This is a genomic window from Methylobacterium aquaticum, assembly GCF_016804325.1.
GTDB classification, from domain to species: Bacteria; Pseudomonadota; Alphaproteobacteria; order Rhizobiales; family Beijerinckiaceae; genus Methylobacterium; species Methylobacterium aquaticum_C.
This window is the reverse complement of the sequence record NZ_CP043627.1, coordinates 720,344-778,014: the sequence shown is the minus strand read 5'-3', so window position 1 is coordinate 778,014 and position 57,671 is coordinate 720,344. Positions and strand designations below refer to the sequence as shown.

Here is a 57,671-nt window from a genome sequence, read left to right as displayed (position 1 = left end):
CGAGCCGCGTCGGCGTCAGCTCGCGCCCGCCCGCCGCGAAGCCGCGCTGGATCAGCGCCCGCGCCCCCGCCCCGATCAGCTCCCGCGCCTGCGAGACCGCCACCGACGGCAATCCCTCCCGCTCCAGGATCGTGTTGAGCGTGCCGATCAGGTCGCCCGCGGTCTCCGCGAGGGTGCCGTCGAGGTCGAACACGACGATCGGCGGCAGGGAATCGGGGCTGGTGGTCGGCATGGGGTCTCGCTGGCTGACGCTGATGAGCGCCTCCCATACAGGCGGCCGAAGCGGGGCGGAACCCGGAGACGCGGCAAGCCCGGGACAAGCGGGGTCGAGCTATAACAGCGCGAAACGGACGAGTCGGCCGCCGCGCGGGCATGGGCCGTCGTCGCGATTGCGTGCGAGGAGCGGCCGCCATGCCGGGGATTGCGGGTTATCGGATCAAGGCGGCCGGGATCGCCGCGGGGCTGCTGGTCGCGGGTGCGGCCCATGCCGCGTCCTACGAGTTCGTGCCGGCGCCCCAGGCCGACCTCAACCGGGTCTACCGGGTCGACAAGGCGACAGGCGAGGTCATCTCCTGCCAGTACGGCCTGCAGGAGAACACCATCGGCACCACCCTGTGCTTCGGCCCGGGCGAGGGCGCGGGCCCGCAGGCCCCCTCCGAGTACAGCCTAGTCGCCTCCCGCCACCTGCGCGAGGCCGGCGTGTTCCGGGTCAACCAGCGCACCGGCGCGATGAGCATCTGCTACGTCCTCGACGACGCCGTGGTCTGCACGCCCCAGGGCAATGCCGGCAGCGCGGCGCCGACACCGGCGGCCAAGCCCTGATTTCGAGAGCGCGACGCCGGTCGGGCGAGGCCGGATGGCCGCTTCCGCCTCCTCCGGCCGCGTGCTAGGGGGCCTCTCGATCAGCGGGACCGGCCGTCAGGGCGCCCCGCCCGCCTTGTTCTCGCCCCAGGGGCGATGGCATGGCGGACGAGACCAGCGAATCGAGACGCATGCCGATGTCCCAGACCCGTCAATCCCGCGGAGGCCGGCGGTGAGCCCCGCCGAGCTCAAGCGCGCCGCCGCCGCCCGGGCGGTCGGGCTGGTCGAGGACGGCATGCGCCTCGGCCTCGGCACCGGCTCGACCGCGACCGTGTTCGTCGAGCTTCTCGGCGAGAAGGTGCGGGCCGGGCTCAAGGTCGTCGGCGTGCCGACCTCCGAGGCGACGCGCCGGGCCGCCGAGGCCGCGGGCATCCCGCTCACGACCCTCGACGAGACGCCCGACCTCGACCTCACGATCGACGGCGCCGACGAGATCGATCCGCAGCTCCGCCTCGTCAAGGGCGGCGGCGGCGCGCTGCTGCGCGAGAAGATCGTGGCGGCGGCCAGCCGCCGCATGGTGGTGATCGTCGACGGGGCCAAGCGCGTCGAGACGCTCGGGCGCTTCCCCCTGCCGATCGAGGTGGTGCCCTTCGGCCTCGTCGCCACCACCCTGGCGGTGGCGGCGGCGATCCGCTCCGCCGGCTGCGCCGGGCCGCTCTCCGTCCGCAAGGGCGGCGACGGCGCGCCCTTCGTCACCGATGGCGGCCACCTGATCCTCGATGCCGGCCTCGGCCGCATCCCCGATCCCGAGGCCCTGGCCCGCGCCCTCGTGGCGGTGCCGGGCGTGGTCGAGCACGGCCTGTTCCTCGGGCTCGCCACCGGCGCGATCGTCGCGGAGGCGGCCGACGGCCAGTCCCGCATCGTCACCCTCGGCGCGGCCTGACCCGCCGCCCGCCTCGTTCGTCACGGCCGCCCCGCACGGGCGCCGTCTTCCGGAGCCCCTCGATGTCCCCGCGCCGTCCCCGACTCCTCCTGGCGGGCCTTCTCGCCGCGTCCGTGTGCAGCCCCGCCCTCGCCCAGACGAAGCCCGCCGCCCCCGCCGCCCCCACGGCGGCACAGCAGGCCGCGATCACCCCGAGCCACCTCGCGCTCGCCAAGGAGGTGATGCTCTCCTCCGGCATCGCCCGCTCGTTCGACTCGATCCTCCCGGCCTTCGGCGAGCAGATCAAGCAGGCGGCAGTCACCCGGCCCGAGCTGACCAAGGACCTCAACGAGGTCCTGGAGAAGATGCAGCCCGAGCTGGAACTGCAGAAGCAGCGCATCATCGACACCGCCTCGCGCATCTACGCCAACAAGCTCACGGAAGCCGAGCTGCGCGACATCGCCACCTTCTTCCGGTCGCCGTCGGGCAAGCGCTACGTCGAGACCCAGCCCCAGGTGCTCGACGACATGGTGCAGGCGATGCAGACCTGGACCCAGGAGGTCTCGGAATACATGATGGTCCGGGTCCGGGCCGAGATGGGCAAGCGCGGCCACCAGCTGCAGTGACCGCCCGCACGGCCGGAGAGCGGGCCGGGACGCTCGATCGTCTCGGCGCGATCGTCATCGCCGCCCTGCCGGCCTGCATGGCCGTGGCGAACCGCTCGAGCCCGGTGGTGGTCGGCCTCGCCGGGCTCCTGCTGCTGGCAGGCGCCGCCGCGGCCGGGCGCCCCTTGCGGACGCTCCTCGTCGCGCCGCTCGCGACACCCTCGGGCCTTTCGGCCCTCGCCTTTCTGGCCTGGTGCGGGGCGAGCCTCGCCTGGAGCCCGCTGCCCGGCCTGTCGCTGCGCACCCTCTCCGAGTTCCTGCCGGCGCTCCTCGGCGCCTACCTGGTGGCCCGCCTGGCGCCGCCGCATCTCGGCGCCGTCGCCAGGCCGGCGGCCTGGGTGATGATCGCCACCTGCGCCTACGTGGTGGCGGACCTCGCCTCCGGCCTGGTGATCCGCGAGGCCTTGGGCCAGCGCGTCGCCGCCTTCGCGTTCAACCGGCCGCTCCTCGTCACGATGCTGCTGGCCTTCCCCCTGGTGGCCGTCCTCGCCGCGACCGGGCGGCGCGGCCTGGCGGCGCTCTCTGCCGCCTGCCTCGCGCTGGCGGCCTGGCGCTCGGTCAGCGGCGCGACGGTGCTGGGGCTCGCCACCGGCGCCCTCACCTTCGGCCTTGTGCGCTGGCTGCCGGCCCGGGCCGGGCTCGGCCTCACCGGCGCGGCGCTCCTCGGGGCCCTGGTCCTCGCGCCGGTCGAGGGCGATCTCCTGGCCCGCACCATGCCCGAGGCTTTGCACCAGCGGCTCGCCGGCAGTTCCACCCGGGCCCGGGTCGCCATCGCCCGCAGCTTCGGCGCGGCGGTCGCCGCCGATCCGTGGCGCGGGGCCGGCTACGGCACCTCCGGTCGTTTCCAGGACGCCCCGGCGGCCGAGCGGATCGAGCCCGAGATGCGCGTCATGCTGGCGGTCGGGCACCCTCATAACAGCTTCCTCCAGGTCTGGGCCGAGCTGGGCGTCGTCGGCGCGACGCTCGCCGCCCTCGTCCTGGTCCTGACCCTGCGGGCCCTGTCGGCCTGGAGAACGGTTCCGCGCAGCACCGCGCTCGCGCTGCTCGCTTGCGCCGGCATCGTCGCCTTCGTCGAGCACGGCGCCTGGCAGGCCTGGTGGACCGCCGGCGTCGGCGCCGCCATCGCCTGGCTGCGCGCCCTGCAGTATCAATCGCAAGATCTAACGGACGAGCGGTGAGCCCCATGACCGAGACCCGAGACCAGGCTTTCGGCGAGCAAGAGTTCGATGTGGATCTGTTCGTGATCGGCGGCGGCTCCGGCGGGGTGCGGGCGGCGCGCATCGCCGCCGGCTACGGCGCGCGGGTGCAGCTCGCCGAGGAATACCGGGTCGGCGGCACCTGCGTGATCCGCGGCTGCGTCCCGAAGAAGCTGATGGTCTATGCCGGCCGGTTCGCCGACGAGTTCGAGGATGCCGCCGGCTTCGGCTGGGAGGTCGGCACCCCGCGCTTCGACTGGGCGACCCTGAAGGCCCGGCGCGACGCCGAGGTGACGCGGCTCGAGGGGATCTACGCCACCAACCTGATGCGGGCCGGCGTCGAGGTGGTGGCCGACCGGGCGGTGATCGAGGATCCGCACACGGTGCGGCTGGTCCGTTCCGGCACCCTCGTGCGCGCCCGCCACATCCTGATCGCGGTCGGCGCGCATCCGGTGAAGGAGCCGCTGATCCCCGGCGCCGAACTCGCCATCACGTCGAACGAGGTGTTCGAGCTGGAGACCCAGCCCGAGCGGATCCTCGTCGTCGGCGGCGGCTACATCGCGGTCGAGTTCGCGGGCGTGTTCGCGGGTCTCGGCACCCGCACCACCCTGCTCCACCGCGGCGACCGGCTCCTGCGCGGCTTCGACGGCGAGATCCGGCAGGCGCTGGGCGAGGCTTACGCCAAGCGGATGGACCTGCGCCTCAACACCACCGTCCACCGTCTCGACCGGCGCGACGGCGCGATCTGCGCCACGCTGAACGACGGCAGCGAGATCTTGGTCGACCAGGTGCTGGTCGCGACCGGGCGGCGCCCCAACGTCGCCGGCCTCGGGCTGGAGAAGGCGGGCATCACCCTCGATTCCGTCGGGGCGATTCCCGTCGACCGCTTCTCGCAGACCGTCGCCCCCTCGATCTACGCCGTCGGCGACGTCACCAACCGCGCCGCCCTGACGCCGATCGCGATCCGCGAGGGCCACGCCTTCGCCGACACGGTGTTCGGGGGCAAGCCGTGGGCGGTCGACCACGACCTGATCCCGACCGCGGTGTTCTCGACCCCGGAGATCGGCGTCGTCGGCCACGGTGAGGAGGTGGCGCGCCGCCTCTGCGGCGAGATCGACGTCTACGAGGCCCGGTTCCGGCCGATGAAGGCGACCCTGTCGGGCCGCGACGAGCGGATCCTGATGAAGGTCATCGTCGAGCGGGCGACCGACAAGGTCGTCGGCGTCCACGTGCTCGGCCACGATGCCGGCGAGATCATCCAGGCCGTCGGCATCGCGGTGACGATGGGCGCCAAGAAGGCCGATTTCGACCGCACCATCGCGGTCCACCCGACGGCCGGCGAGGAATTGGTGACGATGCGCACCCCCTCGGTGGTCAAGCAGCCGGTGGCGGTGGGGTGAACCCGCACCTCTCCGCAGCGTCAGGACCCCCTCGCCCTCCGGCGCGAACCCCCCTATAAGCCCGGCTTCCGCAACCGACCTGACCGGTTATCGAAGAGGTGCGGTAGGAGAGGACGATGAGCGAGCGTTGGACCCCCACGAGCTGGCGGCAGCTGCCGATTCAGCAGGTCCCGGATTATCCGGATTCCACGTCCCTCGAGGCGGTGGAGCGGCAGCTCGCGAGCTTTCCTCCGCTGGTCTTTGCCGGTGAGGCGCGCAAGCTGAAGCAGAACCTCGCCAAGGTCGCGGCCGGCGAGGCGTTCCTGCTTCAGGGCGGCGACTGCGCCGAGAGCTTCGACGAGCATTCCGCCGACAACATCCGCGATTTCTTCCGCGTCTTCCTGCAGATGGCGCTGGTGCTGACCTTCGCGGGCGGCTCGCCGGTGGTGAAGATCGGCCGCATCGCCGGCCAGTTCGCCAAGCCCCGCTCCTCGCCGACCGAGACCGTCGACGGCGTCTCGCTGCCGAGCTACCGCGGCGACATCGTCAACGGCATCGGCTTCTCGGAGGCCGAGCGGGTTCCCGATCCGCGTCGCCAGGTCGAGGCGTACCGGCAATCGGCCGCGACGCTCAACCTGCTGCGCGCCTTCGCGACCGGCGGCTACGCCAATCTCGAGAACGCGCATCGCTGGATGCTCGGCTTCGTCAAGGACTCGCCCCAGTCCTCGGCCTATGCCGACCTGGCGCAGCGCATGACCGAGACCCTCGACTTCATGCGGGCGATCGGCATCAACCCGGAGACGCACCAGGAGGTGCGCCAGACCGACTTCTACACCAGCCACGAGGCCCTGCTGCTCGGCTACGAGGAGGCCCTGACCCGGGTCGATTCGACCAGCGGCGACTGGTACGCCACGTCGGGCCACATGCTGTGGATCGGCGACCGCACCCGCCAGGCCGACCACGCCCATATCGAGTTCGCCCGGGGCATCAAGAACCCGATCGGCCTCAAATGCGGCCCGTCGCTGAAGGCCGACGACCTGATCCGACTCGTGGACCTGCTCAACCCGGGCAATGAAGCCGGCCGCCTGACCCTGATCTGCCGCTTCGGCGCCGACAAGGTCGGCGACCACCTCCCCGCCCTGGTCCGGGCGGTGGAGCGCGAGGGCCGCAAGGTCGTGTGGTCCTGCGACCCGATGCACGGCAACACCGTGACGGCGAGCGGCTACAAGACCCGGCCGTTCGAGCGGGTGATGAAGGAGATCCAGGGCTTCTTCGACATCCACCAGGCCGAAGGGACGCATGCCGGCGGCATCCACCTCGAGATGACCGGCAAGAACGTCACCGAATGCACCGGCGGCGCTCGCGCCCTGACGGCGGACGACCTGCGCGACCGCTACCACACCTATTGCGACCCGCGCCTCAACGCCGAGCAGGCGCTGGAAGTGGCCTTCCTGACCGCCGACCTCGTCAAGCGCGAGCGCCGGCAGCACGAGCGCCCGCAGATCGAGGCGGCGGAATAGACCGTCCGCCATCGCCGGACGACGATGAGGCCCGGGACGGGGGCCGCCTTCGGGCGGTGCCCGTCCCGGGCCTTTTTTCGTCGATCGGCGGCCGCGTCACGTCAAATGCCGGTCGAACGCGATCCCGGCGAACTCGCCGTTCCGCCAGACCAGCGTAGCGCGCCGGGTGACGGTCATCTGGGGAATGACGATCCAGATCCGGTCCGGCAGATTGTGGCGACGGGAGAGATTGATCTTGGCACCGGTGGCGGAAAGGTCGCGGACGACGCAGGGGATGCGGCCGGAATCGGGCAGGACCAGGGTTGCCGGCATCACCGTGCCGTAGCGGCGCCGGCCCCGCTTGTCTTGGGCTTGCTTCCGGGCATCCGATTGCGCGTCGGCCGAGATCGTTGGTCCCTCGCTCATCCCCGCCTCGACCCCGTCATTCCGTCGCGTCACCGTTATATCACATGTAACATGACGGTTTCCGGCTGGAAGCGGCCCCCGATGCACCCAGCGGTGTATCGAGCGGCAGGGTTAAACCACTCCTGCCTGATCTCGCGACGATCGCCGCGTCACGGCGCGAGGGCGCCCGGCTCTGTCGTCCCGCCGCGATCGGGCCGGGCAACGGAGCCGGGCGAAATAAGCGACCGAGAGGGTTGCGCGCCTTACGAACCGTCGCTATACCCCCGTCATCCCGCCGGGCCAGCTCCCATCGTCTAGCGGTCTAGGACGTCGCCCTCTCACGGCGAAAACAGGGGTTCGAGTCCCCTTGGGAGCGCCACCGGCCGGATCACCCCTACAGCGCTGTCGAACGACCGATGCGGCCCTCGTGCCGCCGCGTCGCTGCGCGATTCGGGCACCCTCCACCAAAGCGGTAGCAGACCTCGTCCGGTCCACCCAAGGGATGCGCGCGCCGCCGCCGTCTCGGCTGTCCTCGTGTGTATCGGCCTGCTAAGCATCGGTCATACCAACAATCGATGCTCGGTGAGAGACGTGATGCAGCGGATGGTCGTGCGCCTGCTGGTGTCGGCAATAGTATGCCTGATGTTCGCGATATCGGCCCGTCTCCTGTTCGAGGCGTCGTCTCCACGCGTGCTGGCGTTGATGCCGAATGACGGCGCGGCGCAAGTCTATCCCGGACTGCCGATCGCGATCGGCTTCTCCCGCGCAATGGCGCCGGAGACGATCGGGCCTGCAACGATCGCCCTGTACGAGGAAGGGGGCGCGGCCGTGCCGGCCGCGATCGCCTACGAGGCGGATCAGCGTTCCGCCCGGCTGGTGCCGCAGGCGCCGTTGCGGCCGGGCGCGACCTACCGGATCGCGGTCGGGACCGGAAGCCGCCCGAAGAGCACCCTCGGACTGTCCCTGGGCGAGCCGGTGGAGGGACGCTTCACCGTGGCGGCCGCCCCTCACCTCGCCGCGATGCCCGGGGCGCCGGTCCTGGTCGCGGTCGGCCCCGGAAACCCCTTCGGGCCCTACTACGCCGAGATCCTGCGGGCGGAAGGGCTGAACCTGTTCTCGGTGGTCGCGACGAACGACCTCACCCCGGATCGCCTCGCCCGGGCGACCCTGGTGCTGATGACGGACGCACCGGACGAGGCCCTGGCCGCACGGCTCTCCGGCTGGGTGCAGGAGGGTGGCAACCTGATCGCGGTCCGGCCGCAGGGCGCCTGGCTGCCGATCTTCGGGCTCGCCCCGGACGGGGACGCCGTCACCGAGCGCTACCTGCAGGTCGACGCGGGGGCGCCGGCCGCCCGCGGCATCGCCCGCCAGGCGATGCAGTTCCACGGGCCCGCCCGCCGCTATCGTCCGGAGGAGGATGCCACGATCCTCGCCCGCCTCTCGACCGGGGCCGAGCCGCTGCCCTGGCCGGCGGTCTCGCTGCACCGACATGGCCAGGGCCAGGCGGCGGCCTTCGCCTTCGACCTCGCCACCTCGGTGGTGCGCCTGCGCCAGGGCAACCCGGCCTTCGCCGGCCAGGAGCGGGACGGGCTGCCGCCGCGGCGGCCGAACGACCTGTTCTTCCCGGACTACCTCGACCTCTCCCGGGTGGCGATCCCGCAGGCCGACGAGCAGCAGCGGCTGCTGGCCAACCTGATCGTGACGATGAGCGCCGAGCGCCTGCCGCTGCCGCGGGTCTGGTACCTGCCCGACGAGCGCCGCGCCGCCCTCATCATGGCCGGCGACGACCATGCCACGCGCCGCGGCACGCTCGACGCCTACAAGCGCCTCGTCGCCGAGAGCCCGATCGATTGCCGGCCCGAGGCCTGGGACTGCCCGCGGGCGACCTCCTACGTCACGCCGGCGACGCGGCTCTCGCCGGATCAGGCGCGCGCCTACGCGGCGCTCGGCTTCGAGACCGGAATCCACGCCGATACCGGCTGCCGCGACGTCGATGCCGCCACCCTGGGCCTGGCCTTGAGCCGGCAGGTCGGCGGCATCGGGCGGCAGCTCGGCCTGCCGGCGCAGGAGACCCACCGCCTGCATTGCGTGACCTGGAACGGCTGGGCCGACACCGCCAAGATCGAGCGGGCCGCGGGCATCCGCCTCGACCTCGGCTATTACTACTGGCCCGGCTCGTGGATCCGGCGGCGGCCGGGCTTCATGAACGGCTCCGGCTTCCCGATGCGCTTTGCCGACCTCGACGGCCGGGTCCTCGACATCTACCAGGCCGCCAGCCACCTGGTGAACGAGAACGGCATCGACCAGCGCGCCGGCATCGACGCGATGCTCGACCGGGCGCTCGGCCCCGAGCAGTTCTTCGGCGCCTTCGGCACCCATTACGACTACACCGACGGCTATTTCGACCATCTGGTCGCGGCCGCTCGCGAGCGCGGCGTCGCGATGATCTCGGCGGCCCAGATGCTGCGCTGGCTCGACCGCCGGGAAGCAACGCGCTTCGAGGCCCTGGCCTGGAACGGGCACGACCTGACCTTCCGGGTCGATCTCGCCGAGGGGCCGGAGCGGATGACCGGGATGCTGCCGGTCTCGGCCCTGTCGCACCGCCTCGCAGGCATCACCCGCGGCGGCCAGCGGGTGCATTTCCGGACCGAGACCATCAAGGGCCTCGACTACGCGCTGTTCGACCTCGAACAGGGCAGCTATGCCGTCGTCTACGACGAGAAGACCTCGGCGATGCCGCTCCCGGCCCGGCTGCGGTGAGGCCCCCTGGTCCCGCAGGGGCGGGACTGCGTCATTGGGCCCGCAGGGGCGGGGCTGCGTCATTTGGGGGCGCACACCCTTTCCGGATCCCGGGCGTTGGGCCGGAACCTGCGCCCCGCCTCCTGCGGGGCGCCCTTCCCCGAGGCCCGACCCGATGGCTGCCGACACCAAAGCCCTCTCCGACCGCGCCCTGTCGATCTTCGCCTTCGCGGCCTACCACCACCTGATCAGCGGCCAGCCGATCAGCTCCGTGGTGCGCCGGGACGGCCGCGGCCATCAGGCCGATCCGGAGGGCGCCGCCGAGGTCGAGCAGCGCGGCCTCGCCAGCTTGAGCGACGACGCGATCACCTTCACCGAGCCGGGCGTCGCCTTCGTCGAGACGATCGTGGCGGCGATCCGGCAGGCCAGCGGGCGCTAGACCAGCCATGGAGCTTTCCCACCCTGCACCTCATCCTGAGGTGCAGGGTGGGAAGAGCCAGAGCCGCGCTCGAACGCTGTCGTGTACCGTGTGGCCTGCCAGTGCAAGTCTGCTTGGCGCGCTTGACGATCCGGCCGCCGCGATTGCACTCCTGCCGTTGCGGCGCCGGGCATCCGGGCTCGGGCCGCCCGGAGAGGATTCTCGTGGACGCGCCCGCCCTCGCCCGCCTGATCGACCACAACCTCCTGCGGGCCGATGCGACGCCGGCCGAGGTGCGGCGCCTGTGCGAGGAAGCACTGGCGCACCGCTTCAAGGCGGTCTGCATCAACCCGATCCATGTCGGGCTCGCCGCCGGGATCCTAGCCGGCAGCGACGTCGCACCCTGCTCCGTCGTTGGCTTCCCCCTCGGGGCGTCGATGTCGGAGGACAAGGCGGCGGAGGCCGCGGGCGCCGTGCGCCGCGGTGCGGCCGAGATCGACATGGTGATCGCGCTCGGGGCCCTGAAGGACGGGGATCACGCGGCCGTGCGGGCCGACATCGCGGCGGTCCGGGCGGCCTGCCGGGGGCAGGTGCTGAAGGTCATCATCGAGACCTGCCTGCTTGATGAACCGCAGAAGCGCCTCGCCTGCACCCTGGCGGTCGAGGCCGGGGTCGATTTCATCAAGACGTCAACGGGCTTTTCGACCGGCGGCGCCACCGTGGCGGACGTCGCCCTGATGCGCGCGACTGTCGGCGACGCCGTCGGGGTCAAGGCGTCGGGCGGCGTGCGCAGCCTGGAGGCCGCCCGCGCCCTGGTGGCTGCCGGTGCGACGCGGCTCGGCACCAGTTCGGGCGTGGCGCTGGTGACGGCGGGGGTGGCGGGCGAGGCCTATTGAGGACGCCCTGACGTCAGGCCGTAGAGGACCAGGCCAGCTTTGGACGCAGCCTCTCCCCGCCCCTCCCCCACCGCCCTGCCGGTCAGCGCCCGGATCGGCGCCGACCTGAAGGCGCAGATCGCGCGAGGGGTCTATCCGCCGGGCAGCGCCCTGCCCTCGACCAGGGCGCTGGCGGCCGAGCTCGGGGTCTCGCGCACCACCGTGACGGCGGCCTACGACCAGCTCGTCGCCGAGGGCTACCTGGAGACCCGGCCCGGGGCCCGGACCCGGGTCGCCGCCGGCATCCTGGCCGCGGCCTCGCCGGGCTCGGCCGCCCCGGTCCCGCCGCATCGCCTTTCCGCCTTCGGGCGGCGCCTGCTCGCCGAGCCCGCGCCGCCGGCCGCGCCGGCACCGGCGATCGATTTCCGCTACGGCGACCTCTCGGGCGACGATTTTCCGGTCCTCGCCTGGCGGCGGGCCCTCAACGCCGTGCTGCTGCGGCGGCCGGCCCGGCTCGGCTACGGCGATCCGCGCGGGCTGCCCGCGTTGCGCGCCGCGTTGCAGGCCTATCTCTGGCGCGCCCGGGGCGTGAGCTGCAGCCCCGACCAGATCGTGGTCGTCAACGGCTCGCAGCAGGGGATCGATCTCTGCATCCGGCTCCTCGTCGATCCCGGCGACCGGGTGGCGATGGAGGATCCGGGCTACGGCACGGCGCGCCGGGCCTTTGCCGCCGCGGGTGCCGCGCTCCTGCCGGTCCCGGTCGATGCGGAGGGGCTGCAGACCGGGCGGCTGCCCGGACTCGGGCCCGCGCGCCTCGCCTACGTCACGCCCTCGCACCAGTTCCCCCTCGGCGGCGTGCTGCCCGCCGCCCGCCGGCAGGCCCTGCTCGCCTGGGCGGAAGGGTGCGGCGCGCTGATCGTCGAGGACGATTACGACGGCGAGTACCGCTTCGACGCCCGGCCGGTGGAGGCGCTGGTGAGCCTCGATCGGGCGGGCCGGGTGATCTATGCCGGCACGGTCTCCAAGACCCTCTCGCCGCAGCTGCGCCTCGGCTACCTGGTGGTGCCGCCGGGCTTGAGCGAGGCCTTCACGGAAGCCAAGCGCCTCGCCGACCGGCAGTCGCCGGGCCTGGAACAGGCCGCCCTGGCGCAGTTCCTGGCCGAGGGCGGCTACGAGCGCCACCTGCGCCAGGTCCGGCGGCGCAATGCCGGCCGGCGCGCCGCCCTGCTCGCCGCGCTGGCCGAGAGCTTCGGCGGCGCGGTGCGGGTCGAGGGCGCGGCGGCGGGCCTGCATCTCGTCGCCTGGTTCGAGGGCGTGCCGGCCGCCGCCGAGGCCGGGATGGCGGCGGCGGCGCGGGCGGCGGGAATCGGCGTCTACCCGGTCGGCCCGCTCTACCACGACCCGGCGGCGCGGCCGGACCGGGCCGGGCTGCTCCTCGGCTTTGCCGGCAGCGAGCCGGACGCGATCCGGGCGGGCATCCGCCGCCTCGCCGCGGCGCTGGCGGCCGCGCATCTTACCGCCAGCTAACCCGAACGCGGACCACCGTCCGCTCAGGGTCGCGGCGTCCCGCCCCGGCGCCGGCGGCACTTCCTTCCGAGAGATCAAGCGGATACCGGGCTCGGGGGAGCGGGCCCCGCACGATCGCCCGGCGGCGGTGGCTCTCGGCATTCGGAAAGATTTGCCGCGTAGTCCCGTCGGCAACGACGGCGGCAGGCCGGTGCGTCACTCCGGCTCTTCCCGAGGGTTCCCCGTGCAGCAACCACATCCGGCGCCGGCCTTCCCGTCAGGCCAGGCAGGCCGCGCGCCGTCTGGACCGCGGGAGGTCCCGCTCGGGCGCCGGCTCTGGGGTACCGCCCTGCTCCTGGCGGCGGGGCTCCTCACCCTGACGGCGATCGTCGTCGCGCCCTCGGTCACCGCCTATCGCGCCAGCCAGGGCAACCTCCTGCACATCAGCCGGCTGCGGCAGGTGTTGGAGGCCGCCAACCGTCTCTCGGCGGAAAGGGGGCCGGCGAACGTCATGATGTCGATCGCGCCCGGCAGCGATCCGGCGGCGGCGGCGCGGCTGGACGCCTTCCGCGCGGCGAGCGACGGGGCGCTGGCGGCCCTGCGCGGGCCGGCGGCGGAGGAGGCGGGCCATGCCGTTCCCGCCCGCCTCCTCTCGGCGACAGCCGTCCGGCTCCAGGCGGCGCGGCGGGACGTGGACCGGGTCGCCGGCCTGCAGGCCGCGGAGCGGGACATCGAGGACATCACCGGCGCCGTCGCCCGGATGATCGCCGCGGCTGACGCGTTCCAGGACGTGGTCGCCTGGGAGATCCAGGCGATCGGCCGGGCCGATCCGGCGCTGGCCGGTGCGGCCCTGACCGGCCACGCGGTGAGCGACCTGCGGGAATATGGCGGCCGGATCGGCTCCGCCATCATCCCGGCCGTCGCCGTGCGCCGGCCCTCGACACCGGCCAGTTCGCCGCCGCCGCGCAGATCCGTGGGCGCATCCTGGAATTGCTCCGGCTCCTGCGCAGCCAGGCGGCGTTCGGGCCGGGCCAGCCCCTCGAAGGCCTGTTCCACGAGGTCGAGGAGACCTTCGCCGGGCAGGGGCTCGGCCTCATCGAGGCGACGATCGCGGAGGGCCGCTCCGACGGCCGCTACGCGCTCTCCGCCGACGAGCTGACCCGCCGCTACGTGCCGACCCTGAAGCCGGTCGAGGCCCTGCGCGACCGCTACCTCGCCGGGATGGTGGCGGACTTTGCCGCCGAGCGCGACGCGATGCGCGCGCGGCTCGCGGCCGTCGCCTGCGGCACGGTTGCGGTCCTGGCCCTGCTGGTCGCCCTGCTGCAATCCTTGCGCGCCTCGGTGCTGCGCCCGCTGCTGATCGCCCGCGAGACCGCGATGGCGCTGGCCGAGGGCGACGCGCCGGCCCCGCGCCCGGCCCTCGGCCGGGCCTTGCGCATCGTCGAGATCCGGCGGCTGTTCGACGCCCTCGCGGTGCTGGAGGAGCGGATGCGCGAGCGCACCCGCCTGATGGAGACCCTGCGCCGCCAGGCCGAGACCGACGGCCTGACCGGCCTGAGCAACCGCCGCGGCCTCGCCCTGGCGATGGCCCGCCTCGCCGACGCCCCGGAGGCCCCGGCCGCCGCCCTGATGATCGATCTCGACGGGTTCAAGAAGGTCAACGACACCCTCGGCCACGAGGCGGGCGACGCGCTGATCCGCCAGGCCGGGGCGCGGCTGTGCGCCTGCCTCGCCGGGGACGGCCTCGTCGCCCGGATGGGCGGCGACGAGTTCGCGGTGCTGCTGCCCGGCTGCGACGAGGCCGCGGCGGTCACGGTCGCGGGCACGATCCTGCACAGCCTCTCCGAGCCGTTCCCGGTCGACGGGCAGCCCATCCATCTCGGGGCGAGCATCGGCATCGCGCTGAGCCCCTTGCACGGCCCCCTCACCGACGCGCTGCTCGCCTGCGCCGACATGGCGCTCTACGAGGCCAAGCGCGGCGGGCGGCATTGCCACCGGGTGTTCACGCCGGCCTTGCGCGACGCCACCCTGTCCTGGACCGCCCGCCAGCAGGAATTGCCGCGGGCGCTGGCGGCCGGGGAATTCGAGGTGTTCTACCAGCCGCAGGTGCGCCTCGCCGACCGCCGGATCGTCGGCGCCGAGGCCCTGATCCGCTGGCGCCACCCCGGCTCGGCCTCCTCGCCCCGGCGGCGTTCCTGGCTCCCCTGGAGGCGAGCCGCCTCGCCGCGCCGGTCGGCCGCTTCGTGCTGCGCGAGGCCTGCGCGCAGGCCGCCGCCTGGCGCCGGGCCGGCGCCACGGACCTGCGCATCGGCGTCAACCTGTTCGGCGCGCAGTTCCATTCGGCGAGCCTCGTCGACGAAGTCCGGGCGGCGCTCGCCGAATCCGGCCTGCCGGCCTCCGGCCTCGAACTGGAGATCACCGAGACCATCATCCTGCAGCACGACGAGGCCCTGATCGCCCCGCTGCGGGCCCTGCGCGACCTCGGCGTCGGCCTCGCCTTCGACGATTACGGCACCGGCTACGCCTCCTTGAGCCTGCTCAAGCGCTTTCCCCTGACGCGGCTGAAGATCGACCGCTCCTTCGTGCAGGGCATGGAAGGCTCGAGCCAGGATCGGGCGATCGTGCGGTCGGTGCTGACGCTGGGCCGCAGCTTCGGCCTCTCGGTGATCGCGGAGGGCGTCGAGACCGAGGCGATGGCAGCCCGGCTCGCGGCGAAGGGCTGCACGGAGGCGCAGGGCTACCTGTTCGGCCGGCCGATGCCGGCGGAGGCGTTCGCGGCCCTGTGCCGGCCGGAGGTGCGGCGTTCGGCGTGACGGGCGGCCGGGGCGTTACGGGCCCGTTCTCTTCGTCGGGGTGGATCGCGCATCCATAAGCCTGACCGGCGGCCTGGAACGGTTCTGACGCGCATCCTGGTCATTCCGGGGCCGCGAAAGCGGAGCCCGGCATGACCAGGAGGGTGTCCATCCCGCAGAGCCCGATCGAGGAAAGTCGAAAGGTCGATCGGATCCGTCGCGCTTTCACGCACGTGATACCGAAGGAGATGTCCCGGGAAACCCCGTCGCCCGCCGATGTCGGCGGACCGGTTCCCGACTGAGAGCCTGTTTGATCGACTCGAGCACTTACTCCAACACACAACCTCATCCTGAGGTGTCAGTCGATTGAAAATCGACTGACCTCGAAGGAGGGCTCCAGGGATCGCGAAGACTTCTGGAGCCCTCCTTCGAGGCTCCTTTCAGTCGCACCTCAGGATGAGGTCGCGAGAGGGATGGAAAAGGTCGGTGCAGCTAAATTTTCGCAAGTCAAACAGGCTCTCACACCGCCGCCGCCATCGCCTCGCCGAAGGACTGCACCAGGCGCGCCTCCAGCTTGCCCTCCATGGAGGAGAGGATCGCCATCGCGTCCGCCATCGGCATCGGCGACTTGTACGGGCGGCGCTCGGTCAGGGCGGCATAGATGTCGCAGATGGTGAGCAGGCGGACCATGTCGCCGATCTGGTCGCCGACGAGGCCGTCGGGATAGCCGGAGCCGTCGAGCATCTCGTGGTGGTGGCGGACCGCCGAGAGGGTCATCGGGTCGCGCTCGCCGCCCGCCCGCAACACCTCGTGGCCGATGGCGGCATGGGTGCGCATCACGGCGAGCTCGCCCGCGTCGAGGCGGCCGGGCTTGTTGAGGATCTGGAGCGGGATGCGGGCCTTGCCGACGTCGTGGATCAGCGCGGCGCGCACGAAGCGGAACTGGTCCTCGTGCCGGAAGCCGAGATGGAGGGCGAATTGCGCGGCGAGGCCGGCCACCAGCAGGCAATGCTGGTAGGTGGCGTCGTCGTGGGTCCAGACCGTGTCGAGCCACCGGGCGAGGCCGCCCTCCTGCACCGCGGTGAGGATCGGGCCGAGGCCGGCCTCGACGGCGCCCATGCGGATCGGCAGGCCGGCCCGGGTCTCCGCCATCAGGCCGGTCAGCGCCTCCCCGGCCCGGACGACGCCCTGGCTCACCGCTTTCTCGGCGGCGCCGGCCATGATCCCGGCCTGGTTGGCCAGGGCGGCCGCGATCGTCTCGGGCGGCACGTAGGCGGGCATGCACACCGTCGCCCCGAGGGTCTTGGCGTGGCGCAGCGCGTCCTGGGTCGCCTTGCGCAGGAGGCACACCACCGGCAGGGGCCGGTCGGCGAAGCGGCGCTGGAGCGCGCGCAGGCAATGGTCGGCCTCCGGCCGCGACAGCGTCAGGTCGGAGACGACGCCGGCCAGGGCCCGCCGGTCCCGCCACGTCTCCTCGGGTCCGACGACGTCGCAGATCCCGATAGCCCGCAGGGCCGCGCTGATCGCGGCGCTGCGGTCCGGCCTGTCGGTCACGAGGACGAAGGTCCTCTCGTCGGGCATCGCGTCCCTCCCGGCGGCCGCACGGCCCCCTCTGCCCCCAACAGCTACCCGTCCAGTCCCGAACAAATGCTTACGGCGTTGATCGACAGACAAGGTTAGCGGCGACGGACCGGAAACAAAACCGTCCGTCGGCGGCGAAGGTCGCCGGGGGCGCCCGCAGCCCCGCAGCCTGGACGGGCGGTCCATTCGGACCGTGCCGCCGGAGGTTGTCCGGCGCTCCTTGCGCAGGATTGTCCCGCGGGACCGGATACCTCTGCGTTATCCTCCCCGTAACGGTTAAGCGGCAAGATCGCGTCGCGCTCGATTGAATCGGGACACTCTCCCGGCCGGGCTCGTCCCGCGGCACCGGCCGCCTGCCCGCAACCCGTCCGCGACCCAAGGCCCCTCATGTCGATCAAGATCGCCGCCCGGATCCAGGCCCTGACCGGCGTGGCGCTGGTCGGGCTCCTCCTCATCCTCGGCCTCGCCGCCTACGATCTCGCGGGCGCGGTGACCAGCGGCCGGTCCCTCAAGACGAAGGACCTGGTGGACGCCGCCCACAGTCTCCTGGTGCATTTCGAAGCCGAGGAGCGCGCCGGGCGGATGACCCGCGAGTCCGCCCAGACGACCGCCACCGCGGCGGTCGCCGCCCTGCGCTACGGCAAGGGCGAGTTCTTCTGGATCAACGACATGCAGTCGCGGCTGATCGCCCATCCCGAGTCCAAGCTGGTCGGCCGGGACGTCAGCGGCCTCGCCGAGCCGTCGGGCCGCAAGTTCTTCGCCGCGATGATGCGCAACGTCGCAGCGGACGGCGCGGCCTTCGAGACCTACTGGTGGCCGAAGCCGGGCTCCGACGTGCCGGTCGAGAAGGTGTCCTACGCCCGCAGCTTCCAGCCCTGGGGTTGGGTCGTCGGCTCCGGCATCTATGCCGACGACACCGCGGCCCAGGTCCATGCCTGGCTGTGGAACCTGCTCGTCGGCGCCGGCCTGGTGGCTCTCCTGGTCGCCGCCGCCGCCACGCTGATCGGCCGCAGCATCGCCCGGCCGCTAGTCGCGCTCTCCGGCAGCATGGCGGCGCTCGCCGCCGGCCGGCTCGGCGAGGCGGTGCCGGCGACGGGGCGCCGCGACGAGATCGGCGCCATGGCCTCGGCGGTGCAGGTGTTCAAGGAGAGCATGCTGCGCGCTCGCGCCCTGGAGGAGGAGACGGCGCTCGCCCGCGCCTCGGCGGACGAGCAGCGCCGCGCCGGCATGCGCCAGATGGCGGACGCCTTCGAGCGCGCCGTCGGCGGCATCGTCGGCCAGGTCTCGGCCTCCGCGACCGAATTGCAGGCCACGGCGCAGGCCATGACCACCACCGCGCGGGAGACCGCCAGCCAGTCGACCGGCGTGGCGGAGGCCGCCGCCCAGGCCGCCTCAAATGTCGGGACGGTTGCCGCCGCCGCGGAGGAGCTCGGCGCATCGGTGGGTGAGATCGGCCGCCAGGTCGACGATTCGGCCCGGCTGGCCCAGGCCGCCGTCGCGGAAGCCGGGAGGACCGCCGGCCAGGTCCGCATCCTGACCGAGGCCACCGCCCGGATCGGCGACGTGGTCGGGCTGATCTCGTCGATCGCCAGCCAGACCAACCTCCTGGCGCTCAACGCCACCATCGAGGCGGCCCGGGCCGGCGCGGCGGGCCGCGGCTTCGCGGTCGTCGCGGCGGAAGTCAAGGAGCTCGCCGGCCAGACCGCGAAGGCCACCGAGGAGATCACCGGCCAGATCGCGGCGATCCAGGCCTCCACCGGCCAGGCGGCGAGCGCGATCGGCGGCATCACCGCACGGATCGAGGAGATCTCGACCGTGGCGACGGGCATCGCCGCGGCGGTGGAGGAGCAGGGCTCGGCGACGCAGGAGATCGTCCGCAACGTGTCTCGAGCCGCAGCCGGCACCGACGAGGTGACCCAGGGCGTCGCGGCGGTCGCGGGCGCGGCCGAGCGCTCCGGGATCTCGGCGGGCCAGGTCCTGGCGGCCTCCTCGGAGCTGTCGCGCCAGTCCGAGCATCTCGGCGCCGAGGTGCATCGGTTCCTCGCCACCGTGCGGGCGGCGTGACGGCCAGAGTCTCGTCCGACGAAGCGAATGCCGGCTCTTCGGAGGATATGCAGCAAGATCAAAGATCTGGAGCATCGCTCGATCGCAACGCCACGGTACAAGGGACGGCAGGCTGCGCGATGCGAGAGTAACGGTCGCCACGCGCGAACCCTCCCCCGCTAAGGCAGGGCTGTCCGGGGAAAAGAAGAGGCGCGGGAAATCCCCCTCTCCCGCGGGCGGGGAGAGGACTTCATCGACCTTGTCGTCGATGAAGTGAGCGGAGGCGCAGCCGGAGCGAGGGTGAGGGGGAGGTTCCGGAAGAGCCTCGTCCTGAGACACCCCCTCACCCTCGCGGCGAACCTGCGGTTCGCTGCTCCCTTCACCCCCGACGAGGGGGTGAAGGCTTCTCCCCGCCCGCGGGAGAGGGGAAAACTCGTGCCTCAATCTTTCCCCGGACAGCCCTGCCGCAAAGGGGGGAGGGTTCATGCGCCCGGCCGTTTCTCCCTCACCCGCGCAGCCTGCTGTGTCGTGTCCCGTGTCGCCACGCGATCGGGCGTCGCTCTCGCCTCGACGACCCGGCGAGATCCTGACGCAATGGCCTAATAAGCATCAAGCGACGGCCTAATCACAAAGATATACCGCACGGCGATCAGCCATCACGCGACGATTCCCGATGTATCTAGACCCGACCGACCGTCATCTCACCTTCATACGGCCAAGCTAGGCGGCGGCCCTGAACGGACAAAAGACTCCGAGGGGCTTATGCAATCGAAACTCAACGTCGCCCTGCTGGCGGCGACATGCCTGTTTCCCGTCCATTCCTGGGCGCAGACGGTGCCGACCTCGCCGCCGGTGGGCTTCGCCAACAGCACCTCGGTCAATCCGGGCACGGTGCTGAACCGCGTGCTCGACTCGTATACCGGGCTCGTCACCGGCAATCCGGCGGTGCTGACCCAGAACTACCAGACCGTCGTCGCGATGACGCGGGGCCGGACCGAGGCGCAGACCCTGGCGGCGATCCACGACGACCGCACCGGCCAGGCCTACAGCATCCTCAACGGCCTCGGTCCGCTGACCTCGGCCTATCTCACGGGTGCGGGCGCCTCGTTCACCGGCACGACCCCGACGAATCTGACGCCGACCACCTACGTCGCCACGACGCTCGCCGACTACGCCGCCAACATCAGCACCGGCAACGACGCCAATGCCGGGTCGCGGACCTTCGGCAACGGCACGGCGACGCCCCTCGCGGCGGCCGTCGCCTTCATCGACGACGTCGCCCGCGCCAGCGGCTCGACCGAGCCGGCCAAGCGCATCTTCGCCCGCTACCAGGGCGACACTCCCGCCATCAACCCGCTCGATCCCCGCTTCAACGCCTACAGCGCGACGACGAACCGGACCGCCCTCTCGACCCGCGACACCGCGGGCCTGGTGGTGCCGACCTACCTGTCGAACTTCCCCGTCCCGGCGGTCTACGGCACGACGGACCGGTGGGTGCGCGGCTTCACCGTCACGCAAGGAATGATCGACGCCAATGGCGGCCGGCCGCTCACCGTGCCGAATGTCGGCACCTTCTCGAACGGCGTCTTCACCGCGGCGACCTTCGGGGTCGGCGATTACGTGCCGGGCATCGGCACCTCGCCGCGGCCCTACCGCGTCTCGACCGACGTGAACGTGCCGGTGCCGCTGCGGCAGATCATCAACAGCACCAACCCTTACGCCGACGGCGCCTATCCGAGCGGCCACACCAATTCCGGCTCGATGCAGGCGCTGGCCACCGCCTTCCTGGTGCCGGAGCGGGGCCAGCAGCTCCTGACCCGGGCCTCGGAACTCGGCTACAACCGCATCCTCGCCGGCATGCACTCGCCCGCCGACGTGATCGGCGGCCGGATGGAATCGACGGCGATCGTCGCCACCAACATCTATGGCGCGCTCTACGACGCGAACGGCAACCGGGTCGACTGGACCAACCCGGCCAACACGTCCGCCTACGGCGTCTACCAGGCCTACCGCCAGACGCAGTCCTACCTCGCCTCCTCCTGCGGCGCGGCGAGCGTCGCCGCCTGCCTGAACGCCGCCTCCGGCAGCCAGGACGCCTTCGGCAACGCGGCACAGAACAAGGCGGACTACACCGCCCGCCTGACCTACGGCTTCCAGCCCATCGGCCCGGTCGCGCCGATGACCACCGCCGACGTGCCGCTCCAGGCGCAGGTGCTGCTGCTCACCCGCTTCCCCTACCTCACCGACGCGCAGCGCACCGAGGTCCTGGCGAGCACCGGCCTGCCCTCCGGCTACCCGCTCCTGAGCGGCAACACCTATGACGGCTGGGGCCGGCTCAACCTCTACGCCGCCTTCGACGGCTACGGCGCCTTCACCCGCGCCGTCACGGTGACGATGGACGCCGCCCAGGGCGGCACCTCGGCCTTCGACACCTGGCGCAACGACATCTCGGGCCAGGGCTCGCTCACCAAGGCCGGCACCGGCACCCTGGTGCTCACCGGCACCAACACCTATGCCGGCGGCACCACCGTGGCGGGCGGCACCCTCGTCGGCCACGCCCAGGCCTTCGGCTCCGGGGCGATCCGCACCGACGCCAGCCTGGTCCTCGACCAGGCGGGCGACGCCGCCATGGCCAACGCGATCTCCGGCTCCGGCAGCCTGACCAAGCTCAATGCCGGCACCCTGACCCTGACCGGCCAGAGCGGCCTCACCGGCGCGACCGCTGTCCTCGGCGGCGGCCTTGCGGTGAACGGGTCGCTCGCCGGCTCGGTCGTCACGGTCGGCCCGGGCGCCCGCCTCGGCGGCACCGGCACGGTCGGCGGGGTGGTGGCGCAAGGCGGCGCCACGGTCGCCCCCGGCAACTCCATCGGCACCCTGTCGGTCGCCGGCAACGCCGCCTTCGCGGCAGGCTCCACGTTCCAGGTCGAGGCCAATGCGAGCGGCCAGTCCGATCGCCTCGCCGTCGCCGGCGCCGCCACCCTCCAGGGCGGCAACGTCCAGGTGCTGGCGCAAAACGGCACCTACAGCCCCCGCACCGGCTACACGATCCTCACGGCGAATGGCGGCGTCTCCGGCACCTTCGCGGGCGTCTCCTCCAACCTCGCCTTCCTCACCCCGACGCTGCGCTACCAGCCGAACGAGGTCGACCTCACGCTGACCCGCAACGACGTCGCCTTCGCCACCATCGCCCAGACCCGCAACCAGGCGGCGGTCGCCAATGCCGTCCAGGGTGCCGGCGCGGGCGCAGGTATCTACAATCGCACGGTCGGGCTCACCACGCCGGAGGCCGTCGCCGCCTTCCAGGCTCTGACCGGCGACATCCACGCCAGCGCGGTCTCGGCCGCCTACGAGACCGCGTTCTTCGTCCGCGAAGCGATCCTCGACCGGCTGCGCTGGTCGGGCGAGGCCACCCGCGACTACGGCAGCCTGCCCGCCACCTACACCGCCGACCTGCCCGGCCGCCGCGCCCCGGTCGCCCCGGTGCCGGTGCGCATCCTCGATCCGCGGGTGTTCGGCCTGTGGGGCCAGGGCTTCGGCAGCTTCGGCCAGGCCCGCAGCGATGGAAACGCCGTCACCCTCAACCGCGACACCGCCGGCTTCGTGCTCGGCGCCGATCTGCGGCTCGAGAGCGGCATCCGCCTCGGCGTCGCCGGCGGCTATACCCGCACCAACCTCGACGCGCCCGGCCAGACCGCGAGCGGCACGATCGAGAGCGGGTTCGGCGGCGTCTATGGCGGCTACGAGGCCGGCCCCTTCGCCCTGCGGCTCGGCGCTGCTTACGCCGACAACAGCCTGCGGCTGCGCCGCTCCGTCGTCTTCCCCGGATTCTCCGAGACCGAGAGCGCTCGCTACGGCGGATCGACGGTGCAGGGCTTCGGCGAGATCGGCTACCGGATCGCGCTGGCGGCGGGGACGCTCGGCAAGGCCTCGGCGTCCTCTATCGAGCCGTTCGTCGGCGGGGCCTATGTCGGCATCGACCGCGACCGGTTCGCGGAGACCGGCGGCGTGGCGGCCCTGAGCGGCGCGTCGCGGCTCGCCGAGATCCCGACCCTGACCGCCGGCGTGCGCGGGCAGACCGAGGTGGATCTCGGCTTCGGCGCCCCGGTGTCGCTGCACGGCCTCGTCGGCTATCGGCGCGCCTTCGGCGACGTGATCCCGACGGCGCTCCTGGCCTTCGGCACCGGCCCGAGCTTCGTGACCGCCGGCATCCCGATCACCCGCGACGCGCTGGTGGCCTCGGCAGGTGTGGATCTTCGGGTGTCGAAGGCGGCGACGATCGGTGTGTCGTATACCGGCCAGGTCGGCGCGCGGGCGGAGGACCATGCGGTGAAGGGCACCTTCACCTATCGGTTCTGAGAATCGGCGCAGATGAGGAATAGTGGGGGTGCGGCGCGAGCCGCGCCCCCTTCTGCCTTTTTGCGCGACGGCCGATGCGAGATCTGGAAGGAGGCTTCCGGAAATCAAATCAGAGCCCGCTTACGTGGGAATTTCTCGCAAACAATCGAGACAACCGAGATGATCCTACCCACCACCTCATCCTGAGATCCTATTTGAGCATAATGATTTGGCAAAATGAGAAGAATTAGGAGATATCCCACCCTTCCACCTCATCCTGAGGTGCCGCGTAGCGGCCTCGAAGGAGGGCTCCAGAGGCCGCTGCGATCCCTGGAGCCCTCCTTCGAGGCTCGCTTCGTTCGCACCTCAGGATGAGGTTAGAGGGTAGGATGATCCCGCCCGCCTCAAGTCTTGGGTAGAAGTCCTGCTCAAACAGGCTCTGAGGTGCGACGGAAAGGAGCCTCGAAGGAGGGCTCCAGGGATCGCAGCGGCCTCTGGAGCCCTCCTTCGAGGTCAGTCGATCTTCGATCGACCAACACCTCAGGATGAGGTGGGTGGGTAGGATGTCTCGTGCGTACTCTCAGTTTTCGGCAGATCGATCCGCTCGAACGATCTCTCACACCTCCCGCACCATCAGGACCGCGCCCGTGCCATAGCCGGGCGGCGGCGCCTCCGGGATCGGCCGGAAGCCGTGGCTGTGCCAGAAGCCGGCGGCGTTGCCGACCGCGACCAGCACCATCCCGGGCAGGGCGCGCCGCCGGGCCTCGTCCCGCATCAGCCCGACGAGGTCGGACGCGGCGCCCCGGCCCCGGGCTTCGGGCAGCAGCGCCACGTCGTGGATGCACCAGGCGCCGGCCGGCTCGGGCAGGGCGCCCAGCAGCGTATCGAGGTCGGGCACCGAGCGCGCCCGCCAGGGATGGCCGACGGCGTAGCCCAGGAGGCGATCGTCGGCGATCAGCGCGAAGCAGCCCTCCGGGCACAGGCGCAGGCGCTCCGCCATCACCGCGTCGTCCTCCGGGTAATCCGGGTGGATGCGGGCGGCGATGGACGAGGCGGCGGCGAGGTCCGGCGCCCGTAGACGGCGCCAGTGCAGATCCAGGGTGCTCAGCGGGCGGCCTCGTATTTGAAGGCCGGCGCGGCCTGGAGCTCGGCCTTGGTCAGCCGCACCTCGGCCTCGGCCACCGTGCCGTCGGGCCCGGTCGCCAGCACCGTGGCGCGGCCCCGCGGCGCGGGCGCCGCGACCGAGCCGGTGGCATCGTCGACCGTGCCGCTGCGCTTCTCCGGCACGGCGGCGAGCGCCTGGTCGGTCACCCGGGCGCCCGGCATCGTCTGGGGGCCGGCGGTGGTCGCAGCGGCCTCGCCCGGGGCGCGGCCCGGCGTGGTGAAGGAGGGCGGAGCCTCGGCGGCGGCAGTGCCGCCGGTGTTCCAGGCCATCGTGTCGAACGGCACCGCCACGGATTTCTGACCGATGCCGAGGAAGCCGCCGACGCCGATCACCACCGCCCGCACCCGCCCGTCCTCGCTGAGGAGCACGTCCTCGATCTCGCCGACCCGGACGTGATCCATCCCGATCACCTTGACGCCGACGAGCTTCGAGGCCCGGATGGAGCTGGGCTCCGGCCGGGTCAGGAAACCCGCCGGGGCGGGAGCGGCCGGCTGCGGCTGCGCGAGGGCGGGCGCGGCCATCAGCGCGAAGGCGAGGGGCAAGGTACCGAGAAGGGCGCGCGGGGCAGTCGTCATGTCGGGTCTCCGGGCATTCCTGGACTCAACGGGGCGGCAGCGCCGCGGTTCACCGGCGCAGACGGTCCATCACCCCGCCGAGAGCCGCCCGCGCCGAGCCGGCCGCACCGAGCGCCCAGTCCCGCGCCCGGGCGACGACGCCGCTTGTCGCGCGCGCCCGCGCCGCTTCCTCCTGCGCCGCCAGCATCGCGCGGACATAGGCATCCTCCTGCGGCTTGCAGGCGGCGAGCGCGGCCCGCTGCGCCGCCCGCCGCTCCATCCCGAGGGGCTGGCCCGTGAAGGCCTGCCGCACGCACAGGTGCCAGCGGGTCTCGAGGGCGGAAAGGGCCGCCTCGTCGGCCGTCGCCGTCCCACCGGCGAAGACCAGCAGCAGCACGAGGCCCGGCCTGGCCCAACCCGGCGTCAGCGCGGCGATCCCTGCGGCATGATGTGCGGACGATCCCAAGATCGGAGGCTCCGGACGCGAGTGCTCTTCGAACTCAAGATCTCGGGCGGATTCGAGGCGGGAACGACTTTGTGCGCTGGCGCACACCGGGCGCCGCATACCGGGTCCTGGCGAGTGACGAATGTTGACATTCATCACCCCTCCGATAGGTTCTGGGCATGCGGCCGGGCCGGCCGCGACATCAGGTTGAGCTCCGCCCCCTCGCTCCGCTCGATGTCGTGAACGGCCCGGCCGTACCCGTTTCACGCCGCCCGGCTTTACGCGCGGCGGCGTTTCTGGCACCGCCCGCCGATGTCGCCGCGCGCCTGCCTCGTCCTCGCCCTGCTCACCGGCCTCACGGGCCTCGCCCTGCGCCTCGCCGTGCCGGTCACGCCGGTCGACCAGGATTACCGCGACGTGATCGCGTTCTACCGCGCCCTGCCGGCGGGGAGCGGGCATTGAGCCGGCCGGGCCATCCGACGCGACGAGCGGCCGCGTGACCGATGGGTCCGCCCTGCGCCGGGCCGCCCGCGAGGCCGTGATCCGGGCGGCGCGGCGCCTCGGCATCGGCAGCCTGGCGGGCCTCGGCGATCCCGGCTCGCCCGAGGAACATGACGGCGGGCGCCAGAACCTCCTGCTCCTTGTGCAGCTGCGCTGGATCGCGGTGGCGGGCCAGGTCGTCACCATCGCGGTGGCGCAAGCGGGCCTCGGCATCGCGCTGCCGCTCGGGGCCATGGCGGTGGTGCTGGCCGGGCTCGTGATCCTCAACCTCGCCAGCCTCGCCTGGATCGCGCGGGGCGGCGGCGTGACCGAGGGCACCCTGTTCGTCGCCCTCCTCCTCGACGTCCTGGCGCTCACGGTGCAGCTCTCCTTGAGCGGCGGCGCCACCAACCCGTTCACCTCGCTGTTCCTGCTCCAGCTCACGCTCGCGGCGGTGCTGCTCAGCAGCCGGGCGACGATCGGCCTCGTCGCCGTCACCACCGCGGCGCTGGGCGTGCTGATGCTGGCCTACCGGCCGCTGGTGCTGCCGCCGGGCGACAGCGACGAGCTGTTCCGGCTCTACCTCGTCGGCATGCTGGTGGCGTTCGTGATCGACGCGGCCCTGATCGCGGTCTTCGTCACCCGGATCTCGCGCAACCTGCGCCGGCAGGATGCCCGCCTCGCCGACCTGCGCCAGCGCGCGGCGGAGGAGGATCACATCGTCCGCATGGGGCTGCTCGCCTCGGGCGCGGCGCACGAGCTCGGCACGCCGCTCTCCTCGCTCTCGGTGATCCTCGGCGACTGGCGCCGGATGCCGGAACTGACGGCATCCGCCGACATCGCCCGCGAGATCGAGGAGATGCAGGAGGCGGTGGGGCGCTGCAAGGCGATCGTCACCGGCATCCTGCTCGCCGCCGGCGCCGCCCGCGGGGAGGCGCCGCACCTCACCACCGTGCGCGGCTTCGTGAACGAGCTCGTCGGCGACTGGCGCCGGATGCGCTCCTGCTTCTGCCTGGAGGTCCGCGACGAGTTCGGCGAGGACGAGGAGATCGTCTCCGACACCGCCCTCAAGCAGGTGCTGTTCAACGTCCTCGACAACGCGCTGGACATGTCCCCGAACTTCGTCGAGCTCGCCGCCCGGCGCGACGGCGACACCCTGCGGCTCTCCGTCACCGATCGCGGCCCGGGTTTCGCGCCCGAGATGCTGGCGCGGCTCGGCCAGCCCTATACATCGAGCAAGGGGCGCCTCGGCGGCGGGCTCGGGCTGTTCCTCGTCGTCAACGTCGTGCGCAAGCTCGGCGGCACGGTGGAGGCCCGCAACCGCAGCTATGGAGGCGCCGTCGTGACCATCAGCCTGCCGCTCTCCGGCCTGACGGTGTGAGATGAGCCCATTCGACTACTTCGGCAGTCTATCCCACCCGCAACCTCATCCTAAAGTGTTAGCCGATCGAAGATCGGCTGACCTCGAAGGAGGGCTCCAGATGTCTCGGAGCTCACTGGAGCCCTCCTTCGAGGTCAGTCCATCAAGGATGGACTGACACCTCAGGATGAGGTTGTGGGTGGGATGAAGCAGAAACCATGACACTCCGATTTTACGTTCAACAGGCCCTGAGATGTCCGACGAAGACCGCCTGCTCGTCATCGTCGAGGACGACGAGCGCTTCGCCGCCACCCTGACCCGCTCGCTCGAGCGGCGCGGCTATACCGTGGTGAGCCTGACCGGACTCAGCGCCCTGGAGGCGCTGCTCGCCGCGCGCACCCCGACCTATGCCGTGGTCGACCTGAAGCTCAACGGCGAATCGGGCCTCGCCTGCGTCAAGGCGCTCCACGACCACGATCCCGGCATCCTCACGGTGGTGCTCACGGGCTATGCCAGCATCGCCACCGCCGTCGAGGCGATCAAGCTCGGCGCCTGCCACTATCTCGCCAAGCCCGCCAATACCGACGACATCGAGGCGGCCTTCTCCAAGGCGGAGGGCGACGTCGCCGTCTCCCTCGACGGCCGGCCGACCTCGATCAAGACGCTCGAATGGGAGCGCATCCACCAGACCCTGGTCGAGACCGACTTCAACATCTCGGAGACGGCGCGCCGGCTCGGGATGCACAGGCGGACGCTCGCCCGCAAGCTCGACAAGCAGCCAATCAAATGAAGGCGCTCTCGTCCCGCATGGCTGGCGCGTGCGGAATGCGGTTTCGCATCCTGGCGGAGCCGGCGCACCCGCGGTAACGTCCCGGCCGAAATGCAAGGAGGAAATGCATGAACGCCCCGTCCGCCGCGGTCGCCACCCAGACCAACCTCAGCCCGGTGAAGCCCCAAGAGGGCGCCCGCGGCGCGTTCCGGTGGGACGACCCCTTCCTGCTCGACGACCAGCTCACCGACGACGAGCGCCTGATCCGTGACTCGGCCCGCAGCTTCGCCCAGGAGCGCCTGCTGCCCGGCATCGTCGAGGCCTATGCCGAGGAGAAGACCGACCGCGCGCTGTTCAACGCCATGGGTGAGCTGGGCCTTCTCGGCGTCACCCTGCCGGAGGAGTATGGCTGCGCCGGCGCGTCTTACGTCGCCTACGGCCTCGTCGCCCGCGAGGTCGAGCGGGTCGATTCCGGCTACCGCTCGATGATGAGCGTGCAGTCGTCGCTCGTCATGTACCCGATCTACGCCTATGGCGACGAGACCCAGCGCAAGAAGTACCTGCCCAAGCTCGCCTCGGGCGAGTTCGTCGGCTGCTTCGGCCTGACCGAGCCGGATGCCGGCTCCGATCCCGCCGGCATGAAGACCCGGGCCGACAAGATCGACGGCGGCTACCGCCTGTCGGGTGCCAAGACCTGGATCTCCAACGCCCCGATCGCCGACGTGTTCGTGGTCTGGGCGAAGTCGCCGTCCCACGACAACCAGATCCGCGGCTTCATCCTGGAGAAGGGGATGAAGGGCCTCTCGGCGCCGAAGATCAAGGGCAAGCTGAGCTTGCGCGCCTCGGTCACCGGCGAGATCGTGATGGACGGCGTCGAGGTGCCGGAGAGCGCGCTGCTGCCCAACGTCTCGGGGCTGAAGGGCCCGTTCGGCTGCCTCAACCGGGCGCGCTACGGCATCTCCTGGGGCGCGCTCGGCGCCGCCGAGGATTGCTGGCACCGGGCCCGGCAATACACGCTCGACCGCAAGCAGTTCGACCGGCCGCTGGCCCAGACCCAGCTGGTGCAGAAGAAGCTCGCCGACATGCAGACCGAGATCGCGCTCGGCCTCCAGGGCTCCCTGCGGGTCGGGCGCCTGTTCGACGAGGGCCGGATGGCGCCGGAGATGATCTCGCTGGTCAAGCGCAACAATTGCGGCAAGGCGCTGGCGATTGCCCGCGAGGCGCGCGACATGCACGGCGGCAACGGCATCATGGGCGAGTACCACGTGATGCGCCACGCCCAGAACCTCGAGACGGTGAACACCTACGAGGGCACCCACGACGTCCACGCCCTGATCCTGGGCCGGGCGCAGACCGGGCTGCAGGCGTTCTTCTAATCTTTCACGGCTTTTCGCCAATATTCGAGGCTCTCCGGGTTCACCGGGGAGCCTGCCGCTTCGTTGAGGCTGAGAATACCGTCGTAGAAGTCCTGCGCCGCCTCCAGCCCGGCGAGGTCGCGCAGGGAGGTGAGGATGCGGGTGATGCGCAGGTGGTTGTGGTCGAACGCCGTCAGCCATCCCTTGGTCTGGACATAGAAGCGCATCATCCGGACCCGGGCGGCGAGCAGACCGGACTGGGCGAGCGAATCGCGCCGGATCGCCTCGGCCTCGGCCTCCCCGAGCACCGGCGATCCCGGGACCGCCCGGCTCGGCTCGCGCAACGGGAAGCACCACTGGATGAAGTCGTGCTCGCGCTCCAGGCGCGCATTATCGAAGTCGAGCACGTCCGCGAGGGTACGCCCGCTTCCATCCTGTTCCTGACAGGCGAGAAAGGCGTGGATCGGTCCGGCGCTCGTCCAGGTCCAGTCCTTCTTCGCGACCTCGTTCCGCCCCTTCGTCATGCCTGCCTCATGTCGCCCGCTCGTCCCGATCTATGGCGAGGCGCAGCGGCGGACAGGCGGGGCGGTCGCGCAATCGAGGCTGCATTGCTGGCGCACGCCGCAGAACCACGACAGGCTGCCGCTCTTGAGGCAGGCGCCGCCGCATTGGCGGTAGGCGCCGTAGATCGGCCGGACATAGACCGGCTCGGTCAGCACCCGCGCCCGGCCCGCCTCGGCGGCGAGCCCCTGCACGGCGGCGAGGGAGAGAAGAAGCGCCGTCGTGCAGGAGCGAAGGAGGATCATGGTCTGGCAGCCGTTGCGTGGGCTGCCATGATCCGGTCAGCGGCGGATCGGGTCGATTAAATTGCGATTCATCCTGGCAACCGGTCCCGGACGTCAGGCCGCCTCCTTCCGCTCGGCCCGCGCCGCCTCCAGCGCCCGCACCCGCGGGATCACCTCTTCGCCGAAATACTTCACCTCCTCCTGGAAGTGCAGGAAGCCGAGCAGCGCGAGATCAGCGCCCGCATCCTTGAGCGCCAGGATGCGCTCGGCGATCTGGTCCGGCGTGCCGATCAGGTTGGTGCGGAAGCCGTCATTGTACTGCACCAGATCCTCGAAGGTGGAATTCGCCCAGTTGCCCTCGCGCTCGGGCGACGCGGCGCCGGCATTCTTCACCTCGTGGCCGAAGGCGCGCACCGCCTCCGGATCGGCCTGGTCGATGATCTCCTTCAGGACGGCGCGGGCCTCCGCCTCGGTGTCGCGGGCGATGACGAAGGCATTGACGCCGATCTTGACGTGCCGCCCCTCCCCCGCCGCCTTGTGGCGGATGTCGTCGACCTGAAGCCGGATGTTCTCCGGCGTGTTGCCGTTGGTGAAGTACCAGTCGGAGACCCGCGCCGCCATGTCCCGCGCCGCCCGCGACGAGCCACCCTGGAAGATCTCGGGCAGGGGCTCGGCCGGCTTCGGCTTCAGGGTGTAGTCGCTGTAGCGGTAGAAATCGCCGCGGAAGCTGAAACTGTCCTCCGTCCAGATCCCGCGGAGCGACCGGATGAACTCCTCCGAGCGGCGGTAGCGCTCGTCGTGGTCGAGCCAGGGTTCGCCGATCGCCCGGAACTCGCCCGAGAACCAGCCGCTGACGATGTTGACGGCGATGCGCCCGTGGGTGAGCTGCGAGATCGTCGCCACCTGCTTGGCCGCGATCGTCGGGTTCCACGGCCCGGGCAGGAGCGCGGCGATGACCTTCAGCTTGGTCGTGGCGGCGAGCAGCGCGTGGCTGAAGGCGACCGATTCGTGCTGGTACTCGGCGCCGTAGCCAGCGGTGAAGCGGATCTGGGTCAAGGCGTAGTCGAAGCCCGCCGCCTCGGCGATCCGCGCCAGTTCGCGGTTGTAGTCGGCATCCCAGCTCGTGCGCTGGGGGATCTTGCTGACGACGAGGCCGCCGGAAACGTTCGGCACCCAATAGGCGAAGCGGATCGGATCGGGGGTTTTCTGCGTCATGGCGGGTCCTCGCTCATCGAACACGAAGAAGATCCAGCGCCGTGACGGTCGAACGGCGCGGTTGACCTTCAGTATCGAAGGCCATGTCCGCGCCGTCAAAAGCATCGTCGTGCTTTTTTGCTGCCCGCGCGGAAAACCCGTTCTCCGAAACGGGCCGCCCGCGCGGACGATCTTCCGAATCCCCGTTCAGGCCTTCGGCCGCTCGCGGTTGCCGTATTGCGCCAGTTCCAGCCGGGCGATCGAGCGGTTGTGGACCTCGTCGGGCCCGTCGGCGAGGCGCAGCGTGCGGATGCGCGCGTAAGCATAGGCGAGGCCGGCATCGCTGCTGACGCCGGCGCCGCCATGGGCCTGGATCGCGTCGTCGATGATCTTCAGCGCCATGCGCGGGGCGGCGACCTTGATCATCGCGATCTCGAGCTTGGCGCCCTTGTTGCCGACCTTGTCCATCATGTCCGCCGCCTTGAGGCAGAGGAGGCGGGTCATCTCGATGTCGGTGCGGGCCTCGCCGATGCGCTGCTCCCAGACCGAGTGGTCGGCGATGCGCTTGCCGAAGGCGACCCGGCCGAGCAGGCGCTTGGCCATCTTCTCCAGCGCCTCCTCCGCGACCCCGATGGTGCGCATGCAGTGGTGGATCCGCCCCGGCCCGAGGCGGCCTTGCGCGATCTCGAAGCCGCGGCCCTCGCCGAGCAGCAGATTCTCGGCCGGCACCCGGACGTCATGCAGGATCACCTCGGCATGGCCGTGCGGCGCGTCGTCGTAGCCGAAGACCGGCAGCATCCGCACCACCTCGATCCCGGGGGCGTCGAGGGGCACCAGGATCTGCGATTGCTGCTGGTGCAGGGGGGCGCTGGTGTCGGTCTTGCCCATCACGATGGCGACGGCGCAGCGCGGATCGCCGACCCCCGAGGACCACCACTTGCGGCCGCTGATGACGTAATGGTCGCCGTCGCGGCGGATGCGGGTCTCGATGTTGGTGGCATCCGAGGAGGCCACGTCCGGCTCGGTCATCAGGAAGGCCGAGCGGATCTCGCCGGCCATGAGCGGCGTGAGCCAGCGCTCCTTCTGGGCCTGGGTGCCGTAGCGGTGCAGCACCTCCATGTTGCCGGTATCGGGCGCCGAGCAGTTGAACACCTCGGAGGCCCACTGGATCCGGCCCATCTCCTCGGCGCACAGCGCATAGTCGAGGTTGGTGAGCCCGGCGCCGCGGAACGCGCCGTCGTCATGCTGGGGCGACGGGGGCAGGAAGAGGTTCCACAGCCCGGCCTCGCGGGCCTTGGGCTTCAGCCGCTCGATCACCGGCACCGGCTGCCAGCGATCGGCACCGAAGGCCTCCATCTCGGCCTTGTAGGTCGGGACCATGGGGCGGACATGCTCGTCCATGAAGGCCCGGACCCGGTCGCGCCAGTGGCGCTGGCGCTCGGAGAGGGTGAAGTCCATGCGCGAATCCTCCCGTCGCCGGGGTCTCTCGCGCCCCGGCCTGATCGGAAGGGAGCCTAGCGCCAACCGCGCTCGAGCAAAACCGCCTTTTCGAAAGGGGTGGGGGTGATGGGCCGCAGCGGCGCCGTACCGGGTTTTCGAAGGCCTCAGCCGCGATACACCCGCTCATACCTGCGCCCGAGCCCGGTCAGGATCTCGTAGCCGATCGTGCCGGCATTGCGCCCGACCGTGTCGAGGTCGAGGCCATCGCCGATGAGCGTCGCGGGCGCGCCGCGGACCAGGGCTTCCGGCGGCGCCTCGGTCACGTCGAGGATGATGAGGTCCATCGAGACGTTGCCGACGAAGGGGCAGCGCACGCCGCCGACCACGGCCTCGCCGCGGCCGGTCGAGGCGCGGGGAAAGCCGTCGGCATAGCCCAGCGACAGGGTCGCGAGCCGGCGCGGTCCCGAGGCGGTCCAGCGGGCGTTGTAGCCGGCGGTCTCGCCGGCATCGACCGCGCGGACCTGGAGGATGCCGGCCTCGAGCCGCACCACCGGGCGCATCGGGTTGTCGCGCCCGGGTCGCGGGTTGCCGCCGTAGAGGGCATAGCCCGGCCGCGCCAGGTCGGCCCGGCAGGAGGGCAGGAAGTCGCCGGAGGAGTTGGCGAGCGACGCCCGGATCCCCGGATAGGCTTCGCGCACCCGCGCGAATTCGGCGGCCTGATGGTCGGTGAGCAGATCGTGCTCGACCTCGGCGCTGACGAGGTGGCTCATCAGGAGGTCGATCCCGGCCTCAGCCACGACCGGATCGCCGGCGAGCGCCAGCCCCTCCGGCACCGACAGGCCGAGGCGGTTCATGCCGGTATCGACGTGGAGCGCCGCCGGCCGGGTCACGCCCTCCCGGCGGTTCGCCGCCGCCCACTCGGCGACCTCCTCGCGCGAGCCGAGTACCGGGCGCAAGCCGGCCTCGCGGTAGGCCGGCGCGTTGCCCGGCGGAAAGCCGTTCAGCACGTAGATCGCCGCCTCCGGCACCGCCGCGCGGGCGATCAGCGCTTCCGACAGGTGGGCGACGAAGAAGGTGCGGCAGCCTTCCGCCCACAGGGCGGGGGCGGCCCGGGCGATCCCGCAGCCATAGGCATCGGCCTTGATGACCGCGGCGGTCTCGGGGCATCGAGCCTCTTGGGCGAGGCGCCGCCAGTTCGCCCGCAGGGCCGACAGGTCGATGGTGAGGCGGCCGCCATGGCCGATGGGGCACGAATCGCTCATGCGCCCGGTCTACCCCCCGGAAGGGGGAAGAGCCAAGGGGCGGGAGAGGGGCCGAGTGACCAAAAGTCAGGCTGCTGATCGTCTCAGCGCTCCGCTCGATCACTCACCGTGTCATCCCGGGGCCGCGCAGCCGAGCCCCAGGATGACACCGAGGGTGTGGGTTCCCTCGCGCGAATCGCGCAGGCGTCAGTGGTTGTCGGGCAGCCGGTCGCCCTGGGCCAGGTTCGAGAACCGGGTGATCTCGGCGTCGAACTGGAGCTCGACCGTGCCGGTCGGGCCGTGGCGCTGCTTGCCGAGGATCACCTCGGCCTTGCCGTAGACGCGGTTCATCTCGGCTTCCCAGGTGAAGAACTCTTCCGTGCCCTCGCGCGGCTTCTTGTTCTTGACGTAGTATTCCTCGCGGAACACGAACATCACCACGTCGGCATCCTGCTCGATCGAGCCCGATTCGCGCAGGTCCGAGAGCTGCGGCCGCTTGTCGTCGCGGGCCTCGACCTGGCGCGAGAGCTGCGACAGGGCGACGATCGGCACCGCCAGCTCCTTGGCGAGCGCCTTCATGCCGGTGGTGATCTCGGTCATCTCCTGCACCCGGTTCTCGCCCTTCTTGGACGAGCCGGACAGGAGCTGGAGGTAGTCGACGACGAGGAGGTCGAGGCCGCGCTGGCGCTTGAGCCGGCGGGCCCGGGCGGCGAGCTGGGCGATCGAGATGCCGCCGGTCTGGTCGATGTAAAACGGGATCGTCTGCATGTCCCGGGCGGCGTCGGTGATCTTGTAGAATTCCTCCGGCCGGATGTCGCCGCGGCGGATCTTGTAGGAGGCGACGCCGGATTGCTCGGCGATGATGCGGGTGGCGAGCTGCTCGGCCGACATTTCGAGGGAGAAGAAGCCGACGATGCCGCCGTTCTTGGTCGCGATCGAGCCGTCGGGCTGCTTCTCGCCGACATAGGCCTTGGCAATGTTGAACGCGATGTTGGTGGCGAGCGAGGTCTTGCCCATGCCGGGGCGGCCGGCGAGGATGATCAGGTCCGAGGCCTGCAGGCCGCCCATCTTGGCGTCGAGGTCGGACAGGCCGGTGGCGATGCCCGACAGCCGGCCCTCGCGCTGATAGGCCTTGGCCGCCATGTCCACCGCCGCCGTCAGGGCGTCGGAGAACTTCTGGAAGCCGCCGTCGTACTTGCCGGTCTCGGCGAGTTCGTAGAGCCGGCGCTCGGTCGCCTCGATCTGCTCGCGCGGCGAGGTCTCGACCGGGGCCTCGTAGGCGCCGTTGACCAGGTCCTCGCCGATGGTGATCAGGCGCCGGCGCAGCGCCAGGTCGTAGATCGTGCGGCCGTAATGCTCGGAGTTGATGACCGTCGTCGCCTCGGCGGCGAGCCGGGCGAGGTACTGGCCGACCGTGAGGCCGCCGAGATCGGCGTCGCCCAGATAGGTCTTCAGCGTGATCGGGCTGGCGAGCTTGCCGGCCTTGATCAGCGTGATCGACACCTCGTAGATCCGCCGGTGCACCTCCTCCATGAAGTGCTCGGGCAGCAGGAAGTCCGAGACCCGGTAGAACGCGTCGTTGTTCACCAGGATCGCGCCGAGCAGCGCCTGCTCCGCGTCGATGTTGTGCGGCGCGACGCGGTATTCCTGCTGCACGGGTTCGAGATTCGCCGTCAGGGTGCTGGGAATGGCCATCCGGCGGGGCTCCGGCTCATCGAGGGGGCGGCACGGGTCGGGGCGACCGCGTGTCAGAACAAACGCTGCGGCGACCATCGCACCGCCATCGTTGACCAAACCTTGACCGAAGGGTGGCGAACGGTGGTTCGAAACGACAGCGGGGCCCGCGACTCGCGCCGCGGACCCCGCCATGCTGGAACAAAATGGGAACAAGTCAAGCCCGGATCCCGGGCTTGTCCCCGCTGTCCCGGTTCTCCCCACCCGAGGCGGGTAAGAGCCGTGGATCGATCAGCGGTCGAGGCTGGCGTCCGGGCCGGCCTCGGCGAGGGCGGCACCGACCTCGAGGCCGAGATCGTCGAGGTTGAACTCCTCGCGGGTGGTGGTCGACTCGCCGCGGGCCTGGCGCTCGGCCTCCTCGGGGCTGCGGGCGATGTTGACGGTCACGGAGACCTCGACCTCGGGGTGCAGCACGACCGGGACGGTGTGCAGGCCGAGCGTCTTGATCGGCTGCGCGATGTTGAACTGGTCGCGGTTGATGGTGAAGCCCTCCTGGGTCACCACCTCGGCGAGGTCGCGCGGGGAGACCGAGCCGTAGAGCACGCCGGTCTCGCCGGCCTGGCGGATCAGCACGAAGCTCTTGCCGTTCAGGGTCTCGCCGACCTTCTCGGCCTCGGCGCGACGCTCGAGGTTGCGGGCCTCGAGCTGGGCGCGCTGGTCCTCGAAGCGCTTCTTGTTGCCTTCCGTGGCGCGCAGGGCCTTGCCGCGGGCGAGCAGGAAGTTGCGGGCGAAGCCCGCCTTCACCTTCACGGTCTCGCCCATCTGGCCGAGCTTGGCCACGCGCTCGAGCAGGATCACTTCCATGGTCGTCGTCCTTCGTTTGCGAGGCCTCGTCGGCCTCTGGGTGTGATGGCGGAGCGTGCCCGCCGTCGGGGATCCGGGTCGCCGGGGCGGCCCGGGGATTCGGTTGCGTCAGGCCACCGGCGGAGCTTGCGCCGCGCGGCGCCGCCCGGTCAGGGCATCGACGAGGCCGAACAGGGCGAGCGCCGCGAGCGCCAGGCCCTGCGTCAGAAAGACCAGCACGTAGAGGCCGATCAGCATCGGTACGCGGCCGGGCTTGCCCCGGCTGCGGTCGTGCAGCGCGGCGAGGCCCTGGAGGGCGAGCGCCGTCGAGAGGGCGCCGAGCAGCGCGACCCCGAAGGCGCCGGCATAGCCCGGCGCGACCGAGAGCACGGCGCCGACGACCAATCCCCACAGGGCCCGGCGCGGCAGGGCGGTGGCGGGGAGGTCCGGCCAGGGCCGGGCGAGGCGGCCGGAGATCTGCACCACCCGGGCGCCGGCCCAGAGATAGAAGGTGAGCAGCAGGGTGAAGGTGGTCGCCATGATGGCGGGAGCGAGGCCCGCGACCCGCTCGGCGATGCGGGCGAGGTCGTCCTCCTCCAGGCCGGTGCCCCGGGACGGGGCTTCCTGGATCTGGAGCTGGAGCATCGCCCGGGCGAGGCGGCGGACCCGGTCCTGGTAGGCGGCGTGATCGCCCGACGACAGCATCACCACGACGACGAGGGCGACGGCCGCGGTGACGGCGACCCAGGCGAGCAGGCGCCCGGTCGGGTACCATTCCATCTCGCCGGACGTCGTCCCACCGGACGCTTTGGGACGCCCCAACAGCGCGAGGTAGCCGAGCCACCAGGCCGGCAGGGCGGTCGAGACCAGGAAGGCGAGGCCGCGCAAGGGGGAGGCGACGAGGGCAAGGGCGAGCGTGCCGGAGGCGGCGGCCACGAGGCCGGTCCGGTGGCTCCAGCCCATCGCCACGATCAGGATCGGCAGCGGGGCGAGCAGGTAGAGGGCGAGCGCGAGCGGCGTCGCCTGGACGACGACTCCGATCAGGAGCGCCGAGGCGAGGCCGGCGATGACGCCGATGCCGGTGTGACGAAGCATGGAAACCTTATGCCCGCTGTCCCGCCGCCCGGTCCGGGCGCGGTTAGAGGCGGTTCCAGGACCGCCCCAGCGACCCGGCGGCGAGAGGCCGCCGGGTTGTTGATCAGACGTTTAGCGGATCACGTAGGGCAGGAAGCCCAGGAAGCGGGCGCGCTTGATCGCCTGGGCGAGCTCGCGCTGCTTCTTGGCCGACACCGCGGTGATGCGCGAGGGCACGATCTTGCCGCGCTCGGAGACGTAGCGCGAGAGCAGCTTGACGTCCTTGAAGTCGATCTTCGGGGCGTTGGGGCCCGAGAACGGGCAGGTCTTGCGCCGACGGAAGAACGGACGACGGCCACCGCCGCCACCAGCACCGAAAGCCATGGCTTACTGCTCCTCGTTCGTGTTGCGCTCGGGCCGGTCGGCGCGCTCGGCGCGCTCCGGACGGTCGCCGCGCTCGGGGCGGTCACCGCCGCCGAAGCCGCCGCCGAAGCCGTCGTCGTCGCGGCGACGGCCGCGCTCGCGGTCCTTGCGCTCGTCGCGGTCGCGCTTCTGCATCATCGCGGACGGCTCGGACTCGAGCTCCTCGACGCGCACGGTCATGAAGCGCAGCACGTCCTCGGAGATGCGCATCTGGCGCTCCATCTCGGCGAGGGCCGCCGGGGGAGCGTCGATGTTCAGGAGGGTGAAATGCGCCTTGCGGTTCTTCCGGATGCGGTAGGCGAGAGACTTCACGCCCCACATCTCGGTCTTCTCGACCTTGCCGCCGTTCTGCTCGATGACGGACTTGTAGGTCTCGATCATCGTTTCGACCTGCTGCGAGGTCACGTCCTGGCGAGCCAGGAACACATGCTCGTAGAGAGCCATGATGGGCCTTTCTCAGGGAGACTAAGGCCCGCTGCACGACAACGCGGGAAGCGGTTTCGGGCGTCGGGCCGGTTCGTCCTCGCGTCGCACGGCGCCAAGCCCTTCGAGCCTGCAAAGGCCCGAGCGGTTGTTCGAAGGCGGAGACACGGGACGACGGGGCGAACCCCTATGCCGAGCCATGACAGCCCGACACCGTCCGTTCAGCCCCCGGCCGGAGCGAACGCGAGGCGCGGCCTATAGCAGGTTTTCACGGGAGGGCAAGAGGCAGGGTGTCCGGACCGTGGCAAGCGGAGCCCCGAACGTGTTCGTTTCCGCCCGGTTCTCAGGCACCGCCCGGCCGGCGTCCCGGGTTGACACGGGCCGGCCCCTCCGCCAAGCCTCCGCGCCGCCCGGTCCCCGATGGGCCGCCCATCTCCGCCAAGGCTCCTCCCAGGCCCCGGCCTCCCCCCGAGCCCCCGCGACGCCGGCCCGACACAGCACAGGTCCCGATGCGCTCCTACCTCGACTTCGAAAAGCCCGTGGCCGAGCTCGAGGCGAAGCTTGAGGAGCTGAAGGCCCTCGGCGACCGCGACGGCGCGGTGGCGATCAGCGAGGACGTGGCGCGGTTGGAGGCCAAGGCCGCGGCGGCGCTCGCCGAGCTCTATGCCGGCCTCACCCCGTGGCAGAAGACGCAGGTGGCCCGCCATCCCCAGCGGCCGCACTTCGTCGATTACTGCGCCGGGCTGATCGAGGAGTTCCAGCCGCTCGCCGGCGACCGCGTCTTCGGCGAGGACGAGGCGGTGGTCGGCGGCTTCGGCCGCTTCCGCGGCCGGCCGGTCTGCGTCATCGGCCAGGAGAAGGGCGCCAACACCGAGGCCCGCATCCGGCACAATTTCGGCATGGCCAAGCCCGAGGGCTACCGCAAGGCGGTGCGCCTGATGGGGCTCGCCGGCCGCTTCGGCCTGCCGGTCCTCACCTTCGTCGACACGGCCGGCGCCTATCCGGGCATCGAGGCGGAGGAGCGCGGGCAGGCCGAGGCCATCGCCCGCTCGACGGAAGCCTGCCTCGGCCTGCCGACCCCGAACGTCACGGTGGTGATCGGCGAGGGCGGCTCGGGCGGCGCCATCGCGCTCGCCACCGCCAACACCGTGCTGATGCTGGAGCATTCGATCTACAGCGTGATCTCGCCGGAGGGCGCCGCCTCGATCCTGTGGCGCGATGCCGGCCGGGCCCAGGACGCCGCCACCGCGATGAAGATCACCGCCCAGGACCTGCTGCGCCTCGGCGTGATCGACGGCATCATCCCCGAGCCCACCGGCGGCGCCCACCGCGACGGCGAGGCCGCCATCCGGGCCGCCGGCGACGCGATCGCGGCTGCCCTGGAGCCGCTCTCGGCCCTCGACGCCGAGACCTTGCGCGACCGCCGGGCGCAGAAGTTCCTGGAGATCGGCCGGAGCCTGTGATGTCAGGATATCTGCGTCTCACTCGACCGATCTGAAGTCCTCCGCGTCATCAACTCAGTTGGCTTCGGTTGCGAGCGCGATTTTTTGCTCCTCGGCGTAGGCATCGCGCAGGCGTGCGTTGGCGATGACGAGGAGGCGTCGCATGATGGCGACGATCGCCACGATGGGCTTTTTGCCCGCTGCGATGAGGCGCTGGTAGGTGTCTTTGAGCACGGGGTTGAAGCGGGTAGCGGTCAGGGCGGGGAGGAACAGAGCCTGCTTGATCTCGGGCCGTCCGCCCTTTGTGCGTCGGTAGCGCTCGGTGGTCCCGCTCTGGTTGGGATGCGGGGCGAGTCCGGCCAGGGACGTCGCCTGGCGCCGGTCGATACGGCCGAGCTCGGGCATCAGGGCGAGCAGGATGATGGCAGAGGTGTCGCCGATGCCCTTGATCGAGGTCAGCGCCTTCTTGGCCCGGCTGAGCGCGGCGGCCTTGCGCAGGGTCTCGGCCATCGCCTCCTCGATCGCCTCGATCTGCTCGGACAGGGCGGTGATGAGGGTTTCCAGATAAGCCTGGACGGGTCCAGATCCCGGCGCGGCCAGACGATTGCGGTTGGCGGTGCGCTGAGCCACGAAGTCGGCGCGGGTGAGCACCAGGCTCTGGAGGTTTTCCTGATCGGGATCAGGGGCTTGCCAGCGGGCCAGGGAGGTGTGGCGCTCCCGGCCGTAAGCCGCCAGGGCCTTGGCGTCGAGGGCGTCGGTCTTGGCGAGGGTGCCGTAGGAGTGGATGAACGCCTTGACCTTGCGGGCGTCGGCGCGGTGGGCGGGGCATCCGACGGCGAGGAGAGCGGCCAGCAGAGCATCCTCGTAGCCGCCGGTGGCTTCGCAGATGACGAGGCAGGTCGCATCGAGGTCCGCTTTGGCGGCGAAGGCGGCGAGGTCCTTGGGCTTGTTGGGGATGGTGTGACGAGCGTTGCCGCGGCTGTCGTGGAGGACGATCTCGGCTTTGCCGACATCGGCTCCGATGAAGCGGGTGGGTGAGGTGGCGGGTTGGGTCATCCGGGTCTATCCTGAGGCCGCTTGGGATTGTCTGCGGGCGTCGAGGAGAGGCCCAGGCAACTCATCAAGCGTGGCGAGGAATGCGGACCGGCGAGCCAGATGACGACGGGCGCGAGCCCCATCCCGGGACGCTCGACCGATCCGCGCCCGGTCCGGATGGCCATCCGGACCGGGCATACCGCCGAGGCGGAACGGGATCACTCTACAACCGAACCAACAGACAATCCCGGGGCCGCGAAAGCGGAGCCCGGGATCCAGACGCTCGGTTTTTGGCGAACGAAGCGGAGCGGTGCCCGCCTTTTCCTGATCCATCCGCGGTTCTGGATCCCGGGCTCCGCTTCGCGGCCCCGGGATGACGCGGAGGGTGGCAGGACCGTCGCGGGACCATGTCCCCAGGGAGCATGGATGCTCCAATCCCCATCTTCCACAGCCCCGCACAACCCACACCGCCCAGACACAACCCGGCCTTGGTTTTGCCGAAGACCGGACGGATGTCTTCGCGGGTGAACCCCGCGATGCCGTGCGCCGCCTTCTTGGCACGCAGGCCGTTGAACGACTCCCCGCAATCTTAACCGTTCTTGCGGTAAGAGCCGGGTAAGTTTAACGAAGCTATGGGGTTGGGGAGACCGGTCCGCGGCGTCAGTGTGCCGGCGGTCCGATGGCGAGAAGGCGGGGTTCCCAATGGTGCGTCTGGCGATGCGTCCGGTGCTGGCGGCGAGCGGGCTCGTCGTCGCCCTGTCCCTCGGGGCGTGCCAGGATGCCGGGTTCTCGGCCGCCGGCTCGGCCCGGGCCCGCGAGCCGATCCCGCAAAAGACCGTCGCCCTGATGGCGACGAAGAACATGTCGCCCCGCGACCCGATCCTGATCCGCGCCTTCAAGAAGGAATCGGAGATGGAGGTCTGGAAGCGCGGCACCGACGGCCAGTACGCGCTGCTCAAGACCTTCCCGATCTGCCGGTGGTCGGGCCAGCTCGGGCCGAAGGTGCGCGAGGGCGACCGGCAGGCGCCGGAGGGGTTCTATCCCATCGCCATGGGTCAGATGAACCCGAACTCGTCCTACTACCTGTCCTTCGATACCGGCTATCCCAACGCCTTCGACCGCGCCAACGGCCGCACCGGCAGCTACCTGATGGTGCACGGCACCTGCTCGTCCGCCGGCTGCTTCGCGATGACCGACGAGGCGATCGCCGAGATCTACGCCATCGCCCGCGAGGCCTTCGCCGGCGGGCAGCGGGCGTTCCAGTTCCAGTCCTATCCGTTCCGGATGACGGCGCAGAACCTCGCCAAGTTCCGCAACGACCCGAATATCGGCTTCTGGCGCAACCTGAAGGAGGGCTCGGACTATTTCGAGACCCTGCACGAGGAGCCGCGGGTCGGCGTCTGCGGCACGCGCTACGTGTTCGGCGGCTCGGACGCGGCGGCGGGCGCCTGCAACCCGAAGGTCGATCCCCTCGTCGTCGCCAAGCGCCAGAAGGACGAGGTCGAGGTGGCCGAGCTCGTCGCCAAGGGCACGGCGGCAACCCGCCTCGTCTACCAGGATGGCGGCCAGCACCCGTTCTTCCGCGAGACCGCGCCGAGCACCCAGCTCTTCGCCGAGCAGGCCCAGCCGCGGCCGAACATGGGCATCGTGAGCCGGCCCGAGGCCCTGGCGGCGGCGCCCGAGGAGATCACGATCGAGCCGAAGGTGAAGCCGGTCCTGCTCGCCAAGATGGACCCGAAGTTCGATCCCAAGCACGAGAAGGGGAAGCACGGGGCGGTGAAGCCGACCGCGCTCGCCTTCGCGGCCCCGGCGACGACCCCGGCCCCGATCCCGACCCGCGAGGCCGCGCAGGCCGCGGCCCCGGCGGCACCGATCACCGTGGCGAGCGCCGACGGCGACCCCGCGGCCTATCGCAAGCTGCTGGGCAACCTGTTCGGCGGCGCTCCGGCGGCGCCCCCGGTCGCCCCTGCCGCCCTGCCGGCGGCTGACACGACCACGCTCGCGGCGATCTCGCCGGCCGCGCCGCTGCCGAAGAAGGTCACCGCCCGGTTCCACCCGGCCGCCCACACGGCGTCCGTGAAGGTCGACGGGCTCAACCCTGCAGCCGCGACGAAGGCCGACGGCAAGCCCGCCGACGCCAAGCATGCGGCCGAGACGAAGCCCGCCGCCAAGCCGGCGGAGAAGGCGCCCGAGGCCGGCAAGCGCACCGAGGCGCCGAACCGCAACCGCGTCGCCGCCTCGCAGCCGGCGAACTGAGGCTGAGGACGCCGCTCGGCGGATCGAGCCCCTGCTGTGTCCCTCGCCTCGAATATGATCTTCGGATGATCCAGGAGGTGAGGGTGAGAAGTGGAACCCCGCCCCTCCGGCCCCCGCAGCAGGTGGGACGGATGTCGCCTCTGCCGAGTGCAAGTACAGGGCACGACACAGCAGGTTGAGCGGTGCGGGAGCGACGACGCCGCGCAGAACCCTCCCCCCTCTGCGGGGGAGGGTGGCCTGCAGAGCAGGCCGGGAGAGGGGAACCACGCTTCCGGAAATGTCGCGCGCTTCATGAAGAGCGCTACCTGGAGCATCGTCGCGCTGCCCCTCTCCCGGCCCCTGCTGACGCAGGGACCACCCTCCCCCGCAGAGGGGGGAGGGTTGGGCGGAAGAGCCTTATGACACAGCGAGTATCAGTAGCGTCAGATTAAGCGTCTCTCATAAAACTCCCGGTCGCCATTATCGGCCGCTGTGGCGGCGTCGGTGCAGCGGGAATTTTGTGAAGTGCTCTAGCCGCGGATCGTTGCCGTGTGCCTTGATTTGTACGAAGCAAGTCCGCGCATCTTCTCACTCATACATCATCATTGTCGCCGAACCGGTAGCCGGCTCGGCGAACGCTGCTCAGCGGAACAGGATCAGCGCCTTCGCCAGCGTGATCCAGACGCCCCACAGGATCGGCAGGCCGACCGCCGCCCAGGCGAGCGCCGCCGCCGGGGTCAGGCCGCCCCGGCCGATCCCGTAGGCACCACCCGCCGGATCGCTCGCAGCCGCCGCGGCGGGCAGGTCGGACGGCGTCATGAACCAGCGCTCGGCGAGCGACCGCACCAGGAGGTTCGCCACGAAGCCGACCGCCAGGAAGCCCGCCAGGATCAGCAGCGTGCGCCCGTAGAGGGCCGCGCCCTGCACCCCGGCATCGACCTGCGCCTGCCGGATCGCCGTCACGACGAGCGGGCCGACCACGCCCGCCGTCGACCAGGCGGTGAGGAGCCGCCCGTGGATCGCGCCGACGAACTGGGTGCCGAACACGTCCGCCAGATAGGCGGGAATCGTCGCGAAGCCGCCGCCATACATCGACAGGATCACGCAGAAGAACAGCACGAACAGCGCCTTCGAGCCGATGCCGGCCGCCCAGGGCGCCGCCGCGTAGAGCACGCAGCCCAGCGCGAAGAAGGTCGCGTAGGTGACTTTGCGGCCGATGCGGTCGGAGAGCGTCGCCCAGAAGAACCGGCCCAGGATGTTGAACAGCGACAACAATCCGACGAAGCCGGCGGCGATCGCGGCGACCTGCGCCCTCTGCCCGGCGTCGAGCTGCCCGAACCCGACCTGGGGCTGGCCGATCAGCGCGCCGCCGAAGATTTCCTGGAGCATCGGCGAGGCCAGCGCCAGGACGCCGATCCCGGCCGAGACGTTCAGGCACAGCATCGCCCAGAGCAGCCAGAACTGGGGCGTCCGGTGCGCGTCGCGCAGGTGGACGTGCCCGCTGGTGATCATCCGGTTGCGGGCGGCGGGCGGGGTCCAGCCGTCGGGGCGCCAGCCGGCCGGGGGCACGCGGTAGCCGAAGGCGCCGCAGAGCATGACGACGAGGTAGCCCGCTCCCATCACGGCGAGCGTCTGCCACACGCCGGCGGAATCCGGGCCCTTGAAGCGGGTGATCAGCAGGTCGGCGAGCGGCGAGCCGATCATCGCGCCGCCGCCGAAGCCCATGATCGCCATGCCGGTCGCCATGCCGCGCCGGTCCGGGAACCACTTCACCAGGGTCGAGACCGGCGAGATGTAGCCGAGACCGAGGCCGATGCCGCCGATCAGCCCCATGCCGAGCCAGATCAGCCAGAGCTGGTGCAGGAAGACGCCGAGCGCCCCGATGAGGAAGCCGCCGCTCCAGCACAGGGCGGCGGCGAGCCCGGCCTTGCGCGGGCCGGCGCGCTCGAGCCAGCCGCCGAACAGGGCCGCCGAGAGGCCCAGCATCACGATGCCGATCGAGAAGGTGAGGACGAGGTCGCTGACGCGCCAGTCGCAGGTCGTGGTGACGAGGGCGGTGGCGAGCCCCATGTCGGGGCAGGCCGCCGGTGCGGGTTGGCCGACGCTGAGCGCCCGCGACAGCGGCAGCCAGAACACCGACAGCCCGTAGGACATCCCGATGCAGAGATGGATGGCGAGCGCCGCCGGGGGCACGAGCCAGCGGTTGAAGCCGGCTTGCGCGACGATGCGCTCGCGGCTCAGGACGCCGGGTGCGGACGCACCGGCGGTTCGATCGATGACGCGCGCGTCCACGTCGCTCCTCCTCACGTCCGGTCCCTCGGCACAGGTCCCTGCCGGCCGGTTCACCGGCCACGTTTAGGCCGGCGATCTCATCCATGGGAGTCGTCGCGATGGCGAATTCAACCTTCGCGCGTCGTGAATGTTACGTATGGCACTCTGCCGCACCCGGCGTGGCAGCCCGGTGCGGTCCCGTCAGCGCCGGACCCGCAGCCCGCTCGCGACGGAGCCGGCCAGGGCGAGCGCGCTCGCCAGCCACAGCACCGTCACGGTGCCGCCGGTGTGGAGATAGCCGAAGATCACCGCCACCATCGCGGCGCCGAGGGACTGGCCCAGCAGCCGGGCGGTCGATTGCATGCCGCTGGCGCCGCCGCTGCGCTCCCGCGGGGCGCTGGTGATGATGACCTTGTTGTTGGGCGACTGGAACAGCCCGAAGCCGAGGCCGCACACGGTGAGCCGCAGGGCGATCGACAGCGGGGAGGCGTCGGGCGGCGCGCTGGCCATCAGGGCGAGGCCGGCCGAGAGCGCGACGAGGCCGATGCCGCCGAGGAGCCCCGGCGGATAACGGTCGGCCAGCCGCCCGGCGAAGGGAGCGATCACCGCGATGGCGATCGGCCAGGGCGTCATCAGCACCCCGGTCTGGGTGCTGGTGAGGTGGAGCACGTCCTGGAAGTAGAACGGCAGCGCCACGTAGGCCATCATCTGGGCCGAGAACGAGCAGACCGAGCTCACCATCGACAGGGCGAAGACCGGGATGCGCAGGAGGTCGATCGGCAGGAGCGGCGCCGGCAGGCGGGCCTGCATCCACACGAAGGCGGTGCCGACGATCGCCGCCCCGGCCAGCAGGGCGAGCGCCGTGCCGCTGCGGCCCGGCTCGCCGAGCCCGTCGACGCCGGTGATCAGCAGGCAGAAGAACACGGCGTTGAGGAGCGCGCTCACCGCGTCGAAGCGGGCGCCGCTGCGGGGTGTGACCGGCAGCATCCGGGTGGCGAGCACCAGGGCCGCGAGGCCGAGCGGCACGTTGACGAGAAACAGCCACGGCCAGCTCGCCACCGACAGCACGGCGGCCGCGACGCTCGGGCCCGCCGCCGAGGCGATCGCCACGATGAGCGCCATGGTGCCCACGCCGCGGCCGATCATCCGGTGCGGATAGATGAAGCGCACGAGCGCGATGTTGACGCTCATGATCCCGGCGGCCCCCAAGCCCTGGACGATGCGGGCCGCGACCAGCACCGGCAACGAGCCGGCGAGCGCGCAGGCGAGCGAGGCGGCGGCGAACAGGGCCAGCCCCGTGCAGTAGACCCGCTTGTAGCCGAGGATGTCGCCGAGCGAGGCCAGCGGCAGCAGGGAGGCGGTGACGGCGAGCTGGTAGCCGTTGGTGACGAAGATCGCGGCGCCCGGGCTGACGTGCAGGTCGCGGGCCATCACCGGCAGGGCGACGTTGACGATGGCGCCGTCGAGCACCGCCATCGACATGGCGATGCCGATCGCCAGCATCGCCCACAGCCTCTCCCGGGTCGGCAGGCCGTCGGCCACCTCCGCCGTCACCGGCCCCGCCGTTCCCGTCATGCGTCCCGCGCTCCCTGTCAGACTGTTCGGGCTCCTTCGAGCCGTAGCGGAAAGCCGGCCCCGCCGCATCACCTCCGGGCTCATCCGGCCCCTGCGCGGGGAGCGCGTGTCCGCCGCTCGGACGCCCGGCGAAAGCGTGTTGACAGACCGGCCCGGAGGCGTATGGAGCCGTCGTGGCCCGGGCCGGTCTTCGCGCCCCGCCACCTCACTCCAGGACCCGTCAACCCCATGCCGAGCGACAGTCACAGTCGATCGACCGCGCCGTTCGCGCCGGCCGCTTCTCGCAGGGACGCCTGATCGGGCGCGCTCTCGTGGGCGCCGGCCGCGCGGACGGCCGCCCCCGAGAGGTGCCCCATGACCTTCACCATCCTGCCCTTCGCGCCGAAGGGCGCCGTCTCCGTCCGCCTGTCCGCCCCCTCCGTGCCGGCGCCGAAGGCCGTCCTGCGCGCCACCTGGTCGCTCGATCCGCAGACCGGCCGCTTGGCCTGCCGCTGGAGCACGGACGACGGGGGAAGCCCGGACATCTGCCCGGTGGCGCAAAGCCGGGCGGCGTGAGCCGATCGGCTCCTGCCCGTTCTGCGGCGGGGCTGTTCGGCGAAAAGGGCGCGGGTTTCCCCCTCCCCCGCAGAGGCAGGGCTGTCCGGGGAAAGAAAAAAGCGCGCCTCCCCTCTCCCGAGTGGGAGAGGGGCCGGGGGTGAGGGTGACACGGTTCCGTGTAAAGCTGTGACCGTTGTGCTGACAGCTCGACGCTCAGCGCTTGATACTGAATCGTATCACCCTCGCGCGATCTTCGATCGCCCCTACCCCTCTCCCACACGGGAGAGGGGATCCCGCGCTTGATCTAAAAGAAATTTTCCTCGGACAGCCCTGCCCGTTACGCGACCCGAATCGGGATCGTCCCACCCCGTCCGTGGCCCCACTGTGACATTCGGCCTTTCCCGCACGCGCGGCATCTGGCCGGGGCCGGGCGCTGCGCCACGTAGATTGGCATCGTTCGGAACTGAACGGCAGCGTGGTGACGAGGACGGCGTGCAGAGCGTGATTCCCGCCTTGAGGCATGTCGCGTCGGCACATCCCCGGATCGGGGCCTGACGCCGTGCGCCAGCTCTTCGCGCCGGGCGCCGATGCCCTCCTGCGCCTCGCGCTCCTCACCGGGGCCGCCTGCCTGGCGGCTTTGCCGGTGGTGGGGGCGGGGCTGGTGCGCTCGTCCTACGTCACGGGCGTCGGTGTGGCACCGGCCCAGCCGGTGCCGTTCAGCCACAAGCACCATGCGGGCGAATTGAAGATCGATTGCCGCTACTGCCACACCACGGTCGAGAGCCAGGCCACCGCCGGCATCCCGCCGACCCAGACCTGCATGACCTGCCACAGCCAGATCTGGTCCGGCTCGGACATGCTGGAGCCGGTGCGGGCGAGCTACGCCAAGGACCAGCCCCTGGTCTGGACCCGCCTGAACAAGCTGCCGGGCTATGTCTACTACAACCACGCCGTCCACGTGACCAACGGCATCGGCTGCTCGACCTGCCACGGCAGCGTCACCGACATGCAGCTCACCTACCGGGCCAACGCCTTCGAGATGAGCTTCTGCCTCGATTGCCACCGCAACCCCGAGAAATACGTGCGGCCGAAGGACCAGATCCTGAACATGACCTGGAGCCCGCCGGCGAACCAGGCGACGCTCGGGCCGGAGCTGGTGCGCCAGTACCATATCCGCGGCGGCGAGCGGCTGACCGAATGCGGGATCTGCCACCGATGAGCGACGACATCGCGGTCCTTCGCGCCCGCCTCGCCGGCGGCGACGGCCCGGCCTTCTGGCGCAGCCTCGACGCGGTGGCGGATTCGCCCGAGTTCCGCGCCTTCCTCGACACCGAGTATCCGGCCGCCGCGCGGCTCGCCGCCGCTCCCGACCGGCGCGGCTTCCTCAAGCTGATGGCCGCCTCCTTCGCGATGAGCGGATTGGCCGCCTGCGGCCAGCCGGACGGGCGCACGAAAGAGGTCCCGTATGTCCGCCAGCCCGAGCGGATCGTCCCGGGCGCCCCCCTCGCCTATGCCTCGGCGGCGCTGATCGACGGCTTCGCCAACGGCATCGCGGTCACCACCCGCAACGGCCGGCCGCTCAAGATCGAGGGCAATGCCGAGCATCCCTGGAGCCGCGGCGGCACCGACGTGTTCGCCCAGGCCTCGGTGCTCGGGCTCTACGATCCGTTCCGGCTCCAGACCCCGCAGCATCTCGGCCGGCCGAGTTCCTGGCAGGCCTTCCGCGCCGCGATGACCGGACGCGTCGCGGCGCTCAAGGCCGCGGAGGGCGGGCGCGGCCTCCACCTCGTCACCGGGCCGGTGACCTCGCCGTCGCTGGCCGCGCAAATCGCCGCGATGCGCCGGGATTTCCCGGGCCTGCGCTGGTACGTCTCGGCCCCGGTCGGGCGCGACGCGCTCTACGAGGGCGCCCGCCGTGCCTATGGCCGGCCGCTCGAGACCCGCTGGCGCTTCGACCGGGCGCGGGTCGTCGTCTCGCTGGACGGCGACGTGCTCGATCCCGGGCCGGGCCAGGTCGGGCAGGCGCGGGACTGGATCGAGGCCCGCCGCAAGGCCGCCGGCGAGGGGCGTCTCCTGACCCTCCACCATGCCGGCCCGAGCCCGAACCTGACCTCGGCCAAGGCCGATGCCCCCCTCGTGGTCGGCTCCGACGGCCTCGACGCGCTGATCCGTGACCTCCTCGCGGAGGCCGGAGGGGGCACGGCGGAGGACCGCAGCGGCCCGGCCGCCGCATGGCGCCACAAAGCCTTCGCGGCGCTGAACGCCGCCCGCGGCGACGGGATCGTGCTGGCCGGGACCCAGGCCGGGCCGGAGCTGCTGGCCCAGGTCCACCGCCTCAACGCGGCTTTGGGCAATACCGGCCGGACGGTGTTCCACACCGCGCCGGTGCCGGTCCTCGATCCCGAGCCCCTGTCGGCCCTCACCGAGGCGATGGGCCGGGGCGAGGTGCAGGTCCTGGTGATGCTCGACGTCAACCCGGTCTACGAGGCGCCGGGCGATCTCGGCTTCCTCGACGCGCTGGCGCGCGTGCCGCTCAAGATCCATGCCGGGCTCTACCAGGACGAGACCGCCTTCCACTGCGACTGGAACCTGCCGCTCGCCCACCCGCTCGAAACCTGGGGCGATGCCCGGTCCCTCGATGGCACGGTGACGCTGATCCAGCCGACGATCCGCCCGCTCTATGACGGCCGGTCGGTGCCGGAGATCCTGTCGATCCTGACGGATTCCGAGGCGAAGGACGGCGCTGCCCTGTTCGACGCCCATTGGCGCCAACCCGGCGAGTCCGAGGCCGCCTGGGCGAGCCGGCGCGCGACCTTCCTGCAAGCCGGCTTCCTGGAGAGCACCGCGCTCCCGCCCGAGACCGTCGGCGCAACCCTGCCCGTCACCGTGGCGGCCCCCCGTCCCGCCCCCTCCCCTGCGGGCCCGGCAAGGCGGGTCGAGGTGCTGTTCCGGCCCGACGCGACGGTGTGGGACGGGAGCCTCGCCAACCTCGCCTGGCTGCAGGAACTGCCCAAGCCCCTGACCAAGGTGGTGTGGGGCAACGTGATCGCGGTGAGTCCCGTCCTCGCCGAGCGCGAGGCGCTGCGCCAGGGCGACGTCGTGAGTCTCGAAGCCGGGGGGCGGCGGATCGAGGGGCCGGCCTGGATCCAGCCGGGCCAGGCCGACGACGCGGTCACGGTCTTCCTCGGCTACGGCCGGCGGATCCCCGAGCAGCTGGCGGACGGCCTCGGCTACGACGCCTCGCCCCTGCGCGCCAGCGCCACGCCCTGGCGCCTCGCCGAGGCGACCCTGGCAAAGACCGGCCGCAAGGCGCCGCCGGTCACCACGCAAGACCACGGCACGATGGAGGGGCACGACTTCGTCCGCGTCCAGGCCGTGGGGAGCGCCACTCCCGTCGCCTCCCGCGAGGCCCTGCCCTCGCTCTATCCCCCGGCCCCGACCTCAGCCGGTGGGCGCTACGATCACGAGCGCGCCTGGGGCATGGTGATCGACCTCGACGCCTGCATCGGCTGCAATGCCTGCGTCACCGCCTGCCAGTCCGAGAACAACATCCCGGTCGTCGGCAAGGAAGAGGTGGCTCTCGGCCGCTGGCTGCACTGGCTCCGGATCGACCGCTACTACGAGGGCGGGCTCGACGCCCCCAAGACCCATTTCATGCCGGTGCCCTGCATGCATTGCGAGCAGGCGCCCTGCGAGGTCGGCTGCCCGGTGGAGGCCACCGTCCACGACCGCGAGGGGCTGAACCTCATGGTCTACAACCGCTGCGTCGGGACGCGCGCCTGCTCCAGCTACTGCCCGTACAAGGTCCGGCGCTTCAACTACCTCGATTATTCCGGCGACATGGCGCCGGTGCAGCAGCAGCAGCGCAACCCGGAGGTCACCGTCCGCGCCCGCGGCGTGATGGAGAAATGCACCTACTGCGTCCAGCGCATCGCCGCGGCGCGGATCGATTCGACGTTAGGCGACCACGCCCCGATCCGCGACGGCGCGGTCGAGACCGCCTGCCAGGGTGCCTGCCCGACGCGCGCCATCACCTTCGGGGATTTGCGCGATTCCGGCAGCCGGGTCGCCGCGGCTGCCGCCGATCCGCGCAATTACGGGCTGCTGGCCGAACTCAACACCAAGCCGCGCACCACCTACCTCGCCCGGCTGGTCGAGGAGGCTGCCGTCAAGCCCGGGAGCGCCCTGTGAGCGGGACGGTCACCCCTCTTCCGGCCCGGGCCGGCCTCCTCGGCAAGGGCGAGGATTTCGCCTCGATCGGCCGCGCCGTCACCGGCGCCCCGGCCCGCACCCGCTCGCGGGCCTGGTGGATCGCCTTCGCGGGGGCCTGCGGGCTTCTCGGCGTCTTCGCCGTCACCCTCGCCTGGCTGCTGCTGAACGGCGTCGGCATCTGGCACAACAACAATCCGGTCGTCTGGGCGCTCGACATCGTCGCCTACGATTGGTGGATCGGCATCGCCTGCGGGGCGCTCCTCACCTCCGCGACCCTGCGGCTCACCGGCGCGGCCTGGCGCTCCGGCATCGACCGCATCGCCGAGACGACCGCGATCCTGGCGGCGGCGGCCGCCGCGCTCTACCCGATCATCCATCTCGGGCGCCCCTGGGTGTTCTACTGGACCCTGCCCTACCCAACACCCTGGCGCTCTGGCCGCAATTCCGCTCGCCGCTCGTCTGGGACGCGATCGACATCATCAGCTTCCTGGGGGTCTGCCTCTCGCTGTGGTATGTCGGCCTCCTGCCCGACTTCGCGACCTTGCGCGACCGCGCCTTCGAGGCGGCGCTCACGGAGGCCGACGAGCGCGGACGGACCCGGCGGCTGACGCTCCTGAAGGCGCAGGCCTACGGCATCCTGGCGCTCGGCTGGCGCGGGGCCTCGACCCATTGGGAGCGCTGGCTGATGGCCACCCGCACCCTGTCCGGCCTCGCCCTCGTCCTCGTCGTCTCGCTCCAGACCGGAGCCTCGGTGATGCTCGCCGGCACCGTCCTGCCGGGCTGGCACGACACGCTCCTGCCGGTGAGCTTCCTCGCCGCCTCGCTGCTCGCGGGCGTCGGGGTCACCGCCGCGCTCACCGTGCTGGTGCGCCGGGCCTTGCACCTCGACGCGCTGATCACCGCACGGCACGTCGCGCTCATGGCCCGGCTGATGCTCGGCCTCGGTCTCGCCTCGGCCTATTGCTACGCGACCGAGATCTTCTCGAGCCTGCTCCACGGCGACGCCTTCGACCGGGCGGTGCTGGTGCGCCGGCTCTCCGGCTCGCATGCCTGGGCGTTCTGGATCATCGTGATCCTCGCCCTCATGCCGGTGCAGCTGTTCTGGTTTGCCCGCTTCCGCCGCTCCGGCCTCGTCGTGGCGCTGGTCGGCGTGGCGGCGGCCATCGGCAGCTTCGGCGACCATTTCATGCTGCTGATCGTGACGCTCAGCCACGATTTCCTGCCCTCCTCGGCCCACCCCTATGCGATGGGCGCCTGGGGCCTCGCGACGCTTGCCGGCACGGTCGGGCTGTTCCTCGCCCTGCTGCTGCTGGGGCTTCGCACCCTGCCGATGGTCTCGATCGCCGAGACCCGGCGCTTCGCCGAGAGCCACCCGGACGGGCGGCCGAGCGGCGAGCGGGCGCCGACCCCGGCCGAGACGGACGATGCGCGGCTCTGGGGCATCAGCGCCGAGTTCGACGATGCCGGCGCCCTCGCGGACGCGGTGAAGGCCCTGAAGGCACGGGATCTCGGCGCCCGGATCGAGACCTACGGCCCGGTGCCGATGCGGCGTGCCGCCGAAATATTGGAGCGCCCGGCCGGAATCCTGCCGCTCCTCGCCCTCGGGGCGGCGCTGTGTGGGGGCGTCGCCTTCATGGGGATGTGCCTCTACGCCACCGGCTTCGACTACGTGTTCGATGTCGGCGGGCGGCCGCGCTTCTCCTGGCAGGCCTTCCTGGTGCCGAGCGTGTCGTTCGGCACCCTGTGCGGCGGGCTGACGGCGTTGCTGGCGCTGCTGTTCCAGAACCGCCTGCCGCGGCTCAACCACCCGGCCTTCGCGATTCCGGGCTTTTGCCGCGCCAGCGAGGACCGGTTCTTCCTGGCGCTCGAGGCGGCGGGACCGCGCTTCGATCCGGCCCGGATCGAGCAGGCCCTGGCGCGGCTGCCGCAAGGGCGGCCGCTGATGGTCCGGAGGGTGCCGCTGTGAAGCGCCTCGTCCTCCTGCTGCCTCTCGCGCTGGCGGCCTGCGACCAGGCCGACATGGTGAGCCAGCCCAAATCCAGGACCTGGGACGCGAACCCGTTCTTCCCGCAGAACCAGACGATGCGCCAGCCGGTGCCCGGCACCGTGGCGCGCAAGAGCCCCGACCGGCCGGTGCCCCAGCCGGCCTCCGCCGACCCCGCCCTGCTGGCGCGGGGCCAGGAGCGCTACGACGTGTTCTGCACGCCCTGCCACGGCGGGGCCGGCCACGGCGACGGGCTGATCGTGCAGCGCGGCTATCCGCGCCCGCCCGCCTTCGACGAGGCCCGCCTGCGCGCGGCCCCGGCCCAACATTTTTATGACGTGATCACGAACGGTAAGGGCACCATGCTGCCTTATGGGCCGCAGGTGCCGCCGGCCGACCGCTGGGCGATCACCGCGTATATCCGCGCCCTGCAACTGAGCCAGGGCGCGACGCCGGCGAGCCTGCCGGCGGAGGACCAGGCCGCCGTCGCGGCGAGCCGCACCAACCCGGGGGGCAAATGATGAGCCGTCGCCCGATCTCGTTTGCCCTCGGCGTGGCGGCCTTGGCGGCCTGCGCGCTCGCGGGCGCCGCCGGCAGCCCGGTGATGCCGTCCTATCTCGCCGCCTGGCTGGTGCTGGTGGCCCTGCCGGTCGGCGCCCTGCCGCTCTTGATGGGGCTCGAACTCGCGGGCTTTGCCGCAGGTCCCATGGCCGCCTCCCTGCGTCGCCTGCTCGGCCTGCTGCCCATCGCCGGCCTGCTGCTGCTGCCCGTGCTCCTGAGCCTCAACGGCCTCTACCCGTGGGACCGGGGCGTGCCGCCGCGCACGCCCTTCGCCGCCGTCTGGTTCACGCCGCTCTTCTTCATTCTGCGCAGCCTCGCCTATCTCGCGGCCTGGCTCTGGCTCGCCAACACCTTCCGGCGCCCGGCCGCCGAGCCCGGCAGCCCGGCGGCGGACCGGCGCCGGAACCGGGCGGTGCTCGGCCTGATCCTCACCACGGTCACCGGCACGCTGGCGGCGGAGGATTGGGTGCAATCGGCCGATCCGGGCCTCGCCTCGACCGCCTTCGGCCTCCTGGTGATGACGATCCAGGCGGGGCTGGCCCTCTCCGCGGCGGCCCTGATCGCGGCGCGCGATTCCTCCGGTCGGCCCGGCCGCGACCAGCGCACCGCCGCCGCCTTCGCCGACCCGATCCTGGTGCTCCTGGCGATCTGGGGCTTCGTCCATGCGTGCCAGTATCTCACCGTGTGGTCGGCCAACCTCCCCGAGGAGGCGCGCTGGTACCTCGCCCGCGACGGGGCGCTCGGCCGCCTCGGCGTCTGGGCCGGGATCGGCGTGATGGTGCTGGCTGTCCTGGTCCTGATCCCGCGCCGGACCGCCGGCCGGCCGGCGCTCCTCGCCGGCATCGCCCTCCTGATCCTGCTGCTCCACGGCGCCGAGATCTTCTGGCTCGTCACGCCGGGCTTTCGCGGCGCCTTCAAGTTCACCTGGGCCGACGCGCTGGCGCTCGTCGGGGTGGTGGGCGTCGCCGGCGGCCTCTACGGCCCGGTCGACCGCCGCCTGCGGGGGCAGGTCTCGTGAGCGACGGCATCACCCGGCCCGGCCCCTTCGCCCTGCTCTCGGCCGTCGCGGCAGCGGGACTCCTGCGGCTCTCCGGCATGAAGCCCGCCGCGCCGAGCGAGCCCGATCACGGCCCGCACAACCCGGATGGGTTCGAGGAGGAGGATGTCGACGTCCGCCGCACCGCCTTCGTGGTGGCGGGGCTCGCCGGCTCGGTCGCCCTGGCGATCGGCGCGGTCGGGCTGATGATGCACCTGTTCGGTGCCTGGCACGTCGCCGGCACCCCGCGCCTCACGCCGCAGCAGACGGCCAAGGTGCAGCCGCCGCCACCGAACCTCCAGGGGGCTCCCTACGAGGACCTCGCCCGCCAGGAGGCGCGGGACAAGGCGCAGCTCACCACCTACGCGGCCCTTCCCGACGGGCGCGCCCGCATCCCGGTCGCGCGGGCGATGCAGCTGATCGCCGGCAAGTCCCTTGATTCATTTACCCTCGACCCGTCACCCCTCGATCCGGTCCCGCCCGCCGGCGGAGCCCCGTTGCGATGAACCCGACCGACCTCGCGCTCCAGCTCTGGCCGGCCGCGGCCTCCGCCACCGCGGTGGAGACCGACTGGCTGATCCTCGCCTTCACGGTCCTGACCCTGCTGCTCACGGTGCCGGTCTTCGTCGCCATCACGTGGTTCGCGATCCGCTACCGCCAGGGCGAGGAGGCCGACCGCAGCCACGGCAACGTCCGCAGCGTGCTGATCGAGATCAGCTGGATGCTGATCCCGTTCCTGCTCACCCTGATCTTCTTCGTCTGGGGCGCCCGGCTGTTCTTCATCTCGAAGCAGGTGCCGGGCGACGCCATGGTGGTCGAGGCGATCGGCCGGCAATGGATGTGGAAGTTCCAGCACCCGACCGGCCAATCCGAGATCAACGACCTGCACCTGCCGATCGGCCAGCCGATCAAGATCCGGATGATCAGCCAGGACGTGATCCACAACCTCTACCTGCCGGCCCTGCGGATGCAGATGGCGACCCTGCCCGACCGCTACACCGAGCTATGGTTCAAGGCCGACCGTACCGGCAGCTACCGGCTGTACTGCTCGGAATATTGCGGCACCGACCATTCGAAGATGGACGGCACGCTGACCCTGATGACCCAGGCCGACTATGCCGCCTGGCTCCAGAATGCCGGCGCCCAGCAGGGCGGCCAGGCCGGGGCCGGCCGCGTCGTCTACGAATCCTATGCTTGCGGGTCCTGCCACGATCCCGGCGCCAAGGTCCGGGCGCCCTCGCTCGCCGGCCTCTACGGGCGCGAGGTCAAGCTCGCCGACGGCCGCACGGTGACGGCCGACGAGACGTATCTTCGCGACAAGATCCTGAACCCGAACCGGCAGAAGCTCGCCGCCGACTACAAGCAGGTGATGCCGGCCTTTCGCAACGTGATCCCGCCCGACGACCTCGACCGTCTCGTTTCGTACCTCAAGAGCACGGGGGCGACGGCGCAGCAGGAAGCCCAGCCATGACGAGCGGCACGATCACCGACGGGCCGGCCCTGCGCGACCCCACACCCCGGATTCCAGCCTCGGCCACGGGGCCGACTACCTGCATGCCGAGCACACCCTGCGCTCGTGGTTCTTCACCACCGACCACAAGCGCATCGCGCTCCTGTATCTCGCCAGCATCACCGCCTTCTTCGTCATCGGCGCGGTGACGGCGGGCCTCGTGCGCCTGGCGCTCGTCGTCCCCGACGGGCAGGTCTTCACCAACGACACCTACAACAAGCTGTTCACGATCCACGGGGTCGTGATGGTGTGGTTCTTCCTGATCCCCTCGATCCCCGCGACCTTCGGCAACTTCCTGATCCCGCTGATGATCGGCGCGCGGGACCTCGCCTTCCCGAAATTGAACCTCGCCTCCTGGTACGTGTTCATGACGGGCGCCCTGTTCACGCTGGCGAGCGTGGTCTTAGGCGGCGTCGACACCGGCTGGACCTTCTACACGCCGCTCTCCACCGCCTTCTCGAATACCTGGGTGGTGCCGGCACTGATCGGCGTGACGATCGTCGGCTTCTCGTCGATCCTGACCGGCCTCAACTTCGTGGTGACGATCCACACCATGCGGGCGCCGGGCATGACCTGGTTCCGGCTGCCGATCTTCGTCTGGACCCACTACGCCACCAGCCTGATCTTCCTGCTCGCCACCCCGGTCATCACCGTGGCGCTGATCCTGCTCATCGCCGAGCGCGCCTTCCATATCGGGGTGTTCGATCCGGCCTATGGCGGCGATCCGGTGCTGTTCCAGCACCTGTTCTGGTTCTACTCGCACCCGGCGGTCTACATCATGGTGCTGCCGGGCATGGGGGTGATCTCCGAGATCGTCCCGGCCTTCGCCCAGAAGAAGCTGTTCGGCTACAAGTTCGTCGCCTATGCGGCGATCGGGCTCGCCTCGGTGACC

48 protein-coding genes, 1 tRNA gene and 1 pseudogene (2 of these 50 running past the window's edge) are annotated in these 57,671 nt (G+C 71.3%); 31 read left to right on the top strand and 19 right to left on the bottom strand.

Annotated features, from left to right (window positions below; genetic code table 11):
- Positions 1-232 carry the 5' end (the start) of a phosphoglycolate phosphatase gene (gene gph / locus F1D61_RS03430; protein ID WP_203156523.1) on the bottom strand. It extends 467 nt beyond the left edge of the window, so only the first 232 of its 699 coding nucleotides appear in the window; it begins with the start codon at positions 230-232; its stop codon lies beyond the left edge, outside the window.
- Between the two features lie 179 nt (positions 233-411).
- Here gph and F1D61_RS03425 point away from each other — a divergent pair, with 179 nt between their 5' ends.
- The 6 genes from F1D61_RS03425 (at position 412) to F1D61_RS03400 (ending at position 6,483) form a co-directional block, all read left to right on the top strand.
- Positions 412-822, top strand: a complete 411-nt coding sequence (locus F1D61_RS03425; RefSeq protein WP_203156522.1) for a hypothetical protein — start codon at positions 412-414, stop codon at positions 820-822.
- Between the two features lie 211 nt (positions 823-1,033).
- The gene (gene rpiA / locus F1D61_RS03420; protein ID WP_203156521.1) at positions 1,034-1,744 is read left to right on the top strand and encodes a ribose-5-phosphate isomerase RpiA; all 711 of its coding nucleotides are present in this window, start codon (positions 1,034-1,036) and stop codon (positions 1,742-1,744) included.
- Positions 1,745-1,806: 62 nt separating this feature from the next.
- Complete coding sequence (locus F1D61_RS03415; protein ID WP_203156520.1) at positions 1,807-2,349, top strand: DUF2059 domain-containing protein; 543 nt, start codon at positions 1,807-1,809, stop codon at positions 2,347-2,349.
- Positions 2,346-3,566, top strand: coding sequence for an O-antigen ligase family protein (locus F1D61_RS03410; RefSeq protein ID WP_246775691.1), 1,221 nt, complete (start codon positions 2,346-2,348; stop codon positions 3,564-3,566). Before F1D61_RS03415 ends, F1D61_RS03410 begins: the two co-directional genes overlap by 4 nt.
- A gap of 5 nt (positions 3,567-3,571) precedes the next feature.
- Positions 3,572-4,984 (top strand): glutathione-disulfide reductase, encoded by a 1,413-nt coding sequence (gene gor, locus F1D61_RS03405; RefSeq protein ID WP_203156519.1) that lies wholly within the window; start codon positions 3,572-3,574, stop codon positions 4,982-4,984.
- 116 nt (positions 4,985-5,100) lie between these two features.
- Positions 5,101-6,483, top strand: coding sequence for a class II 3-deoxy-7-phosphoheptulonate synthase (locus F1D61_RS03400; protein ID WP_203156518.1), 1,383 nt, complete (start codon positions 5,101-5,103; stop codon positions 6,481-6,483).
- Positions 6,484-6,579: 96 nt separating this feature from the next.
- Here the strand turns inward: F1D61_RS03400 and F1D61_RS03395 are convergent, their stop codons facing one another.
- Entirely contained in the window at positions 6,580-6,888 is a 309-nt protein-coding gene (locus F1D61_RS03395; protein WP_203156517.1) for a PilZ domain-containing protein, read from the bottom strand.
- 282 nt (positions 6,889-7,170) lie between these two features.
- On the opposite strand from F1D61_RS03395, the gene F1D61_RS03390 reads away from it, so the two are divergent.
- The 7 genes and pseudogenes from F1D61_RS03390 (at position 7,171) to F1D61_RS35220 (ending at position 15,218) form a co-directional block, all read left to right on the top strand.
- Positions 7,171-7,246, top strand: a tRNA-Glu gene (locus tag F1D61_RS03390).
- 215 nt (positions 7,247-7,461) lie between these two features.
- Complete coding sequence (locus tag F1D61_RS03385; RefSeq protein WP_203156516.1) at positions 7,462-9,627, top strand: Ig-like domain-containing protein; 2,166 nt, start codon at positions 7,462-7,464, stop codon at positions 9,625-9,627.
- Between the two features lie 154 nt (positions 9,628-9,781).
- Positions 9,782-10,045, top strand: coding sequence for a hypothetical protein (locus F1D61_RS03380; RefSeq protein ID WP_203156515.1), 264 nt, complete (start codon positions 9,782-9,784; stop codon positions 10,043-10,045).
- A gap of 203 nt (positions 10,046-10,248) precedes the next feature.
- Complete coding sequence (gene deoC, locus F1D61_RS03375; protein WP_203156514.1) at positions 10,249-10,920, top strand: deoxyribose-phosphate aldolase; 672 nt, start codon at positions 10,249-10,251, stop codon at positions 10,918-10,920.
- Between the two features lie 39 nt (positions 10,921-10,959).
- Positions 10,960-12,426, top strand: coding sequence for a PLP-dependent aminotransferase family protein (locus F1D61_RS03370; RefSeq protein ID WP_246775690.1), 1,467 nt, complete (start codon positions 10,960-10,962; stop codon positions 12,424-12,426).
- A 223-nt stretch (positions 12,427-12,649) separates the two neighbouring features.
- Positions 12,650-13,564 carry a hypothetical protein gene (locus F1D61_RS33820; RefSeq protein WP_246775689.1) on the top strand — a complete coding sequence of 305 codons (915 nt, stop codon included), beginning with the start codon at positions 12,650-12,652 and terminating at the stop codon, positions 13,562-13,564.
- 62 nt (positions 13,565-13,626) lie between these two features.
- A pseudogene (locus tag F1D61_RS35220) lies at positions 13,627-15,218 on the top strand (putative bifunctional diguanylate cyclase/phosphodiesterase).
- A gap of 498 nt (positions 15,219-15,716) precedes the next feature.
- On the opposite strand, the gene F1D61_RS03360 reads toward F1D61_RS35220, so the two are convergent.
- Complete coding sequence (locus F1D61_RS03360) at positions 15,717-16,778, bottom strand: HD-GYP domain-containing protein (RefSeq protein WP_203156513.1); 1,062 nt, start codon at positions 16,776-16,778, stop codon at positions 15,717-15,719.
- 387 nt (positions 16,779-17,165) lie between these two features.
- Here F1D61_RS03360 and F1D61_RS03355 point away from each other — a divergent pair, with 387 nt between their 5' ends.
- A complete protein-coding gene (locus tag F1D61_RS03355; protein ID WP_203156512.1) occupies positions 17,166-18,842 on the top strand; it encodes a methyl-accepting chemotaxis protein in 1,677 nt (558 codons plus the stop codon).
- A gap of 741 nt (positions 18,843-19,583) precedes the next feature.
- Positions 19,584-23,177 (top strand): autotransporter domain-containing protein, encoded by a 3,594-nt coding sequence (locus tag F1D61_RS03350; protein WP_246775688.1) that lies wholly within the window; start codon positions 19,584-19,586, stop codon positions 23,175-23,177.
- A 595-nt stretch (positions 23,178-23,772) separates the two neighbouring features.
- Here F1D61_RS03350 and F1D61_RS03345 read toward each other — a convergent pair.
- The 3 genes from F1D61_RS03345 to F1D61_RS03335 form a co-directional block, all read right to left on the bottom strand.
- Positions 23,773-24,189, bottom strand: coding sequence for a GNAT family N-acetyltransferase (locus tag F1D61_RS03345; protein ID WP_432443287.1), 417 nt, complete (start codon positions 24,187-24,189; stop codon positions 23,773-23,775).
- 71 nt (positions 24,190-24,260) lie between these two features.
- Positions 24,261-24,896, bottom strand: coding sequence for a PRC-barrel domain-containing protein (locus F1D61_RS03340; protein WP_203156510.1), 636 nt, complete (start codon positions 24,894-24,896; stop codon positions 24,261-24,263).
- Positions 24,897-24,945: 49 nt separating this feature from the next.
- Entirely contained in the window at positions 24,946-25,341 is a 396-nt protein-coding gene (locus F1D61_RS03335) for a hypothetical protein (RefSeq protein WP_203156509.1), read from the bottom strand.
- A gap of 291 nt (positions 25,342-25,632) precedes the next feature.
- Between F1D61_RS03335 and F1D61_RS03330 the strand changes: the two genes are divergently transcribed.
- The 4 genes from F1D61_RS03330 (at position 25,633) to F1D61_RS03315 (ending at position 29,305) form a co-directional block, all read left to right on the top strand.
- Entirely contained in the window at positions 25,633-25,782 is a 150-nt protein-coding gene (locus tag F1D61_RS03330; RefSeq protein WP_203156508.1) for a hypothetical protein, read from the top strand.
- Positions 25,783-25,861: 79 nt separating this feature from the next.
- Positions 25,862-27,181 (top strand): ATP-binding protein, encoded by a 1,320-nt coding sequence (locus F1D61_RS03325; RefSeq protein WP_432443286.1) that lies wholly within the window; start codon positions 25,862-25,864, stop codon positions 27,179-27,181.
- 232 nt (positions 27,182-27,413) lie between these two features.
- Entirely contained in the window at positions 27,414-27,950 is a 537-nt protein-coding gene (locus tag F1D61_RS03320; protein WP_203156507.1) for a response regulator transcription factor, read from the top strand.
- Between the two features lie 107 nt (positions 27,951-28,057).
- The gene (locus F1D61_RS03315) at positions 28,058-29,305 is read left to right on the top strand and encodes an acyl-CoA dehydrogenase (RefSeq protein WP_246775687.1); all 1,248 of its coding nucleotides are present in this window, start codon (positions 28,058-28,060) and stop codon (positions 29,303-29,305) included.
- Here F1D61_RS03315 and F1D61_RS03310 read toward each other — a convergent pair.
- The 10 genes from F1D61_RS03310 to rpsF form a co-directional block, all read right to left on the bottom strand.
- Complete coding sequence (locus tag F1D61_RS03310; protein ID WP_203156506.1) at positions 29,302-29,808, bottom strand: opioid growth factor receptor-related protein; 507 nt, start codon at positions 29,806-29,808, stop codon at positions 29,302-29,304. The two genes, F1D61_RS03315 and F1D61_RS03310, sit on opposite strands and share 4 nt — an antisense overlap.
- 30 nt (positions 29,809-29,838) lie before the next feature.
- Positions 29,839-30,090: a hypothetical protein gene (locus F1D61_RS03305; RefSeq protein ID WP_203156505.1), complete on the bottom strand. Its 252-nt coding sequence runs from the start codon at positions 30,088-30,090 to the stop codon at positions 29,839-29,841.
- Between the two features lie 93 nt (positions 30,091-30,183).
- The gene (gene sfnG / locus F1D61_RS03300) at positions 30,184-31,284 is read right to left on the bottom strand and encodes a dimethylsulfone monooxygenase SfnG (protein WP_203156504.1); all 1,101 of its coding nucleotides are present in this window, start codon (positions 31,282-31,284) and stop codon (positions 30,184-30,186) included.
- A 186-nt stretch (positions 31,285-31,470) separates the two neighbouring features.
- Positions 31,471-32,721, bottom strand: coding sequence for an acyl-CoA dehydrogenase family protein (locus F1D61_RS03295; RefSeq protein ID WP_203156503.1), 1,251 nt, complete (start codon positions 32,719-32,721; stop codon positions 31,471-31,473).
- 146 nt (positions 32,722-32,867) lie between these two features.
- Complete coding sequence (gene alr, locus F1D61_RS03290) at positions 32,868-33,965, bottom strand: alanine racemase (RefSeq protein WP_203156502.1); 1,098 nt, start codon at positions 33,963-33,965, stop codon at positions 32,868-32,870.
- A 186-nt stretch (positions 33,966-34,151) separates the two neighbouring features.
- The gene (locus F1D61_RS03285; RefSeq protein WP_203156501.1) at positions 34,152-35,639 is read right to left on the bottom strand and encodes a replicative DNA helicase; all 1,488 of its coding nucleotides are present in this window, start codon (positions 35,637-35,639) and stop codon (positions 34,152-34,154) included.
- A 270-nt stretch (positions 35,640-35,909) separates the two neighbouring features.
- Positions 35,910-36,482, bottom strand: a complete 573-nt coding sequence (rplI, locus tag F1D61_RS03280) for a 50S ribosomal protein L9 (protein WP_203156500.1) — start codon at positions 36,480-36,482, stop codon at positions 35,910-35,912.
- 108 nt (positions 36,483-36,590) lie between these two features.
- Positions 36,591-37,556, bottom strand: a complete 966-nt coding sequence (locus tag F1D61_RS03275; protein WP_203156499.1) for a DUF2232 domain-containing protein — start codon at positions 37,554-37,556, stop codon at positions 36,591-36,593.
- A 111-nt stretch (positions 37,557-37,667) separates the two neighbouring features.
- Complete coding sequence (gene rpsR, locus F1D61_RS03270) at positions 37,668-37,919, bottom strand: 30S ribosomal protein S18 (protein WP_203156498.1); 252 nt, start codon at positions 37,917-37,919, stop codon at positions 37,668-37,670.
- A gap of 3 nt (positions 37,920-37,922) precedes the next feature.
- Positions 37,923-38,402, bottom strand: a complete 480-nt coding sequence (rpsF, locus tag F1D61_RS03265) for a 30S ribosomal protein S6 (RefSeq protein WP_203156497.1) — start codon at positions 38,400-38,402, stop codon at positions 37,923-37,925.
- Positions 38,403-38,890: 488 nt separating this feature from the next.
- Here rpsF and F1D61_RS03260 point away from each other — a divergent pair, with 488 nt between their 5' ends.
- The gene (locus tag F1D61_RS03260) at positions 38,891-39,844 is read left to right on the top strand and encodes an acetyl-CoA carboxylase carboxyltransferase subunit alpha (protein WP_203156496.1); all 954 of its coding nucleotides are present in this window, start codon (positions 38,891-38,893) and stop codon (positions 39,842-39,844) included.
- Positions 39,845-39,898: 54 nt separating this feature from the next.
- Here F1D61_RS03260 and F1D61_RS03255 read toward each other — a convergent pair whose 3' ends face one another.
- Positions 39,899-40,879, bottom strand: a complete 981-nt coding sequence (locus F1D61_RS03255) for an IS110 family transposase (RefSeq protein ID WP_203153548.1) — start codon at positions 40,877-40,879, stop codon at positions 39,899-39,901.
- Positions 40,880-41,569: 690 nt separating this feature from the next.
- Between F1D61_RS03255 and F1D61_RS03250 the strand changes: the two genes are divergently transcribed.
- Positions 41,570-43,114: a L,D-transpeptidase family protein gene (locus tag F1D61_RS03250; RefSeq protein ID WP_203158902.1), complete on the top strand. Its 1,545-nt coding sequence runs from the start codon at positions 41,570-41,572 to the stop codon at positions 43,112-43,114.
- Positions 43,115-43,735: 621 nt separating this feature from the next.
- On the opposite strand, the gene F1D61_RS03245 is transcribed toward F1D61_RS03250, so the two are convergent.
- Together F1D61_RS03245 and F1D61_RS03240 are read right to left on the bottom strand one after the other, a co-directional pair.
- On the bottom strand, positions 43,736-45,385 hold the full coding sequence (locus F1D61_RS03245; protein WP_246775685.1) for an OFA family MFS transporter: 1,650 nt from the start codon (positions 45,383-45,385) through the stop codon (positions 43,736-43,738).
- 180 nt (positions 45,386-45,565) lie between these two features.
- Complete coding sequence (locus tag F1D61_RS03240) at positions 45,566-46,939, bottom strand: MFS transporter (protein ID WP_203156495.1); 1,374 nt, start codon at positions 46,937-46,939, stop codon at positions 45,566-45,568.
- Positions 46,940-47,293: 354 nt separating this feature from the next.
- Here F1D61_RS03240 and F1D61_RS03235 point away from each other — a divergent pair, with 354 nt between their 5' ends.
- From F1D61_RS03235 to F1D61_RS03190, 10 genes are all read left to right on the top strand, one after another.
- On the top strand, positions 47,294-47,494 hold the full coding sequence (locus F1D61_RS03235) for a hypothetical protein (protein WP_203156494.1): 201 nt from the start codon (positions 47,294-47,296) through the stop codon (positions 47,492-47,494).
- Positions 47,495-48,035: 541 nt separating this feature from the next.
- The gene (locus F1D61_RS03230; protein WP_203156493.1) at positions 48,036-48,695 is read left to right on the top strand and encodes a cytochrome c3 family protein; all 660 of its coding nucleotides are present in this window, start codon (positions 48,036-48,038) and stop codon (positions 48,693-48,695) included.
- Complete coding sequence (locus F1D61_RS03225; RefSeq protein ID WP_203156492.1) at positions 48,692-51,667, top strand: TAT-variant-translocated molybdopterin oxidoreductase; 2,976 nt, start codon at positions 48,692-48,694, stop codon at positions 51,665-51,667. The genes F1D61_RS03230 and F1D61_RS03225 overlap by 4 nt, the downstream gene beginning before the upstream one ends.
- Positions 51,664-52,296, top strand: coding sequence for an NrfD/PsrC family molybdoenzyme membrane anchor subunit (nrfD, locus tag F1D61_RS03220; protein WP_203156491.1), 633 nt, complete (start codon positions 51,664-51,666; stop codon positions 52,294-52,296). The genes F1D61_RS03225 and nrfD overlap by 4 nt, the downstream gene beginning before the upstream one ends.
- Positions 52,230-53,654: a DUF3341 domain-containing protein gene (locus tag F1D61_RS03215; protein ID WP_203156490.1), complete on the top strand. Its 1,425-nt coding sequence runs from the start codon at positions 52,230-52,232 to the stop codon at positions 53,652-53,654. Before nrfD ends, F1D61_RS03215 begins: the two co-directional genes overlap by 67 nt.
- A gap of 53 nt (positions 53,655-53,707) precedes the next feature.
- Entirely contained in the window at positions 53,708-54,193 is a 486-nt protein-coding gene (locus F1D61_RS03210) for a c-type cytochrome (RefSeq protein WP_203158900.1), read from the top strand.
- Entirely contained in the window at positions 54,193-55,251 is a 1,059-nt protein-coding gene (locus tag F1D61_RS03205; protein ID WP_203156489.1) for a hypothetical protein, read from the top strand. Before F1D61_RS03210 ends, F1D61_RS03205 begins: the two co-directional genes overlap by 1 nt.
- Positions 55,248-55,775, top strand: coding sequence for a hypothetical protein (locus F1D61_RS03200; protein ID WP_203156488.1), 528 nt, complete (start codon positions 55,248-55,250; stop codon positions 55,773-55,775). Before F1D61_RS03205 ends, F1D61_RS03200 begins: the two co-directional genes overlap by 4 nt.
- Positions 55,772-56,740, top strand: coding sequence for a cytochrome c oxidase subunit II (coxB, locus tag F1D61_RS03195; RefSeq protein WP_203156487.1), 969 nt, complete (start codon positions 55,772-55,774; stop codon positions 56,738-56,740). Before F1D61_RS03200 ends, coxB begins: the two co-directional genes overlap by 4 nt.
- A gap of 79 nt (positions 56,741-56,819) precedes the next feature.
- Positions 56,820-57,671 carry the 5' portion of a cytochrome c oxidase subunit I gene (locus F1D61_RS03190; protein WP_203158899.1) on the top strand. It continues 741 nt past the right edge of the window, so the window shows 852 of its 1,593 coding nt (coding positions 1-852); the start codon lies at positions 56,820-56,822; its stop codon lies beyond the right edge, outside the window.

Bases quoted from the DNA above. Each gene is read 5' to 3' on its own strand.
- F1D61_RS03425 (WP_203156522.1), top strand. From the start codon at position 412: ATGCCGGGGATTGCGGGTTATCGGATCAAGGCGGCCGGGATCGCCGCG.
- F1D61_RS03415 (WP_203156520.1), top strand. From the start codon at position 1,807: ATGTCCCCGCGCCGTCCCCGACTCCTCCTGGCGGGCCTTCTCGCCGCG.
- gor (WP_203156519.1), top strand. From the start codon at position 3,572: ATGACCGAGACCCGAGACCAGGCTTTCGGCGAGCAAGAGTTCGATGTG.
- F1D61_RS03400 (WP_203156518.1), top strand. From the start codon at position 5,101: ATGAGCGAGCGTTGGACCCCCACGAGCTGGCGGCAGCTGCCGATTCAG.
- F1D61_RS03395 (WP_203156517.1), bottom strand. From the start codon at position 6,888: ATGAGCGAGGGACCAACGATCTCGGCCGACGCGCAATCGGATGCCCGG.
- F1D61_RS03385 (WP_203156516.1), top strand. From the start codon at position 7,462: ATGCAGCGGATGGTCGTGCGCCTGCTGGTGTCGGCAATAGTATGCCTG.
- F1D61_RS03380 (WP_203156515.1), top strand. From the start codon at position 9,782: ATGGCTGCCGACACCAAAGCCCTCTCCGACCGCGCCCTGTCGATCTTC.
- F1D61_RS03360 (WP_203156513.1), bottom strand. From the start codon at position 16,778: ATGCCCGACGAGAGGACCTTCGTCCTCGTGACCGACAGGCCGGACCGC.
- F1D61_RS03355 (WP_203156512.1), top strand. From the start codon at position 17,166: ATGTCGATCAAGATCGCCGCCCGGATCCAGGCCCTGACCGGCGTGGCG.
- F1D61_RS03350 (WP_246775688.1), top strand. From the start codon at position 19,584: ATGCAATCGAAACTCAACGTCGCCCTGCTGGCGGCGACATGCCTGTTT.
- F1D61_RS03340 (WP_203156510.1), bottom strand. From the start codon at position 24,896: ATGACGACTGCCCCGCGCGCCCTTCTCGGTACCTTGCCCCTCGCCTTC.
- F1D61_RS03330 (WP_203156508.1), top strand. From the start codon at position 25,633: ATGTCGCCGCGCGCCTGCCTCGTCCTCGCCCTGCTCACCGGCCTCACG.
- F1D61_RS03320 (WP_203156507.1), top strand. From the start codon at position 27,414: ATGTCCGACGAAGACCGCCTGCTCGTCATCGTCGAGGACGACGAGCGC.
- F1D61_RS03315 (WP_246775687.1), top strand. From the start codon at position 28,058: ATGAACGCCCCGTCCGCCGCGGTCGCCACCCAGACCAACCTCAGCCCG.
- F1D61_RS03310 (WP_203156506.1), bottom strand. From the start codon at position 29,808: ATGACGAAGGGGCGGAACGAGGTCGCGAAGAAGGACTGGACCTGGACG.
- F1D61_RS03305 (WP_203156505.1), bottom strand. From the start codon at position 30,090: ATGATCCTCCTTCGCTCCTGCACGACGGCGCTTCTTCTCTCCCTCGCC.
- sfnG (WP_203156504.1), bottom strand. From the start codon at position 31,284: ATGACGCAGAAAACCCCCGATCCGATCCGCTTCGCCTATTGGGTGCCG.
- F1D61_RS03295 (WP_203156503.1), bottom strand. From the start codon at position 32,721: ATGGACTTCACCCTCTCCGAGCGCCAGCGCCACTGGCGCGACCGGGTC.
- alr (WP_203156502.1), bottom strand. From the start codon at position 33,965: ATGAGCGATTCGTGCCCCATCGGCCATGGCGGCCGCCTCACCATCGAC.
- F1D61_RS03285 (WP_203156501.1), bottom strand. From the start codon at position 35,639: ATGGCCATTCCCAGCACCCTGACGGCGAATCTCGAACCCGTGCAGCAG.
- rplI (WP_203156500.1), bottom strand. From the start codon at position 36,482: ATGGAAGTGATCCTGCTCGAGCGCGTGGCCAAGCTCGGCCAGATGGGC.
- F1D61_RS03275 (WP_203156499.1), bottom strand. From the start codon at position 37,556: ATGCTTCGTCACACCGGCATCGGCGTCATCGCCGGCCTCGCCTCGGCG.
- rpsR (WP_203156498.1), bottom strand. From the start codon at position 37,919: ATGGCTTTCGGTGCTGGTGGCGGCGGTGGCCGTCGTCCGTTCTTCCGT.
- rpsF (WP_203156497.1), bottom strand. From the start codon at position 38,402: ATGGCTCTCTACGAGCATGTGTTCCTGGCTCGCCAGGACGTGACCTCG.
- F1D61_RS03260 (WP_203156496.1), top strand. From the start codon at position 38,891: ATGCGCTCCTACCTCGACTTCGAAAAGCCCGTGGCCGAGCTCGAGGCG.
- F1D61_RS03255 (WP_203153548.1), bottom strand. From the start codon at position 40,879: ATGACCCAACCCGCCACCTCACCCACCCGCTTCATCGGAGCCGATGTC.
- F1D61_RS03240 (WP_203156495.1), bottom strand. From the start codon at position 46,939: ATGACGGGAACGGCGGGGCCGGTGACGGCGGAGGTGGCCGACGGCCTG.
- F1D61_RS03235 (WP_203156494.1), top strand. From the start codon at position 47,294: ATGACCTTCACCATCCTGCCCTTCGCGCCGAAGGGCGCCGTCTCCGTC.
- F1D61_RS03225 (WP_203156492.1), top strand. From the start codon at position 48,692: ATGAGCGACGACATCGCGGTCCTTCGCGCCCGCCTCGCCGGCGGCGAC.
- F1D61_RS03210 (WP_203158900.1), top strand. From the start codon at position 53,708: ATGGTGAGCCAGCCCAAATCCAGGACCTGGGACGCGAACCCGTTCTTC.
- F1D61_RS03205 (WP_203156489.1), top strand. From the start codon at position 54,193: ATGAGCCGTCGCCCGATCTCGTTTGCCCTCGGCGTGGCGGCCTTGGCG.
- coxB (WP_203156487.1), top strand. From the start codon at position 55,772: ATGAACCCGACCGACCTCGCGCTCCAGCTCTGGCCGGCCGCGGCCTCC.